Below are 55,664 nucleotides of genomic sequence, written 5' to 3'. Positions count from 1 at the left end.
GAACGCGAACCCGCCGCTCGTCCCGCCCACGTACCCGAGCCCGGAGGCCCGCCGGCCCTGGTCGACGGCGACCCAGCCGTACCCCTTCTTGGTGCGCTTCTTGAGCGTGAAGCCCTCGGAGGACAGCTGGGCGAGGGAGTAGTCGCCCCAGTCGGGGATGAGCTGGACGCGGCTGCTGACACGCGTGTCCCAGGTGGCGATGTCCGGCAGCCGCCGGCCCTCCACCTGCGCCTTCCGCACGGCCGCGCCGGGGTCGCGGCGCAGGCCCGTGATGCCCTTGACGGCCTCGGTGAGCAGGCCGTGCCCGTCGCCGACGAACCGGATGTGCCGGTTGTACGGCTCGTCCCGCATCGGGACGCGGAAGCGCACGCCGAGCCCGGCGACGAAGTCGTGCTGCCCGTCGCGGTCGAACACGAACGTGTGCGTCATCCGCACGCTCTCCGCGCCCGCGTAGAAGTAGAGCCGGACCGTGAACGGCAGCCACGAACGGCCCTTCTTGGAGGTGTGGCGGCCCTCGATCCGGACGACCGCGCGCACCGGGCCGGACTGCTCGACCTCCACCTTCGAGATGTCGCTCAGGTAGGAGTCGACCTCGACCGTACGGTCGTCATCGTCGTCGATCTTGCCCTGGCGGAGGTTGACGAGCTGCCCCTTGCGGGCGATCTCGGTCTCGCCGCGCCAGATCTGGCTGATCAGCTCGCTGCCGCTCTTGCGGACGCGGGCGCGGATCACGCCGGTGTCCACGTCCACGTACTGCTTCTCGTCCTTGACGGTGACCGGCTTGGCGGGGGCGGCGGCGGTGCCGGGCCGCAGCGTGTACGTCTCGGCCGCGGGCGTCGCGGGGCCGACCGCGTGGGCCGTCCACTTCAGCGACCCGTCCGGCCAGTACGCCAGCGGCCACGTCTGCACCGGCACGGCGGCGCCGTCGGCCGCGGTGAGCGCGAACGCCTGCTCCTTGGCCACGGCGCCCTTCGGCCACGGGACGCCCCAGGTGGTGCCGGGCGCCTCGGCGGGCTTGTCCTCCAGCCAGCGCAGGGGGACGTCGGGGACGGCCAGCGCGGCCAGCGCGGGCGACTCCAGCGCCGAGGCCAGCGGGACGGCTGCTCCGGCGACGGCTAACCCCTTCAGGGCGTCGCGGCGTGAGATCTGCTCGGACACAGGTACACCTCCAGGCGGGGAGGGGCGCGCTCGCACGCGCCCCTCAGGGGGGTTGGTCGGTGGTGCCGCTCCCTGAGGGGAAGCGCTTTCCAGAGCCCTATGGCGGAACGCCCGCGGGCGCCCCGCCGTCAGGCGGAGATCACGCGGACGTCGCCGGCCGCCACCGTGACCGGGTCGCCGCCGGGCGGGGTCACGACGGCGTCCTCGCCCGTGTGGTTGACGGCGAACAGGTAGGAGCGGCCGTCCGCGTGCGAGCGCCGTACGACCTCGACCCCGGCGGGGGCGGCCGCGACGGGTTCGACGCCCGCCTCCGTCGCGACGGCGGCGATGACCTCGGCCAGGCCGTCGTCGTCGAGTCTGGTCGTGAGGTAGTGCGCGAACCCGTCGCCCCACTCGTTGCGGGTCCAGGCGGGCTCTCCGGTGGCGTACGTGTCGAGGACCTTCGCGCCGGCGGCGTGCGCCACCTCGCTCCAGGCGGTCCCCGACGCGCCCGAGGTCAGCGCGATCGGCCCGTCGAGGGGGAAGAACTCCTCCACGCTCACCCCGAGCAGGTCGCGCCACGCCCCGGGGTAGCCGCCGAGCCGCACGCGGTCGTGCTCGTCCACGATCCCGCTGTACGGGCCCACGAGCGCGACCCCGCCCCGCTCCACGAACCGCGCCAGGTTGGCCGCCCCCGTGTCGCTCACCAGGTAGAGCGCGGGGACCAGCACCAGGCGGTAGCCGGTCAGGTCGCCCTCGGGGCGGGCCAGGTCGCAGGTGACGCCGGCCCGCCAGAGCGCGGCGTGCCAGCGCTTGGCCTCCTCCACCGGGTCCATGTCCACGGAGGGCTGGGCCGGGTGGTCCTGGGCCCAGACGCTGGAGTGGTCGAGGAGGATCGCGACGTCGGCGCTGACGGTGCTGCCCGCCACGTCGGCGAGCCCGGCCAGCTCGGCGCCGAGCGCGGTCACCTCCCGCCAGATCTTGGTGTCGGTGCCCGCGTGCGGCAGCATCGCCGAGTGCCACTTCTCGGCGCCTGCGCGGGAGGCCCGCCACTGGAAGTACATGATCCCGTCCGCACCCCTGGCCAGGTGGGTCAGGGAGTTGCGGCGCAGCTCGCCGGGGGCCTTGGCGCGGTTGCGCGGCTGCCAGTTGACGGCGCTGGTCGAGTGCTCCATCAGCAGCCAGGGCCGGCCGCCGTTGAGCGAGCGGGCGTAGTCGGCGGCGAAGGCCAGGTCGATGTGCGGCTCCGCGCGGGCGCCGATCAGGTAGTGGTCGGTGGAGACCACGTCCATCTCGGCGGCGAAGGCCCAGCAGTCCATGTCCCAGTGCGCGCCCGCCATCAGGTTGGTGGTCGCGGGCACGTCCGGGGTGATCTTCCTGAGCAGGTCGCGCTCGGCGGTGTAGAGCTCGATGAGCGCGTCGGAGCTGAAGCGGCGGAAGTCGAGCTGCTGGCCGGGGTTGGGGAAGGTGGGGGTGGCGCGCGGCGGCAGGATCTGGGCCCAGTCGCCGTAGCGCTGGGACCAGAAGGCGGTGCCCCAGGCGTCGTTGAGCGCGTCGAGCGAGGTGTGGTGCGAGCGCAGCCAGGCGCGGAAGGCCGCCGCCGAGGTGTCGCAGAAGCAGCGCGCGTTGTGGCAGCCGTACTCGTTGTGCACGTGCCACAGGGCCAGCGCCTCGTGGTCCCGGTAGCGCGTGGCCAGCTGCTCGGCGATGCGCAGCGCCTTCTCGCGGTAGATCGGCGAGCTGGGGCAGAAGCCCTGCCTGCTGCCGTAGGTCAGCCGACGCCCGTCGGCGTCCACCGGCAGCGCCTCCGGGTAGGTGTCCCCGAACCAGGGCGGCGGCGCGGCGGTCGGCGTGGAGAGGTTGGCCTTGATCCCGTTCGTGGCCAGCAGGTCCATCACGCGGTCGAACCAGCCGAAGTCGAAGACCCCCTCGGCCGGCTCCAGCAGCGACCAGGAGAAGATGCCGACGCTGACCCGGTTGACGCCGGCCGCACGCATCAGCGCGACGTCCTGCTCCCACGTCTCCTCGGGCCACTGCTCTGGATTCCAGTCCCCGCCATAGGCGATGACGTCCGGCATGAAACCTGCCTTTCGCAAGTCTGTTAGCGCTCACAGCGTGTTACGTCAGCGTTTACGGGGGATTAAAACGTTCCTCACGCGCGTCGCACAAGGCCCGGCTCGCCGCCCCGGGCGGGTTCCCGCTGATCAACAGGGGTGATTGTGCAGGCAGGCCCGCCGAATCCAGGTGTGACCCGTGACACGGGGGTTATCTTAACGTTATGAAAAGCGGGGAAAGCGGTCTCCGTACGCATCCCGATACAAACGTTTTACTCGACACCCGCACAACTCCGCCCACTCCAGACCCGGAAACACCGCTCCACCGGTACCGCGACTGGCGCCCCAGTCGTTAGTACGTTTTAATTGGTCCCCATGGCCATGGTCAGCATCAAGGACGTCGCCGCACACGCCGGCGTCTCCCCGGGCACGGTCTCCAACGTACTGAACCGGCCCGGAAAAGTCGCGCCCGCCACCCGGGAGCGGGTGGAGGCGGCGATCAGCGAGCTGGGGTTCGTCCGGCACGGCTCGGCCTCGACGCTGCGCGCCGGGCACAGCAGGACGATCGGCCTGAGCGTGATCGACATCGGCAACCCGTTCTTCACCGAGGTCGCGGCCGGGGTCGAGGACGTGGCCAGCGAGCTCGGCTACGCGGTCATCCTGGGCAACTCGGCGGGCTCGCAGGACAAGGAGGAGCGCAACCTGCGGGTGCTGGCCGAGCAGCGGGTGCGCGGCGTGCTGATCACCCCCTCCGGCGAGGACCCGGGCCGGCTCGACCGGCTGCGCGAGCGCGGCATCAGCGTCGTCCTGGTCGACCACCCGGCGCACCGGCCCGACCAGTGCGCGGTGGCCGTGGACGACGTCGCGGGCGGCCGGGCCGCGGTCACCCACCTGCTGGCCAAGGGCGCGCGCACCGTCGCCTACGTGACGGGCCCGATGACGATCAGGCAGTGCGTGGAGCGCTGGGAGGGCGCCAAGGCCGCGATGCGGGGCGCCGGGCTCGACCCCGGCGACCTGAAGGTGGCCGAGACCGCGACGATGACGGCCCGCGCGGGCGAGAAGGCGGCCGCCGACCTGATCGAGAACGGCCTGCCCGAGGCCGTGTTCTGCGCCAACGACCTGCTCGCGCTCGGCGTGCTGCGCGCGCTGCTGCGGTCGGGCGTGCGGGTGCCGGAGGACGTGGCGCTGATGGGCTACGACGACATCGACTTCGCCGCCGCCTCCACCGTCTCGCTCAGCTCGATGCGGCAGCCGACCTACCAGCTCGGCCGGATCGCCACCGAGCTGCTGCTGGACGAGTGCGACAACCCGGACACGCACGCGCACCAGCACATCATGTTCCAGCCCGAGCTCGTCGCCAGGGAGTCCACACAATGAGCCGCCGTTTCGCCGCCGTCGACCTCGGGGCCTCCAGCGGCCGGGTGATGCTGGCCGACCTCTCCGACGGCCTGGAGCTGATCGAGGTCCGCCGCTTCCCCAACGAGCCGGTGACCGAGGCGGGCCGCCTCCACTGGGACATCACCGGCCTCTACTCGGAGATCCTCGACGGCCTGCGCGACGCGGGCCCGGTGTCGTCCATCGGCGTGGACTCGTGGGCGGTCGACTACGGGCTGCTCGACGAGTCGTACCGGCTGATGGGCAACCCGGTGCACTACCGCGACGACCGCACGCGAGGGGTGGCCGAGCGGGTGGCCGCGTCGGTCGGGGCGGAGACCCTGTACGACGTGTCCGGGCTGCAGGTGCTGCCGTTCAACACGATCTACCAGCTGCTGGCCGACCGGCTCGACGGGGCCGTGACGATGCTGCTGATCCCCGACCTGATCGGCTACTGGCTCACCGGCGAGGTGGGCGCGGAGGTGACCAACGCCTCGACGACCGGGCTGCTCGACGTGCGCACCAGGTCGTGGGCGTTCCCCCTGATCGAGCAGCTCGGGCTGCCGGCCGGGCTGTTCCCGCCGCTGCGCCAGCCCGGCGAGGCGGTCGGAAAGCTGCGCCGGCACGTGGCCGACGTGGTCGGCTGGTCGGCGCCCGTCACGGCGGTCGGCTCGCACGACACGGCCTCGGCCGTGGCCGCCGTGCCCGCCTCCGGTCCGGCGTTCGCCTACATCTCGTGCGGCACGTGGTCGCTGGCCGGGGTGGAGCTGCCGGAGCCCGTCCTGACGCCCGAGAGCCGCGCAGCGAACTTCACCAACGAGGCCGGCATCGACGGCACCGTCCGCTACCTGCGCAACGTCATGGGGCTGTGGCTGCTGCAGGAGTGCCTGCGCGCCTGGCCGGGCTCCGACCTGCGCGAGCTGCTGAAGGCGGCGGCGGGCGAGCGGCCGTTCGCGGCCGTGGTCAACCCGGACGAGCCGGTGTTCCTGCCGCCGGGCGACATGCCGGCCAGGATCGCCGCCGAGTGCCGCCGCACGGGGCAGGAGCCGCCGTCGTCCCCGGCCGCGTACGTGCGGTGCGTGCTGGAGAGCCTGGCGCTCGGGCACCGGCTGGCCGTGCGGCAGGCGATGGAGCTGTCCGGGCGCGACGTCGAGGTCGTCCACCTGGTGGGCGGCGGCTCGCGCAACGAGCTGCTGTGTCAGCTCACCGCGGACGCCTGCGGGCTACCGGTGGTGGCCGGGCCCGCGGAGGCGACCGCGCTCGGCAACGTGCTCGTGCAGGCGCGCTCGGCGGGGCTCGTCTCGGACCTGGCGGAGATGCGCTCGCTGGTCGCCGCCTCCCAGCCGCTGCGCCGCTACGAGCCCTCCGGCGATCCCCAGGCATGGGAGAAGGCCGCCGCGCGCCTCGCCTGACCCCCTTCGACCTGCGGGTTTTCGCCTCCCGGGAGCAGGGCAGAAACCCCGCCAGGGGTTTCGGGGGGCATTATGGACATGCGTTGGCCGCTGCTGCGGCAGCTGACCGGCGAGGACCGCAGCGGGCGGGGAGCGGCGGTGAAGTCGGCCAGGACGGCGGCGCTGCGCGCCCGCACGGCCACGGCCGACCGGGTGGTCAAGTCGATCTGCCCGTACTGCGCGGTGGGCTGCGCCCAGAACGTGTACGTACGGGATGAACGGGTCGTCCAGATCGAGGGCGACCCCGACTCCCCCATCAGCCGCGGCCGGCTGTGCCCCAAGGGCGCGGCCAGCCTCCAGCTCACCACCGCGTCCGGCCGCCGGCACAAGGCGCTCTACCGCCCGCCGGGCGGGGCCGACTGGCAGGAGATCGACCTCGACACGGCCATGGACATGGTGGCCGACCGGGTCATCGCCACCAGGCGCGAGACCTGGGAGTGGGAGCGGGACGGCAAGCGCACCGCCAGGACCCTGGGCATCGCCAGCCTGGGCGGCGCGACGCTGGACAACGAGGAGAACTACCTCATCAAGAAGCTGCTGACGGCGCTCGGCGTGGTGCAGATCGAGAACCAGGCCCGCGTCTGCCACAGCTCCAGCGTGGTCGGGCTCGGCACGTCGTTCGGCCGGGGCGGGGCCACCACGTTCATGCAGGACCTGCAGCACTCCGACTGCGTGGTCATCCAGGGCTCCAACTTCGCCGAGGCGCATCCGGTCGGCTTCCAGTGGGTGATGGAGGCCAAGGCGCGCGGCGCGGTGATCATCCACATCGATCCGCGCTTCACGCGCACGAGCGCGCTGGCCGACCTGCACGTGCCCATCCGCGCGGGCTCCGACGTGGCCTTCCTCGGCGGGATCATCAACCACGTGCTGGACAACGACCTGTACTTCCACGAGTACGTGGTCAATTACACCAACGCGGCCACCATCCTGCGGGAGGACTACCGCGACGCCGAGGACCTCGACGGCGTGTTCTCCGGCTTCGACCCGGAGACCCGCGTCTACGACGACGAGACCTGGCAGTACGAGGGGATGACGGTCTCCCCGGCCTCCGGCGCGCGGGACATGGACTACGAGCGGCGGGTGGGCAAGCTGCCGCCGGGCCGCTCCGAGATGCTCGGCGCCACCGGCCTGCCGATGGACGGGACGCCGCAGCGCGACGAGACGCTGAGCCACCCGCGCTGCGTCATGCAGGTGCTGCGCCGCCACTTCGCCCGCTACACCCCGGAGATGGTGGAGCGGGTGTGCGGGGTGCCGCTCGAGCTGTTCCAGCGGGTGTGCCGGCATCTGACGGACAATTCCGGCCCGGACAAGACCGCCGAGTTCGTCTACGCGGTGGGCTGGACGCAGCACAGCGACGGCGCGCAGTTCATCAGGGCGGCGAGCATCCTGCAGCTGCTGCTGGGCAACCTGGGCCGGCCCGGCGGCGGCATCCAGGCGCTGCGCGGGCACGCCAGCATCCAGGGCTCCAGCGACGTGCCCACGCTGTTCAACCTGCTGCCTGGTTACATCCCGATGCCGCACGCGCACGAGGACCTGAGCCTGCGCAAGTTCCTGCGGGCCGACTCGCCGCACAAGGGCTGCTGGGCGAACATGTCCGCGTACCTGATCAGCCTGCTCAAGGCGTGGTGGGGCGAGTCGGCCCAGCCGGACAACGACTTCAGGTTCGGCTACCTGCCCAGGCTGACCGGGTCGCACAGCACGTACGACACCGTGCTGGCGCAGCTCGACGGCGTCTGCAAGGGCTACTTCCTGCTCGGCGAGAACCCCGCGGTCGGCTCGGCCAACACCCGGATGCAGCGCCTGGGCATGGCGAACCTCGACTGGCTGGTGGTCCGCGACTTCAACCTGATCGAGAGCGCCACCTGGTGGAAGGACGGCCCGGAGATCGAGACGGGCGAGCTGATCACCGAGGACATCGGCACCGAGGTGTTCTTCTTCCCCGCGGCCTCGCACACCGAGAAGAGCGGCAGCTTCACCAACACCAACCGGCTGCTCCAGTGGCACCACCAGGCGGTCGAGCCGGCCGGTGACGCGCGCAGCGACCTGTGGTTCATGTACCACCTGGGGCGGATCATCCGGGAGAAGCTGGCGGGCTCGGCCGATCCGATGGACGCGCCGGTGCTCGAGCTCACCTGGGACTACCCCCTCGTGGGCGAGCTGTCGGAGCCGTCCGCGGAGGCTGTGCTGGCGGAGATCAACGGCTGGGGCCCCGATCGGCGGCCTTTGTCCGGGGCCGGCGAGCTCAAGGACGACGGCTCCACGGCGTGCGGCTGCTGGATCTACTGCGGCGTGCACGCCGGCGGCGTCAACCGGGCCGCCCGCCGCAAGCCGCACACCGAGCAGGACTGGATCGCCGCCGAATGGGGGTGGGCCTGGCCGGCGAACCGGCGGATCCTCTACAACCGGGCCTCGGCCAGGCCGGACGGCAGCCCGTGGAGCGAGCGCAAGAAGCTCGTCTGGTGGGACGCGGACGCGGGCCGGTGGACCGGGTTCGACGTGCCGGACATCGACGTGGACAAGGACCCCGGCTTCCGGCCCGCGGAGGACGCGCAGGGCGTGGCGGCGCTGTCCGGGACCGATCCGTTCGTCATGCAGGCCGACGGGAAGGGCTGGTTGTTCGCCCCGTCGGGGGTGGTGGACGGGCCGCTGCCGACGCACTACGAGCCGCAGGACTCGCCGGTGGCCAACCCGCTCTACGGCCACCAGCGCAACCCGGCGCGCAAGGTCTATCCGCACGAGGACAACCGCTACCAGCCGAGCGGCGACGAGCCGGGCGCGTCGGTCTACCCGTACGTGGTGACGACGTACCGGCTGACCGAGCACTTCACGGCGGGCGGGATGAGCCGGCACACGCCGTACCTGGCGGAGCTGCAGCCGGAGATGTTCTGCGAGGTGTCGCCGGAGCTGGCCGCCGAGCGCGGCCTCGTGCACGGCGACTGGGCCACGATCGTCACGGCGCGCAACGCCATCGAGGCCAGGGTCATGGTCACCGACCGAATGCCGTCGCTGCGCCTGGACGGGAAGGTGCTGCACCAGATCGGGCTGCCGTTCCACTACGGGCCCAACGGCCTGGCCAGGGGCGACGCGGCCAACGAGCTGTCGGCGATCTCGCTGGACCCCAACTCCCACATCCAGGAGGTCAAGGCCCTGGCGGCCGACATCCGGCCCGGGCGGCGGCCGCGCGGGCCGGCGCTGCCGGAGCTGGTCAGGTCCTACCAGGAGCGCGCGGGCATCGGCGCCGGCACGGGGACGGAGGCGTGATGGGCCGCGTGGGGTTCTTCACCGACACCAGCATCTGCATCGGCTGCAAGGCGTGCGAGGTGGCCTGCAAGGAGTGGAACGCCGTCCCCGAGGACGGCCTGGCCTTCACCGGCATGTCCTACGACAACACCGTGACCCTGGGCTCCGACACCTGGCGGCACGTCGCGTTCGTCGAGCAGCGCCGGCCGCTCGGTAACCAGGAGCCCGGGGTCGGCGACATGGACTTCCGCTGGCTGATGGCCTCCGACGTGTGCAAGCACTGCACGGAGGCGGCCTGCCTGGACGTGTGCCCGACGGGCTCGCTGTTCCGCACCGAGTTCGGCACGGTCGTGGTGCAGCAGGACATCTGCAACGGGTGCGGCTACTGCGTGCCCGCCTGCCCGTTCGGTGTGATCGGCAAGCGGGAGAGCAGCGGCGTGGCCGCCAAGTGCACCATGTGCTACGACCGGCTGGGCGACGGGCAGGAGCCCGCGTGCGCCAAGACGTGCCCGACGGACTCGATCCAGTTCGGGGACCTCGACGAGCTGCGCGAGCGGGCCAAGCACAGGCTCGAGCAGGTGCGCGCGGCGGGGACGGCCTCCGCCCGCCTGTACGGGCACGACCCGGGCGACGGGGTGGGCGGCATGGGGGCGTTCTTCCTGCTGCTGGACGAGCCCGAGGTGTACGGCCTGCCGCCCGATCCCGTGGTGACCACGAGGGATCTGCCGTCGATGTGGCGGCACGCGGGGGTCGCGGCGCTCGCCCTGCTGGCGGGCGTGGCGGCGACGGCGCTGCCGATCTGGAGGAGGCGGGGATGACCAGTCAGACCGACGTGCGCCTGGACGGCTCGGCCGAGCTGCGCACCGAACGCGAGGCCACGCCGGGCTCCGCGGGCGACCGGCGCGAGCGGCGCAGGCCGCCGGAGGCGGGCCCAGAGAAGGGCCCGGAGAAGAGCCCAGAGAAGAGCTACGACTCCTACTACGGCCGGCCGGTGCTCAACGAGCCGACGTGGCAGGAGCACGACATCGCCGGCTACCTCTTCCTGGGTGGCCTGGCCGGCGCGTCGTCCACGCTGGCCGCCGTCGCCGAGCTCACCGGCAGGCCGCGCCTGGCCCGGGTGGGCAGGGTGGCCGCGCTGTGCGCGCTGGGCGGCTCGTTCTACTCGCTGATCCACGACCTGGGGCGGCCCGAGCGGTTCATCAACATGCTGCGGGTGTTCAAGGTGACCTCGCCGATGAGCGTCGGCACGTGGATCCTCACGGCGTACGGCCCGCAGGCCGTGTGCGCCGGGGCCGCCGACCTGTCCGGGCGCCTGCCCAGGCTGGGCCGGGCCGCCACGGTCGGGGCGGGCCTGGTGGGGCCCGCGGTGGCCACCTACACCGCCGCGCTGATCTGCGACACCGCCGTGCCCGCCTGGCACGAGGGGTTCCGCGAGATGCCGTTCCTGTTCGCCGGCTCGGCCGCGGCGGCGGCGGGCGGGCTCGGGATGCTGGCCGCGCCGCTGTCGGAGGCGGGTCCGGCCCGCCGGGTGGCGATGCTGGGCGCGGCCGTCGAATGCGTGGCCGCCACCCGGATGGAGCGGCGGCTGGGGCCGCTGGCCGAGCCGCTCAAGCGCAGCCCGCTGCTGCGCGCGGGCGAGGCGCTGTCGCTCGCGGGCGCGCTGGCCGGGGTGACCGTCGGCCGGCGCAGCAGGATCGCGGCCGTGGCGGCGGGCGCGGCCCTGCTCGCGGGCTCCGCGTGCACCCGGTTCGGGATCTTCCGCGCCGGGATGGAGTCCGCGAACGACCCCAAGTACACCGTCCAGTGGCAGCGGAGGAAGCTCGCATGAGCCGCAAAGTCATCGCCTACCTGCCGTTCTTCGGCATCGTCCTGGTCACCTGCGTGGCTTCCTGGCTGGCGGGCAGGACCGCTCCCGAGGGCCTGATCCGGGGACGTACGATCAGCAGATGACCGAAAAGACCGAAACCACGCCTGGATGGCTCTCGCGCGACGAACTCGAGTCGGTGCGGGGCCAGCTGCCCATCCTCTACGTCGACGCCGTGCCGGTGCGGGTCGACGACACCGGCGTGGTCACCCGCGTCGGCCTGCTGCTGCGCATCGCGTCAGACGGCACGGTCAGCCGGGCGCTGGTCTCGGGACGGGTGCTGCACCACGAGCGGATCCGCGACGCGCTCCTGCGTCATCTGGAGAAGGATCTCGGCCCCGTGGCGCTCCCCCACATCCCCGCTTCCCCTCAGCCGTTCACCGTCGCCGAGTACTTCCCCACGCCCGGCGTCACCCCCTACCACGACCCCCGCCAGCACGCCGTCTCCCTGGCCTACATCGTTCCCGTCGCGGGCGACTGCCGGCCCCGGCAGGACGCCCTGGACCTGGAGTGGTTCACCCCGGAGGACGCCGCGTCCCTGGCGGTGCAGCAGGAGATGACCGGCGGGCAGGGCGTGCTGCTCAAGCAGGCCCTCGCCTACGTCGGCTGCCTGCCCTGATCGGACGGCGCTGATCAGACGGCGCTGCGGAAGGAGAGGGAGCGGCCGCCCGCGTCGAACTCGGCGCGGGCCGTGACCCGCTTCCCGCTCCCGCCGGGCAGCGCGAAGCCGACCGAGATCGCCGTTCCCGGGTCCACGCGCGGCATCGTGCGGGCCCGCGCGCGGTTCAGGCCCAGCTCGACCTCGCGCCAGGGCACCGACGAGCCGTTGTACAGCGTCACCACGACCTGGCCGCCGGTGATCTCGGTCTTCAGCCCGTACGGGATCCGCGGGTCCGGGCCGATCGAGTCGTCCAGCAGGCTCACCAGCTCGTCCACCAGCTCCAGCCGCTCCGCCGCCAGGTCGCGGCGCTCCCCCGGGTCGGTGGCCAGGTCGTACAGCTCGACCCGGCCTTCCGGCCCGGCGCCCGCGATGTGCGGCGCGAAGCGGACCAGCTTCCACCGGCCGCGGCGGATCGCCTGGGCCTTGCGGGGCCGGTTCCACACCAGGCGGTCGTGCTTGGGGGCGCCGGCGCCGGTGAGCAGGCCGCGGAAGGACAGGCCGTCGAGGTGCGCGGGCACCGGCACGCCGGCCAGGTCCGCGAGGGTCGGCAGCACGTCCCACGAGGCCACCGGCTGTTTCACCACGCGCGGGCGTAACGCGGGCGACCAGGCGATCAGCGGCACGCGGATGCCGCCCTCGTACACGTCGCGTTTGTCCCCGCGCCAGGGCCCGTTGGAGTCGAACAGCTCCGGCGTCACGCCCTTCTCGCTGTGCGGCCCGTTGTCGCTGGTGAACAGCACGAGCGTGCGCTCCGCGACACCGGCCGCGCGTAACTCCCGCACCAGCGTGGCCACGTCGGCGTCGAGCCGGGCCACCTGCGCGGCGTGCCGCCGGTTCGGGCCGCTCCACGGCCGGTTCTCGTAGCGCCCGGCGTCGCCGGGGATGACGCTCGGCGAGTGCGGCAGGTTGGTGGGGAAGTAGAGCAGGAACGGGTCGTCGCCGCCGCGCCGGATGAACTCGACTGCCCGCTCGCGGAACAGGTCCGGTGCGTACTGCCTGCCGTCGAGGCGCACCTTGGCGCCGTTGTGCCACAGGTACTTGGGGAAGTACTGGTGGGCGTGGGCGTGGCCGATGTAGCCGAAGAACTCCTCGAAGCCGCGCTCGTTCGGGTGCGAGGCCTGGCCCGGCAGCTCGGGACCGAAGCCCCACTTGCCGAAGCAGGCCGTGCGGTAGCCGGACAGGCGCAGCAGCTCGGCGAAGGTGAGGTCGGCGTCGGTCAGCGAGCGCTGCGGCCCGCCCTCCGGGTTCTCGCGTACGGTGCCGTGACCCGCGTGCAGCCCGGTGAGCAGCGCGCAGCGCGACGGCGCGCAGAGCGGCGCCCCGGAGTAGGCGGTCTCGAAGCGCACACCCTCGGCCGCCAGCCGGTCCAGGTTGGGGGTGCTGATCAGGCGCTGTCCCTGGCTGCCGATCTCCCCCCAGCCCAGGTCGTCGGCCAGGATCACGACGATGTTGGGCCGTGAAGGCAGACCGGCCGACGCCAGAGCGGGTGAAGGCCCAGAAGTGGGCAGGGTGAGGCCGGCGAGACTTCCGGCGAGCAGGGTGCGGCGCGAGGGCCCGTCGATCACGAACCGCAACCTATCGGAGCCCAAGGCGAATAGGAGACAAATCGCAGCTGAACTTCCGTCACCGCGTGTAGCCCCACAGGCGGCAGATCTCGCGCAGCTCGTCGGGCACCTCGTCCACCGACGGCAGGGGGCGGCCCGCGACGACCGTCCCGGTGCGGATCTTGTCGCGCCAGTCGCCGATGCCCTTGACGAAGCCGCCGTGGTCCTTGTCGCCGTAGGAGAGCATGGCCGGCTCGAACTCCACGCCCAGGAAGAGGCAGAGCCGCCGCAGCTCGCGCTCGGGGTCGGCGACCAGGTCCTCGTAGCGCAGGGTCAGCCCGTCGAGGTGGGTGCGGGCCTCCTCCAGGTACGTCATGTAGCTCAGCGTGCGCGGCACGGCCTCCTCCATGGGCCGCCTTTCCGGGTCGGCCTCGTGCCAGGACTGCACGATGGACATGGGGTGGCGCAGCAGGAAGAGGAAGCGCGCGTCGGGCCAGCAGGTGGCGATGCGCCGCCAGGCGAACACGTTGCTCGGCGTCTTCTCCGCCAGCACCGGCTTGCCGCTGCGGGTCAGCTCGCGGTGCAGCAGCCGGTCCCACACGATGTGCTCGATGTCGCTGTGGGTGTGGCCGAGCGCCTCCATGGCCTGCCGTACGGGCTCGGTGCCGAGCCCGACCGTGAGCCGCCTGAAGTGCGTCTCGATGGGCGAATGCACCTGGGAGTGGCTGTTCAGCATGACCCGCAGGAGCGTGGACCCCGACCGTACGGACGACAGCAGGAAGACCGGCTCGCGCAGCAGCCGGTCGTGCGCGGGATCGGCGGGCGGCCGCACCTCGTCGCCGGGCAGCCGCTGCATCACCAGCGGCGGCGGTGGCGGCGGCTTCGGCGGCTGCTTCCGCGGCCGCCGCGTCAACGTGTATCCCGTCAGGCCCTCCAACGTCGTGTTGGCCCGGTACCTCCAGCTCATGGCCCACAAAGGTAGAGACAGCCCGTGAACCCCAGGTGAATCCGGGCTGTGAACCTCACCCGCGCTTGTGGACGACCCGCTCGTGCACGACCGCGTACGTGTTGCGCAGCGCCGCCATCGACTCGTCGTAGGAGGCCTGCGCGACCCCGGTGAACAGGCAGTCCACCACCATGAGCTGGGCGATGCGGCTGCCCAGCGCGCCCGAGCGGAACTTCGTCTCCCGCGCGGCCGTCGTGAGCGTCACGTCGGCGGCCCGGGCCAGCGGCGAGTCGTGGAAGTTCGTGATGGCCACGGTCGAGGCGCCCGACTTGCGGGCGATCGACAGGAACTCGACCGTGTCCACGGTGGCGCCCGTGTGGGACACGGCGACCGCCACACAGCCGGAGTCGAGCGTGGCCGCCGACGTCCAGGCCGAGTGGGAGTCGTGCCAGTTGATCGCGGTACGGCCGATGCGCGACAGCTTCTGGTGCAGGTCGAGCCCCACGAGGGAGCTCGCGCCCACCCCGAAGCTGTCGATCCGCCGGGCCGCCAGCAGCAGCGACACGGCGGTGGCCAGCGCCTCCATGTCCAGCGAACGGGCCGTGTCGGCGATGGACAGCGTCTCGTTCATGGCCACCTTGGAGACGATGCCCTCCAGGCTGTCGTACCGGTCGATGTCGCCGGACGCCTCCGGCAGGCTCGACGTGGCCAGCTCCTCGCGCGCCACCGCCCTGGCCAGGTCGATCCTGAGGTCCTTGTAGTGGGCGTAGCCCATGCGCTGGTAGAAGCGCACCACGGAGGTCGTCGAGGTCGCGCAGCGGGCGGCCAGCTCGGCGATGGACAGGTTGGCGGCCCGGGCCGGATCGCCGACGAACTCCTCCGCGATCCGCCGCTCCGACGGCCTCAGCGCGGGCATGGCGGCCCGGATGCGGATCAGCACGGTCCCGTCGTCCTCGGACATCCTCACCCATCCCCGCAACGGAAAGAAAGTACCCCAGTGGTAGGGTCTGCGTAATTTTATGACCGACTCCCCCCAGGAGACCAACATGCCCCGTGGCGCACTCTCCGCGGTCGGCATCGCCGCTGCGCTGTCCGTCGCCCTCACCAGCTGCTCGTCATCCTCGTCCTCATCCTCTGGGCCCGCCCCGAGCACCGGCGGCGCGGCCTCCGGCAAGACCCTCGTGGTCGGCGTGACCACCGACCCGGACACGCTCTTCCCGTGGAAGGCCACCCAGTTCCAGGCCGTCAACGTGCTGCAGAACCTGTACGGGACGCTCACGGAGTTCGACAAGGACCTGAACGTGGTCCCCGGGCTGGCCGAGTCGTGGCAGACCTCGGACGACGGCAAGAAGCTCACCCTCAAGCTGAGACAGGGCGTCACGTTCGCCGACGGCAGCGCGTTCGACTCCCAGGACGCGAAGTCGTCGCTGGAGAAGATCATGGACGAGAAGACGGCGGCCGTGGCCAGGGCGTCGCTGTCGTCGGTGAAGTCGGTCGAGGCGCCCGACACGGGCACCGTGGTGCTGGAGCTGACCGGGCCCGACGCCGCGCTGCCGGCCAACCTGGCCACGGTCAACATGGCGATGCTCTCCTCCGACGACACCGAGGAGAAGCTCAACACCACGCCGAACGGCACCGGGCCGTTCAAGCTGCGCAACCGCGTGGCGAGCCAGTCGATCACGCTGGCCAGGAACGACGCGTACTGGGGCGGCGAGAAGCCCAAGGTGGCCACGGTCGAGTTCCGGGTGATCCCCGACGAGTCGTCCATCGTCTCGGCCATGCAGTCGGGCAACGTGCAGCTCGCGGTCTTCAACGACCCGCTCGTCGCGCAGACGGCGCAGGGCGGCGGCACGCTCACCGTGACCAAGACGCCGCAGCTCAACTACCACGTGCTCCAGCTCAACGCGCAGCACGGCGACCTCAAGGACGTCAACGTGCGCCTGGCGATCCAGTGCGCGATCGACCGCAAGCAGGTGCTCGACACCGCCGCGCTCGGCGAGGGCGAGGTGACCGGGCCGATCACCGCCCCAGCGTTCAAGTCGGACCCGAACAAGCGCCCCTGCCCGGCCCGCGACCTGGCCAAGGCCGCCGAGTACCTCGGCAAGGCGGGCAAGTCCGGCGGGGTGACCGTCAAGACCATCGTCTCCCAGGGCGAGTACGCGACCTCGGTCAACGAGGCCCAGAACCTCAAGGCCCAGCTCGCCGAGGCCAAGATCAACCTGGAGCTGGAGGTGCTGGAGTCGGGCGCGTTCGTGGACCGCTGGGTGGCCGCCGACTTCGACGCGGCCGTGGCGCTCAACGGCGGCCGCCCCGACCCGGACGGCTCCTACGGCCGCTACTTCACCAGCAAGGGCAACCTGAACAAGGTCGCCGGCTACAGCTCGCCCGAGATGGACAAGCTGTTCGCCGAGGGCAAGGCGACGACCGACCAGGCCGCCCGCAAGGCGATCTACGAGCAGGTCTCGGCGAAGCTGGAGGAGAACGCCCCCTGGATCTGGCTGTTCTCCGGCTACACCTACACCGCCACGGCCTCCGGCGTGCAGGGCTTCGTGCCGATGGCCAGCGGCTCGCTGCAGTATCTGCGGACCACCTCCGTCAGCTGATGAGACGTATGCGCAACCGCGTCATCAGCACGGTGGGCACCCTGTTCGGGGTGGCCGTGCTGGTGTTCGTCATGCTGCGGGCGATCCCCGGCGACCGGATCACGGCGGGGCTCGGCACCGAGGCCGCCGCGCTCACGCCCGCCCAGCGGCAGGCCCTGGAGCAGTACTACGGGCTCGACCAGCCGCTGATCGCGCAGTTCTTCTCGTGGCTGGGCAACATGTTCACGGGGAACTTCGGCTACTCGGCCCGCCAGCAGCAGAGCGTGCTCGACCTGACCCTGCACTCGCTGCCGGTGACGTTCGAGCTGGCGGTGCTCTCGATCGTGCTGGCGCTGCTGATCGGAGTGCCGCTGGGCATGCTGGCGGCCTCCAGGGCCAACTCCCCCAGGGATGCTCTCGGCCAGCTGGTGAGCCTGGCGGGGCTGTCGGTCCCGGCGTTCCTGCTGGCCACGGCGCTGCTGTCGATCTTCGCGGCGTCGTTCGGGTTCAACCCCAACGGGCAGGGCTTCGCCATGCTCTTCGACGATCCGCTGCTCAACCTACAGCAGATGTTCCTGCCGGCGTTGGTGCTCGGCTTCGGCATCGCGGCGCCGATCCTGCGCACCACCCGCACGGCGGTGCTGGAGGTGCGCTCGGACGACTTCGTCCGCACCGCCCGCGCCAAGGGCGTTCCGGAGCGGCGGCTGCAGGTCAGGCACGTGCTCGGCAACGCGCTCGTGCCGATCGTGACCATGACCGGCCTGCAGTTCGGCTACCTGCTCGGCGGCGCGGTCGTGGTGGAGCAGATCTTCTCCGTGCCGGGCGTCGGCCGGCAGGTGCTGCTGGGCATCCAGCAGAAGGAGTACGCGGTCGTGCAGAGCACGGTGCTGGTGATCGCGCTGGCGTTCGTGCTGGTCAACCTGCTTACGGACGTGCTCTACCGGGTCATCGACCCGAGGGTGAGGGTCTCGTGAGGAGGAGTCCCGCCCTGGTGGCGGGGTCGGTGATCCTCGTGCTGCTGGCGATCGTGGCGGCGCTGTCGTACGCCGGGCTGCTGCCGTACGACCCGGTCGCGCAGCACCCGCCCTCCCGGTTCGGGGCGCCGTCCGGCGCGCACCTGTTCGGCACCGACCAGTTCGGCCGGGACGTGTTCTCCCGGGTGGCGGCCGGGGTCGGCAACTCGGCGCTCATCGCGGTCGTCGCCGTGGTGTTCGCGACCGTGGCGGGCACGCTGGGCGGGCTCGTGTCCGGCTTCTACCGCGGCGTCGCCGACGGCGCGATCGGCGGGGTCACGAACGTGCTGTTCGCGTTCCCGCCGCTGCTGCTGGCGCTGTCGCTGGCGTCGGTGCTGGACCGGAACTGGTTCACGATCGCCGTGGCCATCGCCATCGTGTACGTGCCCATCTTCGTCCGCGTCACCCGGGGCCCGGTGCTGTCGCTCAGGGAGATCGAGTACGTGAAGGCGGCCGTCTCGACCGGTATGAGCCGCTGGCAGATCATGCTCCGGCACGTCCTGCCGAACATCACCTCGATCGTCATCGTCCAGGTCGCCCTGTCGCTGTCGTGGGCGGTGCTGACCGAGGCGTCGCTGAGCTTCCTGGGCCTGGGCACGCCGCCGCCCGCGCCGTCACTGGGCTCGATGATCTTCGAGGCGCGCAGCCTGGTCTTCGTGGCACCGTGGACGCTGATCGCGCCGGGCGCGCTCGTCGTGCTGCTGGTGGTAGGCCTCAACCTGCTCGGCGACGGTCTGCGTGACACCTTCGACCCGCGAGGAAGACGATGAGAATTCTTGGGATGATCTCCGGCACGTCGCACGACGGGATCGACGTGGCCGTGGTGGACTTCGAGCTCGTCGGCGGCCTGCTCGAAGGCCGGGTGGGTCACACGGCGAGCACGCCGTACCCGGCCGAGCTGCGGGCCCGGCTGATCGCGGCGCTGCCGCCGGCCGAGACGACGCTGGCCGAGGTGTGCGTGCTCGACACGCTCATCGGGCAGAGCTTCGCCGAGGCCGCCGCGTCGGCGATCGCGCTGGGCGGGCCCGTCGACCTGATCGTCTCGCACGGGCAGACGGTGTTCCACTGGGTGGAGGGCACGCACGCGCTCGGCACGCTGCAGATCGGCCAGCCCGCGTGGATCGCCGAGCGGACCGGCGTCCCGGTGCTGTCGGACGTACGCGTCCGGGACATCACGGCGGGCGGGCACGGGGCGCCGCTGGTGTCGGTGCTGGACGGGCTGCTGCTGCGGGCCCACGAGGGCGGGGCGGCGGCGCTCAACCTGGGCGGCATCGCGAACATGACCGTGGTGCGCGGCGGCGAGCTGTACGCCTACGACATCGGGCCCGCGAACGCGCTGATCGACGCGGTGGTCACGAGCAGAGGGCTGAACGAGCGGGGCTTCGACGCGGACGGGCGGATCGCGGCCTCGGGCCGGGTGGACGAGCGGCTGCTGGAGGTGCTGCTGGACGAGCCGTACTACGCGCTGGCGGCCCCCAAGAGCACCGGCAAGGAGCTGTTCCACCTCGGGTACGTGGAGGCCGCCCTGGCCCGGGCGGGAGGCGCGCCCGGAGACGCCGACCTGGTGGCGACGCTCACCGAGCTGACCGTCCGGACGGTGGCCCGGGACGTGCGGGCCGCCGGGGTGGGCGCGCTGGTCGTCTCGGGCGGCGGCTGCCGCAACCCCGTGCTCATGGACGGGCTGCGGGCCGCGCTGCCCGGCGTGGACGTGGCGCCATCCGACGACTACGGGGCCCCGTCCGACGACAAGGAGGCCATCGCGTTCGCGCTGATCGGCTGGCTGACCGCGCACGGCCTGCCCGGCACGGCGCCGGGCGGGACGGGCGCCCGGGAGGCCCGCATCCTCGGCACGCTGACGCCCGGCGCGGGGCCGCTCGCGCTGCCGGCGCCGGTCGCCGAGCCGCCCCGCTCGCTGGTGCTCACGCGATGAGCTCTCCTGACCACGGTGTCCCGGTAAGCGCCCCCGCGGGCGTGGTCATGGCCGCGCGGACGCCGTGGTTCGACCTCGCCGAGTGCGCCGGTCACCGGACCGTGCGCCGGGAGGACGGCCGGCTCGTCGGCGACGCGCCGATGACGCTGGACACCTGCCACGACCTCGCCTCGGTCACGAAGGTCGTGGCCACCACGACGGCGCTCATCCGGCTGGTGTCCGACCGGCTGGTGGACCTGGACGCGCCGCTGAGCGCGTACCTCGCCCACTCGTACGAGGCGATCACCGTGCGGGACCTGCTCCTGCACCGCGGCGGGCTGTGGGAGTGGTGGCCGCTCTACATCCAGCCGGCGCCGCCGCCCCCGCGCTACCGCCCCGGCCGCGCCCGCCACTACTCCGACCTCGGCTTCGTCCTGCTCGGCCGGATCGTCGAGACCGTCACCGGCCTGAGCCTGGACCGGGCCGTGACCGAGCTGGTCACCGAGCCGCTCGGCCTCGGCTCGACCGGGTACGGCCGCCCGGCGGGCCCCGAGGTGGCCATGAGCGCCCTGGACGACCGGATCGAGATGGCCATGCTCGACACCGGCCGGCCGTATCCCGTGCCGTACCGCAGCTCCGACTTCGCGCGCTGGCGGCGCGGGCCGGTGCTCGGCGAGGTCGCCGACGGCAACGCCCATCACGCCTTCGGCGGGGTCGCGGGGCACGCCGGGCTGTTCTCGACCGTGCCGGACCTGCTCGCCTACGGCCTGGCGATGTCCCGGTACGAGGAGCACGACCGGCTGTGGCGGCCCGAGGTGGCCGAGGAGTTCTTCACCCCCGGCCCCGACGCCGGGCAGGCTCTGGGGTTCCGCACGTACGAGCTGCAGCTGTGGGACGAGACCGTCACCGTGCTCGGCCACCCCGGCTACGTCGGCTGCGCGGTCGGCTTCGTGCCCGGCCGCGACATCGCCCTGGCCCTGGCGAGCAACCGCCTGCTCGTCGAGGGCGACCCCACCCCCACCGACGCCCTCTGGGGCGGGCTGCTGCAGACCATCACGCAACGATCGAGGACCGCATGACCCCCCTCCTGGAGATCCGTGACCTCTCGGTCGCCTTCCGCACCCGCAGGCAGGACGTCACCGTCGTCAAGGGCGTCTCGATGGAGATCCTGCCCGGCCAGACCGTCGCGGTGGTCGGCGAGTCGGGCTCCGGCAAGTCCACCACGGCCGCCGCCGTCAACCGGCTGCTGCCGGACAACGGCCGCATCACCGGCGGCCGGATCATGTTCGACGGCCGCGACCTGACCGGGCTCTCCGGGCGCGAGATGACCGCGATCCGCGGCGCGGGCATCGGCCTGGTCCCCCAGGACCCCATGTCGAACCTCAACCCGCTCATGCGCGTCGGCGACCAGATCGCCGAGGCGCTCGAGGTCCACGGCGTGGCCACCGGCAAGGCGGCCCGGGCCCGCGTGCTCGAACTGCTGGACCTCGTCGGCATCCCCGACGCGGCCCGCCGGATCGGCCAGTATCCGCACGAGTTCTCCGGCGGCATGCGCCAGCGCGCGCTGATCGCCATGGGGCTGGCCTGCCGGCCGAAGCTGCTCATCGCCGACGAGCCCACCTCCGCGCTGGACGTGACCGTGCAGCGGCGCATCCTCGACCAGCTCGAACAGCTCACCGCCGAGATGGGCACGGCCGTCCTGCTCATCACGCACGACCTGGCGCTGGCGGCGGAGCGGGCCGACGTGGTGGCCGTCATGCACGACGGCCGGATCGTCGAGACCGGGCGGGCGGCGGAGATCCTCGCCGAGCCCGCGCACGAGTACACCAGGCGGCTGCTGAACGCCGTGCCGAGCCTGTCGTCGGTCCGCGTGGCGGAGCCTTCTCAGGAGAGCGAGGACCTGGTGATGGTCGAGGGCCTGCGCAAGGTGTTCCCGATCAGGGGCACGGGCGAGGAGCTGACCGCGGTGGACGGGGTCTCGTTCCGGATCCCGAAGGGCCGTACCGTCTCGATCGTGGGCGAGTCGGGCTCGGGCAAGTCGACCACCGCGAACCTGCTGCTCGGCCTCGACGACCTCACCTCCGGCAGCATCCGCTTCGACGGCACGGACCTGGCGGCGCTCGGCAGGCGGGAGCTGTTCGCCTTCCGGCGGCGGGTCCAGCCGGTGTTCCAGAACCCGTACGCCTCGCTCGACCCCCGCTACCCGGTCGGGAAGTCCATCGCCGAGCCGCTGCGCGTGCACCGCGTCGGCACCGCGGCCGAGCGCCGGAAGGCCGCGGCCGAGCTGCTGGAGAAGGTGTCGCTGCCCGCGTCCATGGCCGACCGGCTGCCGCACGAGCTGTCCGGCGGCCAGCGCCAGCGGGTGGCCATCGCGCGGGCGCTGGCGCTCTCGCCCGAGCTGGTCGTGCTGGACGAGGCCGTCTCGGCGCTCGACGTGCTGGTGCAGGCGCAGATCCTGGAGCTGCTCGCCGGGCTGCAGCGCGAGCTCGGGCTGAGCTACCTGTTCATCAGCCACGACCTGGCCGTCGTACGGATGATCTCGCACGAGGTGCACGTCATGAGCGGCGGGCGGATCGTGGAGAGCGGCACCGCCGAGGACGTCTTCGACCGCCCGTCCGCGGACTACACCCGCGAGCTGCTCGCGGCGATCCCCGGCAACAGGTAGGTTGGAAATTCGGACTCTCTCGGAGGTGAGCATGCCCAGGGAATGCTCGATCGCCAACGCGCTGACGGTCGTCGGCGAGCGCTGGAGCCTGCTGGCCATGCGGGAGGTCCTGCTGGGCGTGCGACGCTTCGACCAGATCGCCCGCAACACCGGCGCCAGCCGCGACATCCTCACCACCAGGCTGCGCAAGCTGGAGGAGGTCGGGCTGCTGGAGCGCGAGCTGTACGAGTCGCACCCGCCGCGCTACGAGTACGTGCTGACCGAAGCCGGGCGGGCGCTGCACTCGGTGCTGCTGTCGCTCATGGACTGGGGCGACCGGTACGTCACGAAGGGCGAGCCGCCGACGGTGTGGCGGCACAGCTGCGGCGAGCCGCTGGAGCCGCTCATGGTGTGCGCGCACTGCCGCGAGCCCGTACACGTAGAGGACATGTCCGTTATACGCGTACACCAGCCGCAGTAGGCCCTTCACCCGTCACAGTGGAGGGGTGAAGATCCTCCTGGTTCAGCCCCCTCACTGGTCTCCCGACGGCCACGCCAACTTCGACGCGATCGAGGAGCTCGTCACCGCCCGTTCGGGCGACGTGGTGCTCCTGCCCGAGCTGGCGGGCGCCAGCCTGCCCCGTGCCGAATACCTGGCCAGGGTGCGCGCCCTGGCCAAGGGGGCGGGGATGGCGGTCGTCGGCGGGTCCCACTACGACGGCCCGGTCAACCGGGGCGCCGTGTTCGACGCCGGGGGCGAGCTGCTGACGGAGTACGACAAGGTCCACCCCTACGACGTCGAGCTGCGCTCGGGCGTGGTCCCCGGCCTCCCGAGCGCTGGCTTCGAGCTGAACGGCCGCCGCCTGCACGTCCTGCTCTGCGCCGACCTGTGGTACTCGGCCAGCCTGGCCGGGCGCGACGGCCTCGACGCGGTGCTGGTGCCGGCCTTCTCGATCACCCGCTGGGACGGCCCCGCCCCGGCGCGCGAGCTGTGGCAGCACATGACCGTGGCGCGGGCGTACGAGTTCATGACGTACGTGGCGGTCAGCGACTGGCACCACGAGACCACCTACCACGGGCATCCCTGCGCGGGCGTCGCCGGATTCGCCAACCCCTGCCCGCGGACCCGCGCCGGCTTCTTCACCGGCACGGGCGACGACCCGGTCTCGGCCCACGACCTGGACTTCGACCGCCTGGACGCCTTCCGGCGCGACCGCGCGGACCGCGGCTTCCGGTAGGGCTGCCCGTGCTCGCCGCGCGCCTCAGCCATGTCCCGGGGAGGGCGTGAGGGCGTCGGCGACCTGGCGCGTGACGCGGCGGCCGATGAGGGCCAGGAGCTTGCGCGGGCGGCGGGGCATCAGGTGGGCCAGGCCAAGGTTGCCCCGGCCGGGCACCACGTACCCGCGGTCGCGGTCGAACGCGCGCAGGGCGGTCGTGACGACCAGCTCGGGAGTGGCGAGCCTGGCGCCGATGGCCGCCTTCCTGGTGCCGATCCGGTCGAAGAACGCGGTCTCGACCGGCCCCGGCGCGACCGCCAGCACCTTCACGCCGGTGCCGCGCAGCTCGCTCCAGAGCGCGAGGCTGAAGTTGAGCACGAACGTCTTGGACGAGGCGTAGGTCGCGAAGTACGGGGCGACGTTGAAGCCGGCCGTGGAGCCCACGTTCACCACGCCGCCGGAGCCCCGGGCGAGCATGCCCGGCAGGAACGCGTGCGTCAGCCCCACCAGCGCGACGACGTTGACCATGAGCTCGTCGTGCTCGCGCTCCGGCGCGATCTGCGCGAAGTGCCCGGCCGTGCCGAAGCCGGCGTTGTTGACGAGCAGCTCGACGGCGATCCCGCGGGCGGCCACCTCTTCGGCCACCCGCGTGGCCGCGTCGGGGGCGGACAGGTCCTGGACGAGCACCTCGGCCCGCACCCCGTGGGCCTGGCGCAGCGAGGCGGCGAGGGTTTCCAGCGCGGGGCCGGACCTGGCGACCAGCACCAGGTCATGCCCTCGGGCGGCCAGCTGACGCGCGAACTCGGCGCCGATCCCGGAGGAGGCTCCGGTGACAAGTGCGTAAGTCATGAGTTGGAAAGTAGCACGTTCTACTAGAACTGCGCCATTTCGTCTCAGTTCTAGGCTGTACCGTCTCCTTCATGGGAAGACTGCGGGCCGACGCCGAGCGCAGCATGCGCGCGATCATGGCGGCGGCGGAAGACGTGCTCAGCGCCAATCCGGTGGCCACGATGGAGCAGGTCGCCGAGGCGGCGGGGGTGGCCAGGGCCACCGTCCACCGCAGGTTCGCCAGCCGGGAGGCGCTGATCGAGGCCATGGAGGTGGCCGCGTGGCGGGAGATCCAGGACGCCGTGCACGCCGCCCGCCCGCACACCGCGCCCGCCCAGGTGGCGCTCCATCAGGCCACGGCCAACATCCTGCAGATCAAGCTCGGCTGGCGGTTCACGCTGGCCCGCCCGGTGCCGCTCAGCAAGGAGGCGCAGGCGGTGCAGTCCGAGGTGATGGAGCTGTGCGAGGCGGTGTTCGGGAAGCTGCTGGGCCCCGGCGCCGACATCGTCTGGGCCCGGCAGGTCTATCTCGCGCTGCTGGGGGAGGCCGCGCACGGCTCTCCCCCAGGCTCCGATCCGGACGCGCTGGCAACGAGGGTGATCGACACCCTCCTGCACGGCGTTCAGCGCACCGCGTAGGCGCGGATCACCTCCTGCGACAGGGTGTTGCCGTTGACGTCGGAGGCCTTCAGCCGCAGCGAGACGAAGCCGGACGGCGAGCGGTCGAGCGTCGTCTCGTAACTCCGCTCGCCCTTGTCACGCAGGCGGGCGGGCTTCCAGGTGGCGCCGTCGTCGTACGACACCTCCAGCGAGACGTCCTTGACCGCGCTCTGCGGCGCGCCCTCCTGGTGGTAGAGCGACAGGCCGAGCCGGTGCGACCTGGCCTGGTTCCTCAGGTCCACGGGCGCGTCGAACGAGGCCAGCAGCAGCGGGATCACCGTCGTCGCCGTGGTCCGCTCCGAGCCGAACGTCCACACCGCCCTCGTGCGGGTGGACAGCTTCGCCCACTCGGCCTCGTTGGCGAGGTCGTACTCGATCCGGTACGTGGCCTGCTCCGGCGGGAGCACGCCCGACCCCGAGGGCAGGTAGTTCGTCTGCAACAGCAGCTTGTCGCCCTGGTAGAGCCGGAAGTCGCTCTTCAGGCCGTGCTCGAACATGCTGGTGTACCCGTCGCCGTAGTTGCGGTCGGCGTCCACGAAGCCCTGCATCGAGATGCGCAGCCGGTCGCCGTCCCGGCGCAGCGGGTTGCGCGGGTTGATGCCGGGCATCACCGGCTGCTTGAACAGCGTCCGGCCGACCCGCTCCCCCACCTCGTAGGGGCGGAACTCCGGCGACGACATCAGGACGCGCGGCGTGTCGGGGTGCGGCCACATGTTGTTGTACGACCGCTCCGGGCTGCCCGCCGACGAGCTCCACTTCAGCTCGGGGTCGGGGGTGACGTAGTCGGTGCGGGTGCGCGGCGTCTTGGCCAGGGGGAGGTTCGTGGAGATGGACGAAGTGTCCCACGGCTCGAAGACGAACCTGGCCTCGTTCATCGTCACGTCGTCGGCCAGCTGGCTGTGGTAGCCGGTCTCGATCCTGGCCAGCGACCTCGACCTGACCACGTACGTGAGCGAGTCGCGCACGCGGCCCTTCTCGCGCAGGTAGAGGTCGTAGACGTACGGGCTGGCGACGTTGCCCTTGGCCAGGATCGGCACGGGCAGGTGGCGCAGCCGCGCGACCAGCTTCAGCCCCTCCTCGTGCGTCAGGCGCACGGTCGGGACGGTGAGCTTCACCTTGTTTCCGCCGGTGGTGACGTCGGCCCCCGGCCGGTCGCTGTAGACGGCGACCATCTTCGCCCCGGCCGCCGCGGCGGCGTTGGACTGGGTGGAGACGGGCACGCCGTCCGTGCGGCGGATCACGGCGAGCTTGCCGCGCAGGTCACGGGCCTTGATCTCCTCGGCGCTGCCCCGCCCCGCGTCCACGGCCATGAGCAGCTGGGTGCCGTCCAGGCGCGGGTACTCGGTGGAGAAGTCGCTGAACTGGACCGGGTCGACGTACTGCGGCTCCAGGTCCAGGCCCGGCGTGGACAGCTCGATCTCGGGGGCCGCCAGCCGCCAGCGGGTGGCGACGGTGAAGGTGCCCTTGGTGACCTTCCTGGTGGGCTGGACGAACAGCCGCTCCTCGATCTGCGCGCCGGGCGAGATCGTGGTGCCGCCGCGCAGCGCGGTGCCCTGCTCACCGGAGCGATACCACATGAGGGCCCCGGCGGCGCCGGTGTTCCGCTTGGTCCGGTGGTCGGGCGTCTCGACCTTCACCTCGACCGCCTTGCGGGCGTCCAGCACGACCTCGGTGTTCTCCGTGATCTTCATTTCCGGGTCGCCGAGCAGGCTCTCGTTGAGCGGCTTGCCGCCGGCGGTGCTGTCCTGCGTGGCGGGCATGGTGAAGATGTGGCCGAGCACGGAGTAGGTGCCGGGCTTGACCAGCAGGCAGGTGCCGGTGCCGTACTTCTGGTCGGTGCAGGGCTGGGAGGGGTCGCCGGGGAGCAGGCGGCCGACCAGGGTGCCTTCGTCCAGGTTGAGGACGGTGAAACCGCCGCGGCCGGGGCGGCCGTCGCGGGCGATGCCGCGTACGCGCAGCTCGACGCGCTTGTCGTCGACACTGGCGGTCAGCAGCGTGCGGACCGGGCTGCCGCCCGCGACGGCGGCCGTCAACTCCTGGCGCACCAGCCCGCTCTCGGCCGCCTTGGCCGTGACCGTCACCTCGGCCTTCCCACCGGCGGGCACGGTGAGCTCGGACGGCTCGACGGTGAACGCGTCGCCGGCCGACAGGTCCAGCTCGGCGGGCGTCTGGCCGAGGTTGTGGTAACCCACGGTGAGGCTCTTCCGCTCGCCGGTGGTGAGCTTGCCGAAGCTCGCCGAGCCCGTCGAGGCCACGACCGAGCCCTTCAGCGCGGCGGCCACGTCGATGCGGCCCGCGCCCTGCTCGTCCACGGAGATGTCCTGGCCGGGCCTGGCACTGGCCATGAGCAGCGACTTCAGCTCGTTGCCGGCGATCCCCGGGCGGGCCTGGCGCAGCAGCGCCGCCGCGCCCGCGACGTGCGGGGTCGCCATCGAGGTGCCGGACAGCGTGAGGGTGCCGCCGCCCGCCTTGGCGGCGGTGATGTCCACGCCGGGGGCGGTGACGTCGGGTTTGACCGACTGGTCGGCCGTGATCGGGCCCCTGCTGGAGAACGGCGCCAGCGCGTCCCGCTTGTCCACCGCGCCGACGGTCAGCGCCTCGGGGGCGTCGCCCGGGGCGCCCACGCACCCGTCGCAGCCGTCGTTGCCGGCGGCCACCACGAACAGCGTGCCGTACTGCTTGCTGAGCTGCGTCACCGCCGCGGTGAGCGGGCCGCCGGGCTCGCGGCTGCCCAGGCTCATGTTGACGACCTCGGCGTGCTTCTCGCCGGCCGCCCACTCCATGCCGTCGATGATCCACGACAGCTGGCCGTAGCCGTCGGCGTCGAGCACGCGGCCGTTGAGCAGCCGCGCGCCGGGCGCGACACCCTTGCCGACGCCGCCCGCGCCCGTGCCCGCGATGGTGCTGGCGACGTGGGTGCCGTGCCCGTGGGGGTCGCCGGCGACGCTCTGGCCGGTGAAGTCGCGCTGGTCGGCGACCTTGCCCGCCAGGTCGGCGTGCGCGGCGTCCACGCCGGTGTCGAGGACGGCCACGGTCGTGCCGGTGCCGTCGTACCCGGCCGCCCACGCCTCGGGGGCGCCGATCTGCGGCACGCTCTGCTCCAGGTCCGGCTTCACCTTGCGGTCGAGCCAGATCTTCCGCACGCCCGCCAGCGGGCCCGCCGCCCGCAGGCTCGGGGTGGCCAGCTTGGCCAGCTCGGCCCCGAACGCCGCGGCGTCCCGGGTCGCCACCGACACGCCCGCGCCGCCGATGCTCTCCAGCGTGCGGGCCTGCTTGACGGCGGGGATGGCGGCCTTGGTGGCGTTGCCCTCGTAGGTGAGGATGAGCGGGATGGCGCCTCCCGCGTAGCCCTGCTCGGCCAGCTCGGTCACGTTGAACAGCGCGGTGTCGAGCCGGTCGGGGACCAGGGCGGCGACGTCGTCGGGGACGACGATCACGCCGGTGTCCGTCTCCAGCACCTGGAACGTCGGCACGGAGCCGTCCGCCCGCGGCGCGGGGGTGACCGTCACCGCGCGGTGCTCGCCGTCCACGGCCCGCACCTGCACCTGGTCACCGGTGATCAGCGTGATCTCGCCGGCCGGGGCGCTCGTGAACGCCATCGGCGGGCCGGCCGCCTCGGTGCCGGCGTGCGCGCCGGGTGCCGAGAATAACGATGCGACCATGACCATGGAGACGGCCGCAACCCGCCATCGTCCCATGGACGACCTCCAGAGAATCGGTAAGCACGAATACCGAATTACTAGTCATCCGGATGGACGTTGTCTATGAGGTTGGTGTGGCCAGATCCCGACTTGTCGGGAATCCGCCACCGTCCTCCCGCGCTGCCGCCACCCGATGGCGCACCCAAGGGATCCCCGGCCGGAGTGCGGGCCGCACTTCGGCCGGGGTCTTATGGAGAGGGGAGGGATCGAGGAAGCCCGGCCACGCCGGTAACGGCGTGCGGCGGCCCGCGCTGAGGTGATGGGGTTGGTGCATTGCCGGGCGCGATCAAGTTGCTTAACGTGCTAAAGGCTGATCTGTCGCCTTTCCGTGGGGAGCCGCCTGACATGCATGATGACCGCAACCTGGTCGAGGCCCGCCTGCAGCGGGTGCTGGACGAGCGCATCCGCCCGGCCGTGTATCCCGAGTCCGTCCCGCTGGAGGTGGCGGTCTGGCACGCGCCGGGCGAGCCCGTACCGGTCGCGGAGGGGCTGGCGGCGACGCCCGAGCCGATCGCGACCGGCACCGCGTGGGGCGCTCCTTGGGGCACGAGCTGGTTCACGGTCACCGGCACGGTGCCCGCCGAATGGGCGGGCAGGACCGTGGAGGCCATCCTCGACCTGGGCTTCAACGAGAACATGCCGGGCTTCCAGAGCGAGGGCCTGGTCTACCGCCCCGACGGCTCCCCGGTGAAGGGCCTCAACCCCCGCAACCAGTGGGTACGCATCGGCTCCCCCGTCGAGGGCGGCGAGCGGGTGCGCCTGCACGTCGAGGCCGCCTCCAACCCCGTCATCCTCGGCTACCCGGCCTTCCGGCCGACGCACCTGGGCGACAGGGAGACGGCCGGCGGCGACCCGCTGTACCGGCTGGCCCGCATGGACCTGGCCGTCTTCGACGAGACCGTGTGGCAGCTCGTGATGGACCTGGAGGTGCTCGGCGAGCTGATGCTGGAGCTGCCGGCCGACGGCACCCGCCGCTGGGAGCTGCTGCGGGCCCTGGAGCGGGCGCTGGACGCCGTCGATCTCCAGGACGTCAACGGCACGGCGGCCGCCGCCCGGGCCGAGCTGACCGGCGTGCTGTCGTCCCCGGCGGTGCCCTCGGCGCACCGGATCAGCGCCGTCGGCCACGCGCACATCGACTCGGCCTGGCTGTGGCCGCTGCGCGAGACCGTGCGCAAGGTGGCCCGCACCGCCTCGAACATGACCGCCCTGCTGGAGGACGAGCCGGACTTCGTGTTCGCGATGTCGCAGGCGCAGCAGTGGGCGTGGATCAAGGAGCACCGCCCCGAGGTGTGGGCGAAGGTGACCAAGGCGGTGGCCGCGGGCCGGTTCGTCCCGACGGGCGGCATGTGGGTGGAGTCCGACACGAACATGCCCGGCTCCGAGGCGATGGCCCGGCAGTTCGTGCACGGCAAGCGGTTCTTCATCGACGAGTTCGGCATCGACAACGAGGAGGTGTGGCTGCCGGACACGTTCGGGTTCGCGGCGGGGCTGCCGCAGATCATCAAGGCGGCCGGGTCGAAGCGGCTGCTCACGCAGAAGATCTCGTGGAGCCAGACGAACACGTTCCCGCACCACACGTTCCTGTGGGAGGGCATCGACGGGACGCGGATCTTCACGCACTTCCCGCCGGTGGACACCTACAACTGCTCGATGACCGGCCGCGAGCTGGCGCACGCGGCCCGCAACTTCAAGGACAAGGGCGTCGCGCGGCACTCGCTCGCGCCGACGGGCTGGGGCGACGGGGGCGGCGGCACGACGCGCGAGATGGTCGCCAAGGCGGCCAGGGTGCGCGACCTGGAGGGCTCGCCCGCCGTCACGTGGGAGCCGCCCGCGCACTTCTTCGCCAAGGCCGAGGCCGAGTATCCGAACCCGCCGGTCTGGGTGGGCGAGCTCTACCTCGAGCTGCACCGCGCCACGCTCACCAGCCAGGCCAAGACCAAGCAGGGCAACCGGCGCAGCGAGTCGCTGCTGCGGGAGGCCGAGCTCTGGGCGGCCACCGCGGCCGTGCGCGCCGGGGCCTCGTACCCGTACGAGCGGCTCGACCGGATCTGGAAGACGGTGCTGCTGCACCAGTTCCACGACATCCTGCCGGGCTCGTCGATCGCGTGGGTGCACCGGGAGGCGCGCCGGACGTACGAGGCGGTGGCCGCGGAGCTGAACGAGATCATCGACACCGCGCAGCGCGCCCTGGCCGGCGACGGCGATCGCGGGGTGGTCTTCAACGGCGCCCCGCACACCCGCCACGGCGTGCCCGCAGGAGGCGCCCGGGCCGTCTCCGGCGCGCGGTGGACGGAGACGCGCGAGCGCGACGGCGGCGGTTTCGTCCTGGAGAACGACCTGCTCAGGGTGGAGATCGACGCCCGCGGCCTGGTCGTGTCCGCCCGCGATCTGACGGCGGGCCGGGAGACCGTCCCGCCCGGCCAGGCGGCGAACCTTCTCCAGCTCCACCCCGACTTCCCCAACAAGTGGGACGCCTGGGACGTGGACGAGTTCTACCGCAACACGGTCACCGACCTCGTGGACGCCGACGAGGTGAGCCTCGACGGCGACGGGGTCCGGGTCCGGCGCTCGTTCGGGTCCTCCACGGTGACGCAGGTGCTCACGCTGGCCGGCGGGCGGCTCGACATCCTCACCGAGGTCGACTGGCACGAGACGGAGAAGTTCCTCAAGCTGGCGTTCCCGCTGGACGTGCGCGCCGACCGGTACGCCTCCGAGAGCCAGTACGGCCACGCCTACCGCGCCACGCACACCAACACGAGCTGGGAGGCGGCCAAGTTCGAGGCGTGCAACCACCGCTTCGTGCACGTGGAGGAGCCGGGCTGGGGCGTCGCGCTGGTCAACGACTCGACGTACGGCCACGACGTCACCCGGGCCGTCCGCCCGGACTCGGGCACGACCACCACCGTGCGCGTCTCGCTGCTGCGGGCCCCGCGCTTCCCCGACCCGGAAACCGACCAGGGCGTGCACCGCTTCCGGCACGCGCTGGTGCCGGGTGCGACGATCGGCGACGCGGTGCGCGAGGGCTACTTCGTCAACCTGCCCGAGCGCCTGGTGGCCGGCGCGGCGGCGGAGGTGGAGCCGCTGGTCACGGTGGACGACGACGCCGTCGTGGTGACCGCCGTCAAGCTGGCCGACGACGGGAGCGGCGACGTGATCGTACGCTTCCACGAGTCGAGGGGCGGCCGGGCCCGCGCCACGCTGACGCCGGGCTTCCCCGTCGCCGAGGTCGTCGCCACCGACCTGCTGGAGCGCCCCACGGGCGCGCCGGGGCAGGGGCTGTCGGTGTCGCTGCGCCCGTTCGAGCTGGTCACGCTCCGGCTGAAGCGGGCCTAGCCGCTGAGGAGGGCGCCCAGGCGGGGCGCGTACGTGGCGTGGAAGACCAGTGAGGCCGCGCCGATCGCGGCGGCGTCGGCCGCGATCGGCGAGGTCTCCACGCGGACGGCGTGCAGCCGCCTGGCCAGCGTCCTGGTGGACACGGCCCGCGCGATGACCTCGCGGTAGAGCTCCCCCACCTCCCTGAGCGCGGGCCCGCCGAGTACGAGCAGGTCGATGTCCAGCATGTTCACCACGCTCACGGCGGCGTCGGCCAGCCGCTCCGCCACCCGTTCGATCACCCGCCGCGCCTCGGGCTCCCCCTTGGCGGCGGCCGCGCAGACGGCCTTGTGGGAGACGCGCCCGCCCATGGCGGCCTCGATGGCGCTCGGGCAGCAGACCGCCTCCACGCAGCCGCGGTTGCCGCAGTAGCACTCGGGCCCGTCGGGCTCGAGCGTGATGTGCCCGAACTCGGCCGCGTTGAGCGACCGCCCCCGATATACCTGGTTATCCAGAAATATCCCGCCACCGATGCCCGTCCCCAGGTACAGGTAGGCGAAGCTCGGCGTGGTCCGCGCGATCCCGGCCCACCGCTCCCCGATCGCCGCGGCGGTGGCGTCGTTGTCCACGGTCACCGGGAACCGTGTGTGCTCGTGCAGCAGCGCCTTGATCGGCACCTGGTCCCACGCGGGCAGCCTGGGCGGCGAGACCATCACCCCGTCCCCGTCCAGCGGCCCCGGGCAGGCCAGCCCCACCCCGAGCACCTTGCCGTCCGCCACCCCCGCCTCCCGCAGGATCCGCCGCGCGGCCCTGGCCATCTGCCGGATCACCGCCTCGGGCTCCAGGCCGGGCCGTACGGGCCTGCGCAGCCGCTCGACCGGCCGCCCGGCCAGATCGGCCAGCACGCACGAGATCTCCTCGGGGTCGAAGTGCACCCCGATCGCGTAGCCGGCGTCCGGGTCCACGCGCAGGATCGTGCGCGGCTTGCCCCCGCCCGACGGCACGGACCCGTCCTCGACGACGAGCCCCTCCTCCAGCAGCCGGCGCACGATCACGGACACGGTCTGCGCGGTCAGCCGGGTGCGGGCGGCGATCTGCACCCTGCTGATGCCGTCGGACGCCTGGATCGCCTCCAGGACCACGGCCCGGTTGTAGCTCCCCACCTTGGGCAGGTTCGTGCCCAGTCGCATGTGAGCCATGTCACCACAGAGTGTTGACTTAGTAAATCAAATAGATTTACGTTCTCCGCAAACCCAAGGAAACACGGGGAGCGCGTGATGAAACGTACGCTGGCCGGTTCTCTCCTCCTTCTCCTGACCGCCGTCGCCGGGTGCGGCGGCGGCACCCCGCAGAACGCCTCAGGCGCCAAGGAACTCGAGGTCCTCTACAAGGTCGAGACGACGTGGCCGTACCTGGAGAAGATGCTCGCCGCCGCGAAGCAGCAGTACGAGTCCGCCCACCCGGGCGTCAAGATCAAGCTCACGGCCGTCCAGGGCAACAACGAGGCGTACTACACGAAGCTGGCGCTGCTCAACCGCTCCCCCGACTCGGCCCCGGACCTCTACTACCACGACACGTTCCAGGTCAACGCGGACGTCGCGGCCGGCAAGCTGGCCCCGCTCGACGACTACCTGGCCAAGTGGCCCGACTGGAGCACCCAGTTCCCCGACTCGGTCAAGCAGGCCGCCAAGGGCGGCGACGGCAAGATCTACGGCGTGCCGATCAGCACGGACACGCGCGGCCTCTGGTACCAGAAGGACGTCTTCGCCAAGGCCGGCCTGCCGGTCCCGTGGGAGCCGAAGACCTGGAACGACGTGCTCACGGCGGCCCGCACGATCAAGCAGAAGCTGCCCGGCGTCGTCCCGTTCAGCATGTACGCCACGAAGATCCACGGCGAGGCGTCGACCATGCAGGGCTTCGAGATGCTCCTGTACGGCACGCCGGGCGGCACCCTGTACGACGACGCGCAGAAGAAGTGGGTGGCCGGCGGCAAGAACTTCACCGACGCCCTGACCTTCGTCAACACCGTCTTCCGGGAGGAGCTGGGCCCGAAGCAGGCCGACGCCCACAACGCCAAGCTCGGCGACAAGGTGACCATGGAGTGGTTCCCCGAGGCCAAGCTCGGCATCTCCCTCGACGGGGCCTGGGCGAACTCGGCCTGGAGGCCCACCGGGACCAAGCCGTGGCCCGAGTGGACGGAGAAGATCGGCTGGACGCCCATGCCGACGCAGAACGGCGAGGCGCCGGGCGCGGTCAGCATGTCGGGCGGCTGGGTCATGGCGATGAGCGCGTACACCAAGCACAAGCAGGAGGCGTTCGACTTCATCACCACGGCCACGAACAAGGAGAACTCGATGGCGTACTCGGTCGGCACGGGTGACCTGGCCGCCCGCAAGGACGTGGCCGCCGACCCGAAGTACAGCGCCGACAACCCGAGCGTCAAGTTCTGGACCGACCTGGCCTCCGTCACCCACTACCGGCCCGCGTACGAGGTGTACCCGAAGGTGTCCACCCAGGTCCAGGAGGCCATGGAGGCGGTCGTGACCGGCTCGCGGACCCCTGAGGAGGCCACCGCGAACTACGCCAAGGCGCTCCCGGCCGCGGTCGGCGGACCCGACAAGGTCATGTCGCGATGACGATCGTCACCGCCCCACCTCCGCCCGTGACGAGCCGCCCGGTACGCGGCTCGTCACGGCGGAACGCCATGCGCTGGCTCCTGCCCCTGGGCCCCGCCCTGGTCCTGCTCGCGCTCTTCCTGGCGGGGCCGATCCTGTGGAGCGTCTACATAGCCTTCACCAACGAGACGTTGACGGGCTCGGCCTCGGTTCACTCGCGGTTCGTCGGCGTGGCCAACTTCGTCAAGCTCTTCGGCGACCCGAACTTCCTGAACTCGTTCCTCCTGACGTTCGTCTTCGTCATCGGCTCGGCGGTCATCGGCCAGAACACCCTCGGCCTGATCATCGCGCTCCTCCAGCGCGGCCGTGGCCGGGTGACCCGCAGCGTCGTCAACGGCGTGGTGATCGCCGCCTGGGTGGTGCCGGAGGTCGTGGCCGCGGCCTGCTGGTTCTCGTTCCTGGCCGAGGAGGGCACCCTCAACAGGGTCCTGGGCCTCTCCCAGGAGTGGCTCTACACGGCTCCGATGCTGGCGGTGATCCTGGCGAACATCTGGCGCGGCACGGCCTTCTCCATGCTCGTCTACTCGGCCGCGCTCTCCGAGGTGCCCGCCGACCTGGTGGAGGCCGCCGCCGTGGACGGCGCGGGCCCCGGTCGCCGGCTCCTGCACATCACGCTGCCGCTGATCCGCCGCTCCATCATGGCCAACCTCATGCTGATCACGCTGCAGACCCTGGCCAGCTTCGGCCTCATCTACGCCCTGACGGGCGGCGGCCCGGGCACGGAAAGCCAGACGACGCCGCTGTACATGTACGAGCAGGCGTTCCGCTACTTCGAGATCGGCTACGGCTCGGCGATCGCGCTGGTCATGCTGGTGATCGGCGCGCTGTTCTCGCTGGTCTACCTGCGCCTGATCAAGGTGGAGGACGCATGACGAGGCTCGCCGGCCGCGCCGCCGCCCTGCTCTCGCTGGCGCTGATCACGCTGGCCTTCCTGGGCCCGTTCCTCTGGGTCCTGCTCGCCTCGGTCCAGTCCGAGGCGAGCCTGGCCGCCAAGCCGACGCTCTCCTTCTCGCTGGACAACTTCAAGGCCGTCCTGACCTGGGACACGATCATCCTGCCCCTGATCAACTCGATCGTCATCTCGGGCTCGACGGCGGTGCTGACGGTCCTGGTGGCGGGGCTGGCCGCGTACCCGCTGTCGCGCTACCAGCTCCGCTACCGCCGCCACTTCATGCTGAGCCTCCTGTTCACCACGGGCCTGCCGGTGACGGCGATCCTCGTGCCGGTCTACGCGATGTTCTTCCGCTTCAACCTGTACGGCTCCGTGCCGGCCATGGTGCTGTTCCTGACGGCGAGCTCGCTGCCGTTCTCGATCTGGATGATGAAGAACTTCATGGACGGCGTGCCGGTGAACCTGGAGGAGGCCGCCTGGGTGGACGGGGCCGGCTGGTTCCGCTCGCTGACGACGGTGGTGGGCCCGCTGATGGCCCCGGGGATAGCCGTGGTCGCCATCTTCGTCTTCGTCGGCCAGTGGGGGAACTTCTTCGCCCCCTTCGTCCTGCTGGACACCCCGGAGAAACAGCCGGCGGCGGTCACCGTCTACACGTTCTTCTCCCAGTACGGGCAGGTGGCCTACGGTCAGCTGGCCGCCTTCTCGATCCTCTACACGGCGCCGGCAGTGGTCCTCTACGTGGCCGTCAACAAATACCTGGCCAGTTCCTTCAGCTTCGCCGGCTCGGTGAAGGGCTGACGGCTTACCAGAGGTAGTTGAAAGGCGTACGGTTGACGCATGGCTGCGACCCCGGACACGGTGCACTGGCGCGGCGTGCACCACCTCGCCCTGGTGACCGCGGACATGGACGCCACCGTGCGCTTCTGGCACGGCGTGCTCGACGCCCGCCTCGTCACCACCCTTGCCGTCCCCGCGTTCAAGCACTACTTCTTCGAGGTGGCGCCGGGTAACACCGTCGCCTTCTTCGAGTACACCGACCAGCCGCTCGACAGCTTCGCCAAGCCCGCCGGCGTGCCCTACCCCAAGGCGGCGCAGTTCGACCACCTGTCGCTGCACCTGCCGGACGAGGACGCGCTCAACCGGCTGCGCGACCGGCTCAAGGCGCACGGCTGCGAGGTCACCGACGTCATCGACCACGGCTTCCTGCGGTCGATCTACTTCAGCGACCCGAACGGGATCGCGCTCGAGGCCTCCTGGTGGACCGTCGATCCGACCGGCCGGCCGGTGGACTACTCCGACGAGCGCCTGTTCGCCGACCCCGACCCGGTCCCCGCCGTACGGGAGCTGCGGGAGGAGGGGCGGCTGCGGCGGACGGTGGCCACGCGCCTGGTGGACGGCATCGTCGAGGACCTCAGGCGTGAGGGGATCACGCTGGATCCATGAGCTTCATGAAGGCATCACGTGGGGGAGGTCGACGCTTGACCTGCCCCACGTTAGCCTGACCTCAGTTCGCATGTATGCCACTACATGCGGCGGCCGTTTAGTCGATCATGGCTGTGGTAGCGCCGATCGCTATGACAACGGCGGCAAGTATGACGAGAAACCGTACGGTCCGGGGTGTTGACTTGATCGCATCCCGGACTATGCGTCCGAGCTCTTGCACGATCGTGGTCCCAAAGCCCGATGGATCGCACATCGCAGGTTTCACCTCCCCCCCAAATCGGGCCCCTGACCTGCACCGTCCCTCCTTTCTTAATCTTGGTTCCACGGTGCATGAGGGTCTCCCAATCTGCAAGTAGGCTTCACGTGGTTCTCCGAGTGTGAAAGTAAATTTCAATCCACAGGCGCGCCACGACCTGCCGGTCAGAAAACCGGCAGGTCGTGAAGGCCCGGGAGATCGGGCCTATGCGCAGGTGTAGCCGGAGGGCGTCTGCGTGTTGCCGCTCGGCCGGCTGACCTGGAAACCGAAGGTGGTACTGGCGTTCGGGGCCAGGTTGCCGTTGTAGGCGAGGTTCTTGGCGGTGACGCTCTGCCCGCTGACGGTGAGGGTCGCGTTCCACGAGCCGGTCAGCGTGTGCCCGGCGGGCAGGGTGAAGGTGACGGTCCAGCCGGTGATGGCGGAGGTCCCGGTGTTGGTGACGGTCACGGGCTGGACGACGTACCCGGTGGCCCACTGGGTCTGCACGGTCCCGGCGGCCGTGCAGCCGCCGCCGCCGGGGCCGGCCGTGGTGGTGAAGGTGCCGAGGGCGGAGTTCGCCGAGACGTTCCCCGCCCCGTCGCGGGCCCGGACGTACACCTGGTACTGGGTCGAGGGGCTGAGCCCGGTGAGCGAGATCGAGTTGGTCGCAGACTGGCCGAGGAGCTGGTCGGTCGCGCCCTGCTCGCGGTAGACGTCGTACCCGGCGAGCCCGCTCCCGCCGCTGTCGGTCGAGGCGGTCCAGGTGAGCGAGGCCGAGTTCGAGGTGACGTTGCCCGCCGAGGGCGTGCCCGGCGTGGTCGGCGGGGTGGGGTCGGTGGTCGTGCCGCCGGCCAGCGCGTCGTGCACGGCGGTGTACGACGGCTTCTGCTGGTAGCTCTCGTCGTAGATCAGGGCCGCGCCCTGCCCGGAGAACGTGTCGGGCACCCAGGAGTACTTGTCGGTGAAGCCCCAGATCGTCACGCCGGCGCAGGCGGTCACAGCCAGGCAGGCGTTGACGACGTTGCGGTAGTAGGTGGCCTGCGTGGCGTCCTTGGTGGCGTCCCTGGGCATCACCATGCGCACGTCCAGCTCGGTGATGCGGACCTGGACGCCGAGGGCGGCGAAGCGCTGGAGGTTCTGCTGGAAGTCGTTCGGGAAGCCGTACTGGATCGCGAGGTGCGTCTGGAAGCCGACGCAGTCGACGGGCACGCCCTGCTGGCGCAGCGACGAGACCAGGTTGTAGATCGCGGTGCTCTTGGCGTTGATCCCCTCGGTGTTGTAGTCGTTGATGCACAGCCGGGCGTCGGGGTCGGCGGCGCGGGCGGCCCGGAAGGCGTCGGCGATGTAGCTCTGGCCCAGCGTGTTGTACCAGAACGACGTGCGCAGGTTGCCGCTGTCGTCGAAGACCTCGTTGACCACGTCCCAGGAGACGACGGTCGGGTTGCCGGCGTAGTGGCCGACGACCTGGCTGATGTGGTTCTGCATGGCGCTGCGCATGGCGGTGGCGCTCAGGCTCTGCACCCAGCCCGGGGTCTGGTTGTGCCAGACGAGCGTGTGGCCGTGGACCTGCTGGTTGTTCTGGGTGGCGAAGTTGACGATGGCGTCGGCGCCGGAGAAGTTGAACTGGCCCTGGCTGGGCTCGGTCGAGTCCCACTTCATCGCGTTCTCGGCGGTGACCTGGCTGAACTCGGTGGCGGCGATGTTGCGGTAGGCGCTCTCGTTGGCGAGCGGGCCGGTCGCGAGCGCCGCCCCGATGAACTTGCCCTTGGCCGCCGCGTGGGTGCGTAAGGGCGCGGAGGCGTGGGCCGGGCCGGCCGGCAGGAGGAAGGCTGCGAGCATCCCCACGAGGGCGAGGAGGACTCTGACGGGCGAGGACGAATGCACGGACATCTACCTCCGAAAGCTTTCGATCCCGGTGGATCGCATCGAAGACGGTATTGACATGCGAGATGAGGGTCAATGCCAGCCTCGTACGGCCACTAAACAAGCAGCTGAACGATAGAAACTATCGGAAAATAAATGAAACTTTCATGAGCCTTGCTCCCGCCGGGGCCCTCAGGAACATTGGTAGCAATCACCCTCATAGAAGGGCAGACCAATGGCAGACGGGCTCGTCTTACCCCCCGGCGCCGGGCAGTCGCTCGGGTCCATGGGGATGACGCTGAAGGTCGGGGCGGAGCACTCGAAGACCTGGTCGGTGTTCGAGAACACGATCGCACCGGGCTTCGACGTCGGCGCCCATTTCCATCACCACGCCGAGGAGCTGTTCTACATCCTCGACGGCGAGCTGGACCTGCTGGCCTTCCAGCCGCGGGAGATCACCGGCGAGCCCTGGCAGTCGTGGGAGTCGGAGGGCGGCGCCCGGACGGTGCGCGGCGGCCCCGGCAGCCTCATGTACGTGCCCGCAGGCTGCCCCCACGCCTTCGCCAACCCCGGCGCCACGCCCACCCGGATGCTCTTCATCGTCACCCCGGCGGGCCATGAGCACTACCTGCGCGAGCTGGGCGAACTGCTGTCCCGCCCGGGGCCGCCCGACCAGGCCGCCGTCATCGAGCTGCGGACCCGGTACGACATCCAGCAACTGTCCCCCATCGGCCTCGGCTGAGCCCGTTTCCGGCGACCTAGCGCAACGTACCTACCGGTCGGTACTGTGATTTATCCAGAACAATCGTCCACTAGCCGGGAGTTCGGTGTATGTCCCTTTCGCACGCCCAGGTCGTGGCCCAGCTCACCGGACCCGGTCAGCTGTTCGAGATCGAGGAGATCGGCGACACCGGGATACGCACCTGGAAGCACGCGCCCACCCACTTCCGCGCGCTGCTGGAGATGAGCCGCTTCCACGGCGAGAAGGTCTTCCTCGTGTACGAGGACGAGCACATCACGTTCGAGGACCATTTCCGCCGCGCGGCCACCCTCGCCAACCGCCTGGTCGAGGAGTACGGGGTGCGGAAGGGCGACCGGGTGGGCGTGGCCATGCGCAACTACCCCGAATGGGTCGTCTCGCTGTCGGCCGCGCTGGCGGCGGGGGCCGTCGCCGTACCGCTCAATGCCTGGTGGACGGAGGCCGAGCTGGCCTACGGCGTGCGGGACTCCGGAGCCAAGGTGCTGATCGCGGACGGCGAGCGCGCCGCCCGGCTCGCCGCGACGGGCGTCCCCCTGATCGTCGCCCGGGGCGAGGTCCCGGAGGGCGCGCGCGGCTTCGACGACGTGCTGGGCGAGGTCGCCGCCGACGTCACGCTCCCCGCCGTCGAGCTGGCCCCCGAGGACCCCGCCACGATCTTCTACACCTCCGGCACGACCGGCAGCCCCAAGGGGGCGCTGGGCAGCCACCGCAACCTGGGACAGTCCCCCATGACCGTCGCCTTCGGCCTCATGCGGGCGGTGGCCATGGCGGGCAAGGACGTCGCGGCCGCGGCCGGCACCCGCCGGGTCACGCTCCTGACCGTCCCCCTGTTCCACGTCACGGGCTGCTTCTCCGCCCTGACCACCACGATGTTCGCCGGCGGCGGCCTCGTGCTCATGTACAAGTGGGACCCCGAGCAGGCGCTGCGGCTGATCGAGCGGGAGCGCGTGACCGCCATGATCGGCGTGCCCACGAACGCCTGGCAGCTCATGTCCCACCCCGACTTCGGCAAGTACGACCTGTCGTCCCTGACCACCCTCGGGTACGGCGGCGCCCCCGCCCCGCCCAAGCTCCTGGAGCGCATCACCCACAACCTCCCCAACCGCGCCCCCTCCAACGGCTACGGCATGACCGAGACGACCGCCCTGGCCATCGGCAACGGCGGCGCCGACTACCAGGCCAAGCCCGACAGCATCGGCCTGCCCTCGCCCGTCGTGGACGTGCGCGTGGTCGACCCCATGGGCGCCGAACTGCCGCCCGGCGAGGTGGGCGAGCTGTGCGTACGCGGCCCGAACGTCATCCTGGGCTACTGGAACAAGCCGGAGGCGACGGCGGAGACGTTCGTGCACGGCTGGCTGCACACCGGCGACCTGGCCAAGATCGACGAAGAGGGCTTCGTCTACATCGTGGACCGGGCCAAGGACATGGTGATCAGGGGCGGCGAGAACGTCTACTGCGCCGAGGTGGAGGCGGCCCTGTTCGAGCACCCGGCGGTCGACGACGCCGCCGTGATCGGGGTGCCGCACGAGGAGCTCGGGGAGGAGGTCGGCGCGGTCATCCGCCTGGCGCCCGGCACCTCGGTCGCCGCCGAGGACCTCCAGTCGTTCCTCAAGGAGCGGATCGCCAAGTTCAAGATCCCGGCGCACATCTGGTTCCGGGAGGGCGAGCTGCCCCGCAACCCCGGCGGCAAGATCCTCAAGACCCACCTGCGCAGGGAGATCCTGGGCGCGTAACCCCGCTCTTTCCGGCCTCCCGGCACCTTGCTTTCGCCGGGAGGCTTTCGCGTGACCACCGTCACAATATGAGCGTTACCGCAGGTGGAACGGGCTTTCGACCGTCCCCTTTACGTGGCGGGTAATCGCGCCCCCTACGTGGCGGCTGACATCTTTCAGGTGTCGCGAAAAACCGCCACCAAGGGAGCCCGAGACATGAGCACCGCCCTGACCATCACCGCCGACCGGATGAAGTTCCTGCGCCTCGCGCTGGCCGCCGACGCCGTCGTCACCGGCGGCAACGGGCTGGTCTACCTCGCCTTCGCCGGCCCCGTGAGCGACCTGCTCGGCCCCGGCGCGGCCCTGCTGCGCGGCATCGGCGTCTTCCTGCTGGTGTACGGCGCCGCCGTCGGCCTCCTCGCCACCCGCCGCGCCATCAGCCCCGCCGCCACCAGGGCCGTGATCGCCCTGAACATCGTCTGGACCCTCGGCAGCATCGCCGCCGTCGTCACCGGCGCCGCCGATCTCACCACGATCGGCGCCATCTGGACCATCGCCCAGGCCCTGGTGGTCGGCGTGTTCGCCGAACTCCAGATCGTCGGCCTCCGCAAGACCCGCAACAACTGACAAAAAAGAAGGAATGACCATCATGAACCTCATCGAGCGCTACGTCGCCGCCTGGAACGAGACCGACGCCGACGCCCGCGCCAAGGCCGTGGCCGAGCTGTGGACCGAGGACGGCACGTACACCGACCCCCTGGCCGACGTGAAGGGCCACGACGCGATCGCCGCGGTGATCGCGGGCGCCCAGGGTATGTTCCCCGGCCTGGTGTTCACCCCGGGCGAGGTGTACGACGCCCACCACCACATCGCCCGTTTCACCTGGCACCTGGGCCCGGAGGGCGGGGAGGCGGTCGCGGTCGGGTTCGACGTGGTGGAGCTGGCCGAAGACGGGCGGATCCGCACGGTCCTCGGCTTCCTCGACAAGGTCCCCGCCGCCTGACCCTCCCTCCTCTTTCCGCCGAAGGCTCCCGCTCCTCGCGGGAGCCTTCCGCGTCCCCGCCCACTCCCCCACACCAAAACCAGCCCCCGCCCGCCGAAAACGATTTGCCCCGATCATCACCCGAGCCGGAAAATTGACGCTCGTGCTGCCCACCGGACTGAAGCGCTTCCTGCGTCACTTCACCATCGACCTGAGCCCCCTGCGCGACTCCCGCGACTACCGCCTCCTCTTCGCCTCCGGCGTCATCACGATGTTCGGCACGTTCATCACCATGGTCGCGGTGCCGTACCAGATGAAGGAGCTGACGAACTCCTACCTGGCGGTCGGCCTGGTGAGCCTGGCGGAGTTCGTCCCGATGGTGGTGTGCGGCCTGTGGGGCGGCGCGATCGCCGACGCGCTCGACCGCCGCAAGATCATCGTCCTGAGCGAGCTGGGCCTCCTGGTCACCACGGGCGCGCTCATGGTCAACGCGATGCTCCCCGACCCCCAGGTCTGGGTCCTGTACGTGATGGGCGCCGTCTCCACGGGCATCTCCTGCCTGCAGCGTCCCAGCCTGGAGGCCGTGTTCCAGCAGGTGGTCAAGCACGAGCAGCAGGGCGCGGCGGCGGTGCTGTCGAGCATGCGCTGGAACTTCGGCGCCATCGTCGCCCCTGCGCTGGGCGGCCTGCTGGTGACCGCCTTCGGCCCGGCGGCGGCGTACGGCATCGACACGCTGAGCTTCGTGGTGTCGATGGCGCTGCTGTGGCGGATCAGGTCGCTGCCGCCGGCCGAGGACGCCGCCCCCGCGTCGCTGAAGTCGCTGGCCGAGGGCATGCGGTACGCGGTGCGCCGCCCCGACCTGATGGGCACGTACCTGGTGGACATCGCGGCCATGGTGTTCGCGATGGGGACGTCGCTCTTCCCGTTCCTGGCCGACGAGCTGCACTCCCCGCAGGCGCTGGGGCTGCTGTACTCGGCGGGGGCGGTGGGCGCGCTGGCCGCCTCGATCACCGGCGGCTGGGCGGCCCGCGTACATCGCCAGGGCCTGGGCGTGATCATCGCGGCCACCCTCTGGGGCGTGGCGATCGCCGCGTCGGCGCTGGCCCCCAACGTCTGGATGCTGTTCGTCTGCCTCGCCATCGCGGGCGCCGCCGACATGATCAGCGGCATCTTCCGCATGACGATGTGGAACCAGACGATCCCGCCGGAGCTGCGCGGGCGGCTGGCCGGGATCGAACTCCTGTCGTACGCGTCCGGCCCGATGCTGGGCAACGCCCGCGCCAGCCTGATGGCCAACTTCGGCGGCACCCGCTTCTCCCTCGGCGCGGGTGGCCTGCTGTGCGTGGGCGCCGTGCTCGGCCTGGCCGCCGCGCTGCCGGCGTTCCGCACGTACGACGCCAGGACCGACGACCACGCCCTGGCGGAGAAGCTCCGCAGGGAGGCCGCCGTCTAGGTCACCGGTTTCCGCCTTGGCGAACACCCGCAGCGCCTCGGCGTCGGAGTGGACGTTCGTCACGTAGTCGGCCACCCACTCCTCGATCCCGCCGAACCCGCTCTCCCGCACCAGCCGCTCCCCCACCAGGGCGGCGTCGAGCGGGGTCCGGCGCAGGGTCACGGCGCCGGTGTCGCCGTCCAGCAGCGCCCAATGCGCCCCGCTCTGCCCGTACGGCATGCCGACCGACCCGGGGTTCACGACCAGCACCCGATCGGCCAGCCGCACGAAGGGCATGTGCGTGTTGCCCAGCACCACGGTGCCGGCGCTCTCCCCGGCCAGCACCTCGGCCCACCGCTCCAGCGAGCTGTCCACGAGGATCATCTCCTCGTCGCTGCGCGGCGTCGCGTGCACGAACAACGTGGTCTCCAGCCGCCCCAGCTCGACCACCTGCCGATCGGGCAACCCGGCCAGCAGCTCGACCTGATCCTCCCGCAGCTGCTCGGCCGCCCACTGGGACACGGGATAGGGGCTGGCCTTCCCGCGCACCGCCTCCACCAGCTCCCTGTCGGCATTCCCGTTGACCCATAACGCCCGCTCCCCCAGCGAGACGAGCACGTCCAGCGTCTGCACCGGCATCGGCCCGGCGGCCATGTCCCCGGTCAAGACGATCACATCGGCCCCGGCCACCTCGGGCTCGGCCAGCACGGCTTCGAGCGCGGGCAACACCCCATGGATGTCGGACAACACAGCGATACGCATACGGCCACTCTCCCGCACCGCACCCGCAACCGTGGGCCCATGACGCGTATTCACGCATTCACACAGCGTGAGCGCGTGAGATTGCTAGCGTTGACCCATGACGGCCGAAGCAGTGGTCCAAGAGATGGCGACGAGGCATCCCTCGCTGCCCGACTGGGTGTTCCCTCCGCCGAGAGGGTTCGTCGCGGAAGACCTCGATCACATTCCAGATTTGCCCGCACACACAGAGTTGATTGATGGAAGCTTGGTCTTCGTGAGGCACCGAGGATCCTTCCACGCGCTGATGATCGACCTGCTCGTCGCCGCCCTACGTCAAGCCGCCCCGAAAGACCTCCGGGTGCGACGCGAGATGAGCATCATTCTCGACCCCGGCCAGCGCCCGGAGCCCGACCTCATCGTGATAAAGGCCAAGGCCGTGCGCGACGACGACGAGACCTTCTACCAGGCGCAAGATGTGGTTCTCGCGATAGAGGTAGTCACTCCCGCGTCCGAGGTCCGCGACCGTCACCGCAAACCGCAGCTCTACGCCGAAGCCGCGATCCAATACTTCTGGCGAGTCGAGAAGAACCCGGACAAGCCCGTGGTCTATGCCTACGAACTGGATCCCGCCACCCGCTCCTATGTCCCCACCGGCATCCACCGCGAGTGCGTCAAAGTGACCGTCCCCTTCGATCTGGCCATCGACCTCACCGAGATCGACCGGCTCTGAGCGCCCTCAGCCCGCCTCGCGCCACCCCTCATAGCGCTCCACCAGCTCATCCACCTTGGCCAGCGCCCCCTCGTCCAGCCCTTCGACGACGACCAGCCACTGCGCGTCCTCGGCGTCGTCCTCCCCGGCCAGCGTCTCCCGCACCACCCGCGGCACCCCGAGCGCCGGGAACCACTCCCCGAGCGTCTCCGCGACCTCCTCGGCGTCATCCCGCTCGGCGAACACCAGCAGATGCTTCATCTTCCTCCTCCCCCCTTGCGAGTGATGCTCATCATGCCGCCTTCAACATCGCTTCCCGAGTGGGTCGTCCCGCCGCCGGAAGGCTTCGTAGCAGAAGACCTCGATCACATCCCGGATTTACCCGCACACACAGAGTTGATCGATGGAAACCTGGTCTTCGCAAGTCCGCAACGACGCTTCCATCAGCTGGTCATCCACCGGCTGCATGTCGAGCTGGAGGGTCTCGTGCCGACCGAGCACGAAGTCGTCCAGAGGATGAGCGTCAAGCTAGCCCCCCGGCAGCGTCCAGAGCCTGACCTCTTCGTCCTGGGGCCCGACGCCCTGATCGGCCCTGACGTCACGTGTTTCCAGGCCGAGGACGTGGTCCTTGCTGTTGAAGTGGTCTCACCCGACTCAGAGGAGCGCGACAGAAAACGCAAGCCCGTCCTCTACGCCGAGGCGGGGATCCCTCATTTCTGGCTGATCGAGGAGATCAACGGCAAGCCGGTCGTCCACGTCTACTCACTCGATCCCGTCACAGAGGTCTACGTCACCACGGGCGTCCACTACGACAGGCTGAAGATCCCGGTCCCCTTCGACATCGACATCGACCTCACCAAGCTGTGCAAGAGCAGAACGCGATAGGGGCCGAAACGGCGGCGTTCCGCCGTACCGGCCCCTTCCCAGCTCAGGAGCTACGGAGCTGAGCGCCCACGCGGTCGGTCGCCATGGCCACCGCCGCGTCGCGCGCCGCCGTGGTCTCCTCCACCGTCAGCGTCCGGTCCGCGGCACGGAAGCGCATCGTGTATGCGAGCGACTTGTTCCCCTCGCCCACCTGCTCCCCCGCATAGACGTCGAACAGCCGGATCGACTCCAGCAGCTCGCCGGCCCCGTCGCGCAGGGCGGCCTCCACGTCGGCCACCGGCGTGAAGTCGGGCACGATCAGCGCGACGTCCTGCGTGGCCACCGGGTAGGCCGACACCGACGGCGTCTGAACGGGACCCGGCATGGCGGACTCCAGGCGTGACAGCTCCAGCTCCATGGCCGAGGTGCGCGGCGGCAGCCCGTACGCCTCGATGACGCGCGGGTGCAGCTCGCCGGCGTGCCCCACCAGCGTGTCGCCCACGTAGAGGGCGGCGCACCGGCCGGGGTGCCAGGGCTCGTGCTGGTCGGCGCTGATGGACAGCTCCAGCCGCGCCTCGCCCGCGACCAGCCGCGCGGCCTGCACCGCGTCGGCCCAGGAGGCGGTGCGACCGCTGCCCCACCAGCCGGACCGCTCGAACTCGCCGGCCAGCACCACCGCGACGCGTACCGGCTGGTCGGGCAGCGCCGCCTCGATCGAGGCCAGCTCCTCGGCGGTCGGCCGGCGCTCGACCCCGAGCGCCGGCGCCACCTCGGGAGCGCCCTCGCGCGGCCGGTAAACCGGCCCCATCTCGAACAGCGCCACGTCCGAGAACCCGCGCCCGGCGTTGCGTACCAGGGTCTTGAGCAGCCCCGGCAGCAGCGTCGTGCGCATCAGCGGCTCGTCCTCCGACATCGGGTTGGCCAGCCGCATGGCACGGCGGCGCGCGTCGTCGGCGGGCAGGAGCAGCCGGTCGAAGTCATCGGGGCTGATGAACGGGTAGCTGAGCACCTCGACGTAGCCGCCCTCGGCCAGCGCCCGGCCGGCCCGGCGGCGCAGCCGCTGGCCCTCGGTGAGCCCGGCCCCGGCGGGGGCGGAAGGCAGCACCGACGGCAGGCTCTCGTAGCCCTCCAGCCGGATGACCTCTTCGGCCAGGTCGTTGGGGTCGGTGAGGTCAGGACGCCACGACGGCGGCGTCACCGTGATCATGTCGTCGCCGGTGACGGCCAGCTTGGCCGCCAGGGCGCCGCCGGTCACGACCCCGGTCGGGTCGACGCCGCCCTGGCGCACGGCCGGGTCGTCGCCGTCGACCACGACGCAGCCGACCTGCTGCAGCCGGGAGACGACGGTCTCCTTGGAGTAGGGGACGCCGGCCACGGTGCCCGGATAGCTCGACGGGATCGCGATGCGCGCGGGCGACACCTCGACCTCGGCGTGCGTGACCCCGGGCTGGATGCTCGCGCCGCCCAGCTCGGCCAGCAGCTGCACGGCCCGCCACGAGGCGACGAGGGGCAGCTCCCGGTCGACACCGCGTTCGAACCGCTTGGACGACTCCGACACCAGCCCGTTCCTGCGCGACTCGCGCGAGATGCCGGTCGCGGAGAAGTGGGCGGCCTCGATGACGATGTCGGTCGAGGCGTCGGAGATCTCGGTCTCCAGCCCGCCCATGGTGCCGGCCATCGAGATCGGCCCCGACTGGTCGGTGATCAGGATGTCGTCGGGGTCGAGCTCGCGTACGACGTGGTCGAGCGTCTCGAGCCGCTCGCCCGCGACGGCGCGGCGCACGACGATCTCGCCGCGCAGCTTGCCGCGGTCGAACGCGTGCAGAGGCTGCCCGAGCTCCAGCATCAGGTAGTTGGTGATGTCGACGGCCAGCGACACGGACCGCATGCCGGCGCGCGTGAGGCGGATCCGCATCCAGAGCGGGCTCTGGGCGGCAGGGTCGAAGCCGGTGACCTCGCGCAGCACGAACCTGTCGCACGCGGTCGGGTCGGCGATCGACGCCGGCCACGCCGTGCCGGTCTCGGTGGGCAGGTCGACGTCGGCGGGGTCGCGGAACGCCACCCCGAACCCGGTCGCCACCTCGCGGGCCACGCCTCTGATCGACAGCGCGTAGCCGATGTCGGGCGTGATCTCCAGCTCGATCACGTCGTCGCGCAGTCCGAGCAGCTCGACCACGTCGGTGCCGATCGGGGTGTCGGCCGGCAGCACCATGATGCCGCCGTGGTCGTCGCTCAGCCCGAGCTCGCGCTCGGAGCAGATCATGCCCTCCGACATGCGCCCGTACGTCTTGCGCGCCCCGACCTCGAACCCGCCGGGCAGTACGCCGCCGGGCAGCACGACGGGCACGCGGTCGCCGGCGACGAAGTTGGTGGCGCCGCAGACGATCTCGCGCGGCGTCGCCTCACCGGTCTCGACCTTGCAGTGCCGGATCGGCTTCTTGAAGCCGGACAGCTCCTCGATCACGAGCACCTCGCCGACGACGACGTTCTTGACGTCGTGGCCGTGCGAGCTGATCGACTCGAGCTTGAGCCCGGCGGCCGTGAGCTTGTCGGCCACCTCGTGGGCGGTGACCGCCGGGAGATCGACATACTCCCGCAGCCAGGAAAGCGGGACCTTCATCAGATCTCCATTCCGAACGGGAGCGTGAAGCGCACGTCTCCCTCGACCATGTCACGCATGTCCTCGGCGTTGTGGCGGAACATCAGCGTCCGCTCGATGCCCATGCCGAACGCGAACCCGGAGTACCGCGACGGATCGACCCCGCAGGCGATGAGCACGCGCGGGTTGACCATGCCGCAGCCGCCCCACTCGATCCAGCCCTCCGACTTGCAGGTGCGGCAGGGCGGGTTGCCGGGGATCGCCGAGCTGCCGCGGCAGACGAAACACTTGAGGTCCATCTCGGCGGACGGCTCGGTGAACGGGAAGTAGTTGGGCCGGAAGCGGGTCGTGATGCCCTTGCCGAACATCACCTCCGCGAACCGGTCGAGCGTGCCCTTGAGGTGGGCCATCGTCAGACCCTCGTCCACGGCCAGCCCCTCGGTCTGGTGGAAGACCGGGGTGTGGGTCGCGTCGAGCTCGTCGGTGCGGAACGTCTTGCCAGGCGAGATCACGTAGACCGGCAGGTCGCGCTGGAGCAGCGCGCGGATCTGCACCGGCGAGGTCTGCGTGCGCAGCACCATGCCGGAGTCGGCGTGGCCCGGCGCTGCCACGTAGAACGTGTCGTGCTCCGAGCGAGCCGGGTGGTCCTTGGCGATGTTGAGCGCGTCGAAGTTGAACCACTCGCCTTCGAGCTCGGGGCCCTCGGCCACTTCGTAGCCCATGGCGACGAACGCATCGGCGATGCGCTCCTGCAGCGTGGTCAGCGGGTGGCGGGCGCCGCGCGGCCGCCGGTCCCACGGCAGGGTGACGTCGACGGTCTCCTCGACGAGCACCCGCGCGTCGCGCTCGGCCTCGAGCTCGGCCTGGCGGGCGGCGAGCGCTTCGTTGATCGCCCTACGGGCGGTGCCGACGCGCTTGCCGGCCTCGGCGCGGGCGGCGGGCGGCAGGGCGCCGATCTCGCGGTTGGCCAGGGCGATGGGCGAGCGGTCGCCCGCGTGCGCCAGCCGGGCCTGCTTGAGTGCGTCGAGGCTGTCGGCCGCCTTGATCGCCGCGATGGCGTCGGCCTCCATGCGGGACACCTCGTCGGCATGCAACGGTGTCACCTCGACGGGGTCGTAGTCAGACAAGAGTGAGCTCCGTATCCAGGGCTTGAGCGGAAAAGAGTCTAGTGGGGCCCGCCCACCGGGGCCGACTCGATCGCTAAGGGGTGGCGAAGTCGGGCGTGCCGGTGGGCACGGTAAATCGGAACTCCGCCCCGCCCTCGGGCGCCCGCTGCACGGTGATCGTGCCGCCGTGCGCCTCGACCAGGCCCTTGACGATGAAGAGGCCGAGCCCGGTGCCACCGCGCCGACGGCTGTTGCCGCCTCGCCAGAACTGCCTGAAGACGCGCGGAGCCAGCTCGGGCTCGATGCCCTCGCCCTCATCGCGCACCGACACGGCAACTCCCCATCCGACGGACTCGATCTCAATTGTCACAGTGCCGCGCCCGTGGCGCAGCGCGTTTTCCACCAGGTTACCCAGGATCTGGTCGATCTTGTCCTGGTCGAGCCACATCTCCGGCAGGTCGTCGCCGACGATCAGGCGAAAACGCCCCTCGGTCTCGCCCGCCGCGACCCGGCCCGCGATGAGCCTGCGCACCCTGGCGGGGACGTCGACGACCTGGCGGCGCACCTCCAGCCGCCCCGACTCGATGCGCGAGACGTCGAGCAGCTCGGTGATGAGCCTGGTGACGCGGTCGGCGTCGTTGTTGACGGTCTCGAGCATGACGCGCTTCTGCTCGTCGGTGAAGCGCTCCCACTTGGCCAGCATGGTCGCGGTGAAGCCCTTGACGCTGGTCAGCGGCGAGCGCAGCTCGTGGGCCACGGTCGAGACCAGGTCGGCGCGGCTGCGCTCCAGCCGGGCGCGGGCGCCTCCGTCGCGCAGGGTGATCGTGACGCGATCGACCTCGCCGCCGCGCTCCGGCTCGCGTACGAGCCTGGCCGCGACATACAGCTCCTGGCCGCCGGGCAGGTGCAGCGGCCGCTCCGGCGCCCTGCTCCTGATGCGCATCCCGCCCTCGGGGTCGAGCGCCTTCCACCAGTCGCGCCCGTCGTGGTCGCGGAACGGGAACACGTCGTTCATGTGCCTGCCGACCGCGCGCTCCATGGGAACGCCGGTGAGCCGGGCGGCGGCCCGATTTACGGCCAGCACGCAGCCGTCACGGTCGGTCACGATGAGGCCGTCGGGAAGGTCGTCGATGGCTATCGTGCACGCGGCGGCCACAACTCGCCCGTCGGTGTCTGCGCCGTGCACGACCTCGCCCCCTCCGCCTACAACGCCGACAATAGCGGGTTTCCCGCCGCCTAGGGCACTCGCTGAGCCCTAGCCGAGGAGTAAAGGCATACCGCCGCGGCGGTGGCCAGGTTCAGGCTTTCCGCCTGTCCGTAGATGGGCACTCTGACCACATCGTCGGCCTCAGCCAGTACGTCCTCCGGCAGTCCCCAGGCTTCGTTGCCGAAGATCCACGCGGTGGGTCCGCTAAGATCAACATCGTCGAGCGTGTGCTTGCCCGTGCCGTCGGCCGCCAGCACGCGCAAACCCCGCTCCTTGAGTTGACGCACGGCGGCGCTCACCGGTGCACCGATGACGACGGGCAAGTGGAACAGGCTGCCGACGCTGGCGCGTACGCACTTGCCGTTGTACGGGTCGACGGAGGCGTCGGTGAAGATCACCGCGTCGGCGCCGGCGGCGTCGGCCGCCCGCATGACGGTGCCGGCGTTGCCCGGGTCGCGCACGTGGGCGAGCACGGCGACCAGGCGCGGCTGCTCCGCCAGCGCCTTGTCCAGGGGCACGTGTACGAGCGTGCAGACGGCCACCAGCCCCTGCGGGGTCACTGTCTGTGACAGCTCCGACATGACCTCGCCGCTGGCCCGGTGCACGGGCACGCCCTTCAGGCGGGCCTCCGTGATCAGCTCGGGGTGGCGCAGCTCGGCCTCGGCGGTGCTGAACAGCTCCAGCGTCACGCCGTCGAGCTTGAGCGCCTCGCGCACCGCCTGCGGCCCTTCGGCCAGGAACCTGCGGTCCTGCTCCCTGAAGGCCCGCTTGGTGAGCCGCCTGGCCGCCTTCACCCGCGGCGACTTCACGTTGGTCAGCTCGGACCCGGCCATGCTCTCTCCCTGTCCCACACAGCTACGTCGCTCACGGCGACGTCCCACACGGCAGCGTCCCTCACGGAACGTCCCACACCGCGACGCCCCTCGTGGCAGCGCCCCACACCTGGACGCCCCTCGTGGCAGCGCCCCACACAGCAACAAAGGGCCCACCGTCATCGGTGGGCCCCTCGATTAAGACGAGCGCCTCAGCTCGCGGCTTTTCAGCTCGCGGCCGGAGCGTTCACGTTCGCCGGAAGCGCCTTCTTGGCGGCCTCGACGAGCGTGGCGAAGGTCTGGCTGTCGTTGACCGCGAGGTCGGCCAGGATCTTGCGGTCGACCTCGACGCCGGCCAGGCGCAGACCCTGGATCAGGCGGTTGTAGGTCATGCCGTTCTGGCGGGCGGCGGCGTTGATCCGCTGGATCCACAGACGGCGGAAGGTGCCCTTGCGGTCCTTGCGGTCCCGGTAGGCGTACGTCATCGAGTGGAGCATCTGCTCCTTGGCCTTGCGGTACAGACGCGACCGCTGGCCGCGGTAACCGCTCGCCCTCTCGAGGACGACCCTGCGCTTCTTCTTGGCGTTGAGCGCCCGCTTCACGCGTGCCATGTTTCTTCTCCCCGGGGAATCGCGCTACTTAGCGAGCAGCTTCTTGATCTTCTTGGAATCGGCGTCGGAAAGGACGACCTCGTTCTTGAGACGGCGCGTCAGCGTGGACGACTTCCACTCGTTGTAGTGCGCGCGGTTGGCACGGCGACGCTTGATCTTGCCGGTGCCGGTAATCCGGAACCGCTTCTTCGCACCGCTGTGCGTCTTCATCTTCGGCATGTCGCCGTCTCTCCTCGTTTCGGTCGTGCCACGGGCCGGGCCGGTGCTGGGCCGACCCGGTCGCGGCGTCTTCGTCTGCTGGTGGCTTAATCGGGGCGCTCTGTAAGGCTAACCCCAACCGCGGGTCATCCTTCCTGTGGGGAAGTGTCCTCGCTGCCACGCTGTGCCTTGGCGGCGGCCTTTTCGGCCTTGGCCTCAGCCTTCTTCTTATGCGGACCGATCACCATGATCATGTTACGGCCGTCCTGCTTGGCGTGGGACTCCACGAAACCGAGCTCCTGGACGTCATCCGCGAGCCGCTGCAGAAGCCGGAAACCCAACTCCGGCCGGGACTGCTCGCGACCACGGAACATGATCGTGACTTTGACCTTGTCTCCTGCCTTGAGGAACCGCACCACGTGACCCTTCTTGGTCTCGTAGTCGTGCGGGTCGATCTTCGGCCGGAGCTTGATCTCCTTGATGATCGTGTGCGCCTGATTCTTGCGCGCCTCGCGCGCCTTCATCGCGGACTCGTACTTGAACTTGCCGTAGTCCATGAGCTTGCACACGGGCGGTCGAGCCGTGGCCGCGACCTCGACGAGGTCGAGGTCGGCCTCCTGGGCGAGCTTCAGGGCGTCGTGAATCGAGACGATGCCTACCTGCTCGCCGTTCGGGCCCACGAGGCGAACCTCGGGAACTCGGATACGCTCGTTGATGCGGGGCTCAGTGCTGATGGGGCCTCCTAGGTTTGCGATCCCTACGTGCTCGTCGTGCCGGGAGCTCCTCGCCAACGCGAAAAGCCCCGCACGTCGCGCATGCGGGGCCACTGAGCTCTTCGGCTTTCGTGGCCTTGAGCTCCCCGGAGTAGTCCGGCGTGATCCTGGACCCGGCCACCTTTCCGGTGACGCAGGTGGGAGGGAGACCTCCGCTTGCGCGTCCAGCAATGGCATGCCGGACCGATCAGAGAGCTACATTACCACAACGACCAGAGGCTCTCGAATCATCCCCGCCGACCCGGCCCCTGCACCGATCCAGACAGAAGCGACCAGATGGCAGCTGCAAGAGGCCAAGCAGCACCTCAGTGAAGTCGTCAGGAAGGCTCACGACGAGGCGCCGCAGATCGTCACGAAGCACGGCATGGACGTGGTGGTGATCCTCGACATGGAGGAGTACCGCCGACTCAAGGGAGGCCACATGGCAACCTGGGGCCGACTCTCTACCTCAGGGTCCTGTCCATCGGCGAGATCCGCTGGGGGATCGAGCTGCGCCGGAAGAGCGACCCCCAGCAGGCGTCGGCGCTGGAGAGGTGGCTCGCGGACACCGGCGTGACCGTGATCAACCCGTTCGAGATGACCGCCTGGCGAGCTCCGCCTCGCCGGCCGCGCGCATGGCCTCCACCGGCACATCCGTCCGGCCCGTCATCAACTCCACCTGCCGCACCGCCTGGTGCAGCAGCATCGCGAACCCCCCGACCACGGTGCCGCCCGCGGCCCGGACGGCCGCCGCCGCGCCGGTCGGCCAGGGTGAGTAGACCACGTCGAAGAGCGCGGGCACCCGCGCCAGCCGGTCGGCGAACGCGTCCGCCGCCCCGCCTGGCAGCGTCGAGACCACCAGATCCACCCGCGTGAAGGCGTCGAGCTTGTCGAACGTCTCCACCGCCAGCGCCACGCCCAGCCGCTCGGCCACCTCCACCGTCTCCCCCGCCCGCGCGGGGTCGCGCACCAGCAGCGTCGCCGAGAACAGCCCGAGGTTACGCAGCGCCGCGAGCGCCGAGGCCGCCGTGGCCCCTCCGCCCAGCACGGTCGCCGAGCCCGGCGCGGGCACGCCCGCCTCGGCCAGCGCCTGCTCGATGCCGTAGACGTCGGTGTTGTGGCCGTGCCGGCGCCCGTCGTGGAAGACCACGGTGTTGGCCCCGCCGACCTCGACGGCCAGGTCGGACACGGTGTCGAGCAGGGGCAGCACGGCCCGCTTGAGCGGCATGGTCAGCGAGAGCCCCGCCCACTCGTCCTCACCGCCGGGGATCTGGCCGCGCACGGGCACCAGGTCGCCCAGCAGCGCGGGCAGCCGCGCCTCGTCGCACTCGAACGCCTCGTAGCTCCACCCGTCGAGACCCATCGCCTGGTACGCGGCCCGGTGCAGGTAAGGCGAGAGCGAATGACCGATGGGCGACCCCATCACCGCAGCCCGCATCCACACTCCTTCCGAAACATGACGACCCTATCGCCCCGTCGCCCACGCTTCGCCGCTCGGACGGCCCACGGGGCGCGCGTCACGGCGGGTCGTCCCATCACCTGAGAAGCGTCCCTTGGACGGGGGGCGGCGCCGGTCGGCGGGAGGTGCCCACCGTGCGCAGCCGTAAAGGATGGGTGTCTCCCGCGCAAACCCGCCACCGGCCGTGCGGCGCGCCCGTGGGTCGGGCAGAACCGGCCCCAAAAGGACGCCCGCCCACCGTCGGAGGTGAGCGGGCGTGTGACGCGTCGGACCGCCGATCAGCCGCCGTTCCTGCGGTATTCGGCCAGCAGCGCCTGGCGCTCGGCCTCCGTGGTGGCGAACTTGGTGACGTTGCTCTTGGGGTCGGTGGCGACGAAGTAGAGCCAGGGCCCCTTGGAGGGGTTCAGGGCGGCCTCGATCGCGTGGTCCCCGGGGTTCGTGATGGGCCCGGGAGGCAGGCCGAGGTTCAGGTACGT

At 71.0% G+C, this 55,664-nt stretch carries 48 protein-coding genes and 1 pseudogene (2 of these 49 only partly in view); 29 read left to right on the top strand and 20 right to left on the bottom strand.

Going from position 1 to position 55,664, the window contains the following annotated elements; all coding sequences use genetic code 11:
* Both ACIHFD_RS37280 and ACIHFD_RS37275 read right to left on the bottom strand, forming a co-directional pair.
* Nucleotides 1–1,158: the 5' end (the start) of a twin-arginine translocation signal domain-containing protein gene (locus tag ACIHFD_RS37280; protein WP_397370983.1), read on the bottom strand. 1,542 nt of this gene lie to the left of the window's left edge; the window shows 1,158 of its 2,700 coding nt (coding positions 1–1,158); its start codon is at nucleotides 1,156–1,158; its stop codon lies beyond the left edge, outside the window.
* A 128-nt stretch (nucleotides 1,159–1,286) separates the two neighbouring features.
* Complete coding sequence (locus ACIHFD_RS37275) at nucleotides 1,287–3,215, bottom strand: beta-galactosidase (protein WP_397370982.1); 1,929 nt, start codon at nucleotides 3,213–3,215, stop codon at nucleotides 1,287–1,289.
* A gap of 351 nt (nucleotides 3,216–3,566) precedes the next feature.
* On the opposite strand from ACIHFD_RS37275, the gene ACIHFD_RS37270 reads away from it, so the two are divergent.
* The 7 genes from ACIHFD_RS37270 (at nucleotide 3,567) to ACIHFD_RS37240 (ending at nucleotide 11,739) form a co-directional block, all read left to right on the top strand.
* Nucleotides 3,567–4,568 (top strand): LacI family DNA-binding transcriptional regulator, encoded by a 1,002-nt coding sequence (locus ACIHFD_RS37270; protein ID WP_397370981.1) that lies wholly within the window; start codon nucleotides 3,567–3,569, stop codon nucleotides 4,566–4,568.
* On the top strand, nucleotides 4,565–5,977 hold the full coding sequence (locus ACIHFD_RS37265; RefSeq protein WP_397370980.1) for a rhamnulokinase family protein: 1,413 nt from the start codon (nucleotides 4,565–4,567) through the stop codon (nucleotides 5,975–5,977). Before ACIHFD_RS37270 ends, ACIHFD_RS37265 begins: the two co-directional genes overlap by 4 nt.
* A gap of 78 nt (nucleotides 5,978–6,055) precedes the next feature.
* Complete coding sequence (fdh, locus tag ACIHFD_RS37260) at nucleotides 6,056–9,277, top strand: formate dehydrogenase (protein ID WP_397370979.1); 3,222 nt, start codon at nucleotides 6,056–6,058, stop codon at nucleotides 9,275–9,277.
* Nucleotides 9,277–10,074, top strand: coding sequence for a 4Fe-4S dicluster domain-containing protein (locus ACIHFD_RS37255; RefSeq protein WP_397370978.1), 798 nt, complete (start codon nucleotides 9,277–9,279; stop codon nucleotides 10,072–10,074). Before fdh ends, ACIHFD_RS37255 begins: the two co-directional genes overlap by 1 nt.
* Nucleotides 10,071–11,084, top strand: coding sequence for an NrfD/PsrC family molybdoenzyme membrane anchor subunit (gene nrfD, locus ACIHFD_RS37250; RefSeq protein ID WP_397370977.1), 1,014 nt, complete (start codon nucleotides 10,071–10,073; stop codon nucleotides 11,082–11,084). The genes ACIHFD_RS37255 and nrfD overlap by 4 nt, the downstream gene beginning before the upstream one ends.
* Complete coding sequence (locus ACIHFD_RS37245) at nucleotides 11,081–11,206, top strand: hypothetical protein (RefSeq protein ID WP_350727227.1); 126 nt, start codon at nucleotides 11,081–11,083, stop codon at nucleotides 11,204–11,206. The genes nrfD and ACIHFD_RS37245 overlap by 4 nt, the downstream gene beginning before the upstream one ends.
* Nucleotides 11,203–11,739: an NUDIX hydrolase family protein gene (locus ACIHFD_RS37240; protein ID WP_363972024.1), complete on the top strand. Its 537-nt coding sequence runs from the start codon at nucleotides 11,203–11,205 to the stop codon at nucleotides 11,737–11,739. Before ACIHFD_RS37245 ends, ACIHFD_RS37240 begins: the two co-directional genes overlap by 4 nt.
* A gap of 14 nt (nucleotides 11,740–11,753) precedes the next feature.
* Here ACIHFD_RS37240 and ACIHFD_RS37235 read toward each other — a convergent pair whose 3' ends face one another.
* From ACIHFD_RS37235 to ACIHFD_RS37225, 3 genes are read right to left on the bottom strand one after another with little or no spacing between them, the layout of a single operon-like run.
* Entirely contained in the window at nucleotides 11,754–13,346 is a 1,593-nt protein-coding gene (locus tag ACIHFD_RS37235) for an arylsulfatase (protein WP_397370976.1), read from the bottom strand.
* Between the two features lie 58 nt (nucleotides 13,347–13,404).
* Complete coding sequence (locus tag ACIHFD_RS37230; protein ID WP_397370975.1) at nucleotides 13,405–14,292, bottom strand: sulfotransferase family protein; 888 nt, start codon at nucleotides 14,290–14,292, stop codon at nucleotides 13,405–13,407.
* A 55-nt stretch (nucleotides 14,293–14,347) separates the two neighbouring features.
* Nucleotides 14,348–15,232, bottom strand: coding sequence for a MurR/RpiR family transcriptional regulator (locus ACIHFD_RS37225; protein ID WP_364257552.1), 885 nt, complete (start codon nucleotides 15,230–15,232; stop codon nucleotides 14,348–14,350).
* Between the two features lie 85 nt (nucleotides 15,233–15,317).
* Here ACIHFD_RS37225 and ACIHFD_RS37220 point away from each other — a divergent pair, with 85 nt between their 5' ends.
* Genes ACIHFD_RS37220 through ACIHFD_RS37185 form a run of 8 tightly spaced genes read left to right on the top strand, consistent with a single transcriptional unit; the run spans nucleotide 15,318 to nucleotide 23,657 of the window.
* Entirely contained in the window at nucleotides 15,318–16,874 is a 1,557-nt protein-coding gene (locus ACIHFD_RS37220; RefSeq protein ID WP_397370974.1) for an ABC transporter substrate-binding protein, read from the top strand.
* An 8-nt stretch (nucleotides 16,875–16,882) separates the two neighbouring features.
* Complete coding sequence (locus ACIHFD_RS37215) at nucleotides 16,883–17,827, top strand: ABC transporter permease (RefSeq protein ID WP_397370973.1); 945 nt, start codon at nucleotides 16,883–16,885, stop codon at nucleotides 17,825–17,827.
* Nucleotides 17,824–18,636 (top strand): ABC transporter permease, encoded by an 813-nt coding sequence (locus ACIHFD_RS37210; protein ID WP_355198520.1) that lies wholly within the window; start codon nucleotides 17,824–17,826, stop codon nucleotides 18,634–18,636. The genes ACIHFD_RS37215 and ACIHFD_RS37210 overlap by 4 nt, the downstream gene beginning before the upstream one ends.
* Nucleotides 18,633–19,796 carry an anhydro-N-acetylmuramic acid kinase gene (locus ACIHFD_RS37205; RefSeq protein ID WP_397370972.1) on the top strand — a complete coding sequence of 388 codons (1,164 nt, stop codon included), beginning with the start codon at nucleotides 18,633–18,635 and terminating at the stop codon, nucleotides 19,794–19,796. The genes ACIHFD_RS37210 and ACIHFD_RS37205 overlap by 4 nt, the downstream gene beginning before the upstream one ends.
* The gene (locus ACIHFD_RS37200) at nucleotides 19,793–20,854 is read left to right on the top strand and encodes a serine hydrolase domain-containing protein (RefSeq protein ID WP_397370971.1); all 1,062 of its coding nucleotides are present in this window, start codon (nucleotides 19,793–19,795) and stop codon (nucleotides 20,852–20,854) included. The genes ACIHFD_RS37205 and ACIHFD_RS37200 overlap by 4 nt, the downstream gene beginning before the upstream one ends.
* Nucleotides 20,851–22,440 (top strand): ABC transporter ATP-binding protein, encoded by a 1,590-nt coding sequence (locus tag ACIHFD_RS37195; protein ID WP_397370970.1) that lies wholly within the window; start codon nucleotides 20,851–20,853, stop codon nucleotides 22,438–22,440. The genes ACIHFD_RS37200 and ACIHFD_RS37195 overlap by 4 nt, the downstream gene beginning before the upstream one ends.
* Before the next feature lie 31 nt (nucleotides 22,441–22,471).
* Nucleotides 22,472–22,900 carry a helix-turn-helix domain-containing protein gene (locus ACIHFD_RS37190; RefSeq protein WP_355198590.1) on the top strand — a complete coding sequence of 143 codons (429 nt, stop codon included), beginning with the start codon at nucleotides 22,472–22,474 and terminating at the stop codon, nucleotides 22,898–22,900.
* Nucleotides 22,901–22,925: 25 nt separating this feature from the next.
* Nucleotides 22,926–23,657 (top strand): carbon-nitrogen hydrolase family protein, encoded by a 732-nt coding sequence (locus tag ACIHFD_RS37185; protein WP_355198513.1) that lies wholly within the window; start codon nucleotides 22,926–22,928, stop codon nucleotides 23,655–23,657.
* Nucleotides 23,658–23,681: 24 nt separating this feature from the next.
* On the opposite strand, the gene ACIHFD_RS37180 is transcribed toward ACIHFD_RS37185, so the two are convergent.
* Nucleotides 23,682–24,485: an SDR family NAD(P)-dependent oxidoreductase gene (locus ACIHFD_RS37180; RefSeq protein WP_397370969.1), complete on the bottom strand. Its 804-nt coding sequence runs from the start codon at nucleotides 24,483–24,485 to the stop codon at nucleotides 23,682–23,684.
* A gap of 71 nt (nucleotides 24,486–24,556) precedes the next feature.
* Here ACIHFD_RS37180 and ACIHFD_RS37175 point away from each other — a divergent pair, with 71 nt between their 5' ends.
* The gene (locus ACIHFD_RS37175) at nucleotides 24,557–25,102 is read left to right on the top strand and encodes a TetR/AcrR family transcriptional regulator (protein ID WP_397370968.1); all 546 of its coding nucleotides are present in this window, start codon (nucleotides 24,557–24,559) and stop codon (nucleotides 25,100–25,102) included.
* On the opposite strand, the gene ACIHFD_RS37170 is transcribed toward ACIHFD_RS37175, so the two are convergent.
* Nucleotides 25,087–28,785, bottom strand: a complete 3,699-nt coding sequence (locus ACIHFD_RS37170; RefSeq protein ID WP_397370967.1) for a S8 family peptidase — start codon at nucleotides 28,783–28,785, stop codon at nucleotides 25,087–25,089. The two genes, ACIHFD_RS37175 and ACIHFD_RS37170, sit on opposite strands and share 16 nt — an antisense overlap.
* A 384-nt stretch (nucleotides 28,786–29,169) precedes the next feature.
* On the opposite strand from ACIHFD_RS37170, the gene ACIHFD_RS37165 reads away from it, so the two are divergent.
* Nucleotides 29,170–32,157, top strand: coding sequence for an alpha-mannosidase (locus ACIHFD_RS37165; protein WP_397370966.1), 2,988 nt, complete (start codon nucleotides 29,170–29,172; stop codon nucleotides 32,155–32,157).
* Here the strand turns inward: ACIHFD_RS37165 and ACIHFD_RS37160 are convergent.
* Nucleotides 32,154–33,335, bottom strand: coding sequence for an ROK family transcriptional regulator (locus tag ACIHFD_RS37160; RefSeq protein WP_397370965.1), 1,182 nt, complete (start codon nucleotides 33,333–33,335; stop codon nucleotides 32,154–32,156). The genes ACIHFD_RS37165 and ACIHFD_RS37160 overlap by 4 nt on opposite strands.
* A gap of 78 nt (nucleotides 33,336–33,413) precedes the next feature.
* Here ACIHFD_RS37160 and ACIHFD_RS37155 point away from each other — a divergent pair, with 78 nt between their 5' ends.
* The 4 genes from ACIHFD_RS37155 to ACIHFD_RS37140 are packed head-to-tail and all read left to right on the top strand — an operon-like array spanning nucleotide 33,414 to nucleotide 37,146.
* On the top strand, nucleotides 33,414–34,772 hold the full coding sequence (locus ACIHFD_RS37155) for an extracellular solute-binding protein (RefSeq protein ID WP_397370964.1): 1,359 nt from the start codon (nucleotides 33,414–33,416) through the stop codon (nucleotides 34,770–34,772).
* Entirely contained in the window at nucleotides 34,769–35,683 is a 915-nt protein-coding gene (locus ACIHFD_RS37150; protein ID WP_364257514.1) for a sugar ABC transporter permease, read from the top strand. Before ACIHFD_RS37155 ends, ACIHFD_RS37150 begins: the two co-directional genes overlap by 4 nt.
* Nucleotides 35,680–36,501, top strand: coding sequence for a carbohydrate ABC transporter permease (locus tag ACIHFD_RS37145; RefSeq protein WP_397370963.1), 822 nt, complete (start codon nucleotides 35,680–35,682; stop codon nucleotides 36,499–36,501). The genes ACIHFD_RS37150 and ACIHFD_RS37145 overlap by 4 nt, the downstream gene beginning before the upstream one ends.
* A 39-nt stretch (nucleotides 36,502–36,540) precedes the next feature.
* Complete coding sequence (locus ACIHFD_RS37140; RefSeq protein WP_363972061.1) at nucleotides 36,541–37,146, top strand: VOC family protein; 606 nt, start codon at nucleotides 36,541–36,543, stop codon at nucleotides 37,144–37,146.
* A gap of 460 nt (nucleotides 37,147–37,606) precedes the next feature.
* On the opposite strand, the gene ACIHFD_RS37135 is transcribed toward ACIHFD_RS37140, so the two are convergent.
* On the bottom strand, nucleotides 37,607–39,271 hold the full coding sequence (locus ACIHFD_RS37135; protein WP_397370962.1) for an endo-1,4-beta-xylanase: 1,665 nt from the start codon (nucleotides 39,269–39,271) through the stop codon (nucleotides 37,607–37,609).
* A gap of 208 nt (nucleotides 39,272–39,479) precedes the next feature.
* Here ACIHFD_RS37135 and ACIHFD_RS37130 point away from each other — a divergent pair, with 208 nt between their 5' ends.
* The 5 genes from ACIHFD_RS37130 (at nucleotide 39,480) to ACIHFD_RS37110 (ending at nucleotide 44,151) form a co-directional block, all read left to right on the top strand.
* A complete protein-coding gene (locus ACIHFD_RS37130) occupies nucleotides 39,480–39,986 on the top strand; it encodes a cupin domain-containing protein (protein WP_397370961.1) in 507 nt (168 codons plus the stop codon).
* A gap of 89 nt (nucleotides 39,987–40,075) precedes the next feature.
* Nucleotides 40,076–41,737, top strand: coding sequence for a class I adenylate-forming enzyme family protein (locus tag ACIHFD_RS37125; RefSeq protein WP_397370960.1), 1,662 nt, complete (start codon nucleotides 40,076–40,078; stop codon nucleotides 41,735–41,737).
* Between the two features lie 195 nt (nucleotides 41,738–41,932).
* Entirely contained in the window at nucleotides 41,933–42,343 is a 411-nt protein-coding gene (locus ACIHFD_RS37120; protein ID WP_350727203.1) for a hypothetical protein, read from the top strand.
* Between the two features lie 22 nt (nucleotides 42,344–42,365).
* Nucleotides 42,366–42,719: a nuclear transport factor 2 family protein gene (locus tag ACIHFD_RS37115; protein ID WP_225963469.1), complete on the top strand. Its 354-nt coding sequence runs from the start codon at nucleotides 42,366–42,368 to the stop codon at nucleotides 42,717–42,719.
* A gap of 142 nt (nucleotides 42,720–42,861) precedes the next feature.
* Nucleotides 42,862–44,151, top strand: coding sequence for an MFS transporter (locus ACIHFD_RS37110; protein WP_397370959.1), 1,290 nt, complete (start codon nucleotides 42,862–42,864; stop codon nucleotides 44,149–44,151).
* Nucleotides 44,152–44,379: 228 nt separating this feature from the next.
* On the opposite strand, the pseudogene ACIHFD_RS37105 reads toward ACIHFD_RS37110, so the two are convergent.
* Nucleotides 44,380–44,892, bottom strand: a pseudogene (locus ACIHFD_RS37105) (metallophosphoesterase family protein); the annotation flags it as partial.
* 97 nt (nucleotides 44,893–44,989) lie between these two features.
* On the opposite strand from ACIHFD_RS37105, the gene ACIHFD_RS37100 reads away from it, so the two are divergent.
* A complete protein-coding gene (locus ACIHFD_RS37100) occupies nucleotides 44,990–45,601 on the top strand; it encodes a Uma2 family endonuclease (RefSeq protein ID WP_397370958.1) in 612 nt (203 codons plus the stop codon).
* A gap of 6 nt (nucleotides 45,602–45,607) precedes the next feature.
* Here ACIHFD_RS37100 and ACIHFD_RS37095 read toward each other — a convergent pair whose 3' ends face one another.
* The gene (locus ACIHFD_RS37095) at nucleotides 45,608–45,841 is read right to left on the bottom strand and encodes a hypothetical protein (protein WP_397370957.1); all 234 of its coding nucleotides are present in this window, start codon (nucleotides 45,839–45,841) and stop codon (nucleotides 45,608–45,610) included.
* Nucleotides 45,842–45,865: 24 nt separating this feature from the next.
* On the opposite strand from ACIHFD_RS37095, the gene ACIHFD_RS37090 reads away from it, so the two are divergent.
* A complete protein-coding gene (locus tag ACIHFD_RS37090) occupies nucleotides 45,866–46,465 on the top strand; it encodes a Uma2 family endonuclease (protein WP_397370956.1) in 600 nt (199 codons plus the stop codon).
* 43 nt (nucleotides 46,466–46,508) lie between these two features.
* On the opposite strand, the gene ACIHFD_RS37085 is transcribed toward ACIHFD_RS37090, so the two are convergent.
* The 7 genes from ACIHFD_RS37085 to infC form a co-directional block, all read right to left on the bottom strand.
* On the bottom strand, nucleotides 46,509–49,064 hold the full coding sequence (locus tag ACIHFD_RS37085; protein ID WP_397370955.1) for a phenylalanine--tRNA ligase subunit beta: 2,556 nt from the start codon (nucleotides 49,062–49,064) through the stop codon (nucleotides 46,509–46,511).
* On the bottom strand, nucleotides 49,064–50,113 hold the full coding sequence (gene pheS / locus ACIHFD_RS37080; protein ID WP_355198588.1) for a phenylalanine--tRNA ligase subunit alpha: 1,050 nt from the start codon (nucleotides 50,111–50,113) through the stop codon (nucleotides 49,064–49,066). Before pheS ends, ACIHFD_RS37085 begins: the two co-directional genes overlap by 1 nt.
* Nucleotides 50,114–50,243: 130 nt before the next feature.
* Nucleotides 50,244–51,335 (bottom strand): ATP-binding protein, encoded by a 1,092-nt coding sequence (locus ACIHFD_RS37075; protein WP_350727196.1) that lies wholly within the window; start codon nucleotides 51,333–51,335, stop codon nucleotides 50,244–50,246.
* Between the two features lie 50 nt (nucleotides 51,336–51,385).
* Nucleotides 51,386–52,189 carry an RNA methyltransferase gene (locus tag ACIHFD_RS37070; protein WP_355198475.1) on the bottom strand — a complete coding sequence of 268 codons (804 nt, stop codon included), beginning with the start codon at nucleotides 52,187–52,189 and terminating at the stop codon, nucleotides 51,386–51,388.
* A 206-nt stretch (nucleotides 52,190–52,395) separates the two neighbouring features.
* Entirely contained in the window at nucleotides 52,396–52,779 is a 384-nt protein-coding gene (rplT, locus tag ACIHFD_RS37065) for a 50S ribosomal protein L20 (protein ID WP_185077087.1), read from the bottom strand.
* Between the two features lie 24 nt (nucleotides 52,780–52,803).
* Nucleotides 52,804–52,998, bottom strand: a complete 195-nt coding sequence (gene rpmI, locus ACIHFD_RS37060; protein WP_103958467.1) for a 50S ribosomal protein L35 — start codon at nucleotides 52,996–52,998, stop codon at nucleotides 52,804–52,806.
* Between the two features lie 125 nt (nucleotides 52,999–53,123).
* Nucleotides 53,124–53,711, bottom strand: coding sequence for a translation initiation factor IF-3 (infC, locus tag ACIHFD_RS37055; protein WP_090945400.1), 588 nt, complete (start codon nucleotides 53,709–53,711; stop codon nucleotides 53,124–53,126).
* On the opposite strand from infC, the gene ACIHFD_RS37050 reads away from it, so the two are divergent.
* Entirely contained in the window at nucleotides 53,629–54,306 is a 678-nt protein-coding gene (locus ACIHFD_RS37050; RefSeq protein WP_397370954.1) for a type II toxin-antitoxin system Phd/YefM family antitoxin, read from the top strand. The genes infC and ACIHFD_RS37050 overlap by 83 nt on opposite strands.
* A 6-nt stretch (nucleotides 54,307–54,312) precedes the next feature.
* Here the strand turns inward: ACIHFD_RS37050 and ACIHFD_RS37045 are convergent, their stop codons facing one another.
* Entirely contained in the window at nucleotides 54,313–55,167 is an 855-nt protein-coding gene (locus ACIHFD_RS37045; protein ID WP_397370953.1) for a shikimate dehydrogenase, read from the bottom strand.
* A 299-nt stretch (nucleotides 55,168–55,466) separates the two neighbouring features.
* Nucleotides 55,467–55,664, bottom strand: partial view of an endolytic transglycosylase MltG gene (gene mltG / locus ACIHFD_RS37040; RefSeq protein ID WP_397370951.1) — the final stretch only. The gene runs 948 nt beyond the window's last position; only the last 198 of its 1,146 coding nucleotides appear in the window; the start codon falls outside the window, past its right edge; the stop codon is at nucleotides 55,467–55,469.

This window comes from Nonomuraea sp. NPDC051941, assembly GCF_044593615.1.
Note: the sequence above shows the minus strand (reverse complement) of the source record. Positions and strands in the feature narration are given on the sequence as shown.

What these genes read in the sequence shown, in the direction of transcription:
- ACIHFD_RS37275 (WP_397370982.1), bottom strand. Translation starts at nt 3,215, where the DNA reads ATGCCGGACGTCATCGCCTATGGCGGGGACTGGAATCCAGAGCAGTGG.
- ACIHFD_RS37270 (WP_397370981.1), top strand. Translation starts at nt 3,567, where the DNA reads ATGGCCATGGTCAGCATCAAGGACGTCGCCGCACACGCCGGCGTCTCC.
- ACIHFD_RS37265 (WP_397370980.1), top strand. Translation starts at nt 4,565, where the DNA reads ATGAGCCGCCGTTTCGCCGCCGTCGACCTCGGGGCCTCCAGCGGCCGG.
- fdh (WP_397370979.1), top strand. Translation starts at nt 6,056, where the DNA reads ATGCGTTGGCCGCTGCTGCGGCAGCTGACCGGCGAGGACCGCAGCGGG.
- ACIHFD_RS37255 (WP_397370978.1), top strand. Translation starts at nt 9,277, where the DNA reads ATGGGCCGCGTGGGGTTCTTCACCGACACCAGCATCTGCATCGGCTGC.
- nrfD (WP_397370977.1), top strand. Translation starts at nt 10,071, where the DNA reads ATGACCAGTCAGACCGACGTGCGCCTGGACGGCTCGGCCGAGCTGCGC.
- ACIHFD_RS37245 (WP_350727227.1), top strand. Translation starts at nt 11,081, where the DNA reads ATGAGCCGCAAAGTCATCGCCTACCTGCCGTTCTTCGGCATCGTCCTG.
- ACIHFD_RS37240 (WP_363972024.1), top strand. Translation starts at nt 11,203, where the DNA reads ATGACCGAAAAGACCGAAACCACGCCTGGATGGCTCTCGCGCGACGAA.
- ACIHFD_RS37230 (WP_397370975.1), bottom strand. Translation starts at nt 14,292, where the DNA reads ATGAGCTGGAGGTACCGGGCCAACACGACGTTGGAGGGCCTGACGGGA.
- ACIHFD_RS37225 (WP_364257552.1), bottom strand. Translation starts at nt 15,232, where the DNA reads ATGTCCGAGGACGACGGGACCGTGCTGATCCGCATCCGGGCCGCCATG.
- ACIHFD_RS37220 (WP_397370974.1), top strand. Translation starts at nt 15,318, where the DNA reads ATGCCCCGTGGCGCACTCTCCGCGGTCGGCATCGCCGCTGCGCTGTCC.
- ACIHFD_RS37215 (WP_397370973.1), top strand. Translation starts at nt 16,883, where the DNA reads ATGCGCAACCGCGTCATCAGCACGGTGGGCACCCTGTTCGGGGTGGCC.
- ACIHFD_RS37205 (WP_397370972.1), top strand. Translation starts at nt 18,633, where the DNA reads ATGAGAATTCTTGGGATGATCTCCGGCACGTCGCACGACGGGATCGAC.
- ACIHFD_RS37200 (WP_397370971.1), top strand. Translation starts at nt 19,793, where the DNA reads ATGAGCTCTCCTGACCACGGTGTCCCGGTAAGCGCCCCCGCGGGCGTG.
- ACIHFD_RS37195 (WP_397370970.1), top strand. Translation starts at nt 20,851, where the DNA reads ATGACCCCCCTCCTGGAGATCCGTGACCTCTCGGTCGCCTTCCGCACC.
- ACIHFD_RS37190 (WP_355198590.1), top strand. Translation starts at nt 22,472, where the DNA reads ATGCCCAGGGAATGCTCGATCGCCAACGCGCTGACGGTCGTCGGCGAG.
- ACIHFD_RS37180 (WP_397370969.1), bottom strand. Translation starts at nt 24,485, where the DNA reads ATGACTTACGCACTTGTCACCGGAGCCTCCTCCGGGATCGGCGCCGAG.
- ACIHFD_RS37175 (WP_397370968.1), top strand. Translation starts at nt 24,557, where the DNA reads ATGGGAAGACTGCGGGCCGACGCCGAGCGCAGCATGCGCGCGATCATG.
- ACIHFD_RS37170 (WP_397370967.1), bottom strand. Translation starts at nt 28,785, where the DNA reads ATGGTCGCATCGTTATTCTCGGCACCCGGCGCGCACGCCGGCACCGAG.
- ACIHFD_RS37165 (WP_397370966.1), top strand. Translation starts at nt 29,170, where the DNA reads ATGCATGATGACCGCAACCTGGTCGAGGCCCGCCTGCAGCGGGTGCTG.
- ACIHFD_RS37160 (WP_397370965.1), bottom strand. Translation starts at nt 33,335, where the DNA reads ATGGCTCACATGCGACTGGGCACGAACCTGCCCAAGGTGGGGAGCTAC.
- ACIHFD_RS37155 (WP_397370964.1), top strand. Translation starts at nt 33,414, where the DNA reads ATGAAACGTACGCTGGCCGGTTCTCTCCTCCTTCTCCTGACCGCCGTC.
- ACIHFD_RS37150 (WP_364257514.1), top strand. Translation starts at nt 34,769, where the DNA reads ATGACGATCGTCACCGCCCCACCTCCGCCCGTGACGAGCCGCCCGGTA.
- ACIHFD_RS37145 (WP_397370963.1), top strand. Translation starts at nt 35,680, where the DNA reads ATGACGAGGCTCGCCGGCCGCGCCGCCGCCCTGCTCTCGCTGGCGCTG.
- ACIHFD_RS37140 (WP_363972061.1), top strand. Translation starts at nt 36,541, where the DNA reads ATGGCTGCGACCCCGGACACGGTGCACTGGCGCGGCGTGCACCACCTC.
- ACIHFD_RS37135 (WP_397370962.1), bottom strand. Translation starts at nt 39,271, where the DNA reads ATGTCCGTGCATTCGTCCTCGCCCGTCAGAGTCCTCCTCGCCCTCGTG.
- ACIHFD_RS37130 (WP_397370961.1), top strand. Translation starts at nt 39,480, where the DNA reads ATGGCAGACGGGCTCGTCTTACCCCCCGGCGCCGGGCAGTCGCTCGGG.
- ACIHFD_RS37125 (WP_397370960.1), top strand. Translation starts at nt 40,076, where the DNA reads ATGTCCCTTTCGCACGCCCAGGTCGTGGCCCAGCTCACCGGACCCGGT.
- ACIHFD_RS37120 (WP_350727203.1), top strand. Translation starts at nt 41,933, where the DNA reads ATGAGCACCGCCCTGACCATCACCGCCGACCGGATGAAGTTCCTGCGC.
- ACIHFD_RS37115 (WP_225963469.1), top strand. Translation starts at nt 42,366, where the DNA reads ATGAACCTCATCGAGCGCTACGTCGCCGCCTGGAACGAGACCGACGCC.
- ACIHFD_RS37100 (WP_397370958.1), top strand. Translation starts at nt 44,990, where the DNA reads ATGACGGCCGAAGCAGTGGTCCAAGAGATGGCGACGAGGCATCCCTCG.
- ACIHFD_RS37095 (WP_397370957.1), bottom strand. Translation starts at nt 45,841, where the DNA reads ATGAAGCATCTGCTGGTGTTCGCCGAGCGGGATGACGCCGAGGAGGTC.
- ACIHFD_RS37090 (WP_397370956.1), top strand. Translation starts at nt 45,866, where the DNA reads ATGCTCATCATGCCGCCTTCAACATCGCTTCCCGAGTGGGTCGTCCCG.
- ACIHFD_RS37085 (WP_397370955.1), bottom strand. Translation starts at nt 49,064, where the DNA reads ATGAAGGTCCCGCTTTCCTGGCTGCGGGAGTATGTCGATCTCCCGGCG.
- pheS (WP_355198588.1), bottom strand. Translation starts at nt 50,113, where the DNA reads ATGGAGGCCGACGCCATCGCGGCGATCAAGGCGGCCGACAGCCTCGAC.
- ACIHFD_RS37070 (WP_355198475.1), bottom strand. Translation starts at nt 52,189, where the DNA reads ATGGCCGGGTCCGAGCTGACCAACGTGAAGTCGCCGCGGGTGAAGGCG.
- rplT (WP_185077087.1), bottom strand. Translation starts at nt 52,779, where the DNA reads ATGGCACGCGTGAAGCGGGCGCTCAACGCCAAGAAGAAGCGCAGGGTC.
- rpmI (WP_103958467.1), bottom strand. Translation starts at nt 52,998, where the DNA reads ATGCCGAAGATGAAGACGCACAGCGGTGCGAAGAAGCGGTTCCGGATT.
- ACIHFD_RS37050 (WP_397370954.1), top strand. Translation starts at nt 53,629, where the DNA reads ATGCCTACCTGCTCGCCGTTCGGGCCCACGAGGCGAACCTCGGGAACT.
- ACIHFD_RS37045 (WP_397370953.1), bottom strand. Translation starts at nt 55,167, where the DNA reads ATGCGGGCTGCGGTGATGGGGTCGCCCATCGGTCATTCGCTCTCGCCT.